Annotated in this window: 44 protein-coding genes and 1 tRNA gene (1 of these 45 only partly in view); 22 read left to right on the top strand and 23 right to left on the bottom strand. The window is 69.1% G+C overall.

What is annotated here, in order from left to right; genetic code table 11:
- Positions 1-891: the beginning of a tetratricopeptide repeat protein gene (locus tag DL991_RS40080; protein WP_158634501.1), read on the bottom strand. It extends 1107 nt beyond the left edge of the window; only the first 891 of its 1998 coding nucleotides appear in the window; it begins with the start codon at positions 889-891; its stop codon lies off the left edge, out of view.
- Positions 892-1435: 544 nt separating this feature from the next.
- A complete protein-coding gene (locus DL991_RS40085; RefSeq protein WP_125789554.1) occupies positions 1436-1774 on the bottom strand; it encodes a hypothetical protein in 339 nt (112 codons plus the stop codon).
- A gap of 174 nt (positions 1775-1948) precedes the next feature.
- Here DL991_RS40085 and DL991_RS40090 point away from each other — a divergent pair, with 174 nt between their 5' ends.
- The 3 genes from DL991_RS40090 to DL991_RS40100 all read left to right on the top strand — a co-directional run bounded on the left by DL991_RS40090 (position 1949) and on the right by DL991_RS40100 (position 6192).
- Positions 1949-3766, top strand: a complete 1818-nt coding sequence (locus DL991_RS40090; RefSeq protein WP_125789555.1) for a glycoside hydrolase family 76 protein — start codon at positions 1949-1951, stop codon at positions 3764-3766.
- Between the two features lie 37 nt (positions 3767-3803).
- A complete protein-coding gene (locus DL991_RS40095; RefSeq protein WP_125789556.1) occupies positions 3804-4583 on the top strand; it encodes an isocitrate lyase/phosphoenolpyruvate mutase family protein in 780 nt (259 codons plus the stop codon).
- Between the two features lie 226 nt (positions 4584-4809).
- Positions 4810-6192: a serine/threonine-protein kinase gene (locus DL991_RS40100; RefSeq protein ID WP_125789557.1), complete on the top strand. Its 1383-nt coding sequence runs from the start codon at positions 4810-4812 to the stop codon at positions 6190-6192.
- 59 nt (positions 6193-6251) lie between these two features.
- Here DL991_RS40100 and DL991_RS40105 read toward each other — a convergent pair whose 3' ends face one another.
- Positions 6252-7478, bottom strand: coding sequence for a hypothetical protein (locus tag DL991_RS40105; protein ID WP_125789558.1), 1227 nt, complete (start codon positions 7476-7478; stop codon positions 6252-6254).
- On the bottom strand, positions 7478-8500 hold the full coding sequence (locus DL991_RS40110) for a hypothetical protein (RefSeq protein WP_125789559.1): 1023 nt from the start codon (positions 8498-8500) through the stop codon (positions 7478-7480). Before DL991_RS40110 ends, DL991_RS40105 begins: the two co-directional genes overlap by 1 nt.
- 59 nt (positions 8501-8559) lie before the next feature.
- Between DL991_RS40110 and DL991_RS40115 the strand changes: the two genes are divergently transcribed.
- The 3 genes from DL991_RS40115 (at position 8560) to DL991_RS40125 (ending at position 12249) form a co-directional block, all read left to right on the top strand.
- On the top strand, positions 8560-9687 hold the full coding sequence (locus DL991_RS40115; RefSeq protein WP_158634502.1) for a BTAD domain-containing putative transcriptional regulator: 1128 nt from the start codon (positions 8560-8562) through the stop codon (positions 9685-9687).
- Positions 9688-9798: 111 nt separating this feature from the next.
- Positions 9799-11220 carry an amino acid permease gene (locus DL991_RS40120; protein WP_125789561.1) on the top strand — a complete coding sequence of 474 codons (1422 nt, stop codon included), beginning with the start codon at positions 9799-9801 and terminating at the stop codon, positions 11218-11220.
- Between the two features lie 294 nt (positions 11221-11514).
- Positions 11515-12249 carry a hypothetical protein gene (locus tag DL991_RS40125; protein WP_125789562.1) on the top strand — a complete coding sequence of 245 codons (735 nt, stop codon included), beginning with the start codon at positions 11515-11517 and terminating at the stop codon, positions 12247-12249.
- Positions 12250-12363: 114 nt separating this feature from the next.
- On the opposite strand, the gene DL991_RS40130 is transcribed toward DL991_RS40125, so the two are convergent.
- On the bottom strand, positions 12364-12702 hold the full coding sequence (locus DL991_RS40130; RefSeq protein ID WP_125789601.1) for a nuclear transport factor 2 family protein: 339 nt from the start codon (positions 12700-12702) through the stop codon (positions 12364-12366).
- Positions 12703-12778: 76 nt separating this feature from the next.
- Here DL991_RS40130 and DL991_RS40135 point away from each other — a divergent pair, with 76 nt between their 5' ends.
- Positions 12779-13753, top strand: coding sequence for a YafY family protein (locus DL991_RS40135; RefSeq protein ID WP_125789563.1), 975 nt, complete (start codon positions 12779-12781; stop codon positions 13751-13753).
- Between the two features lie 58 nt (positions 13754-13811).
- On the opposite strand, the gene DL991_RS40140 is transcribed toward DL991_RS40135, so the two are convergent.
- From DL991_RS40140 to DL991_RS40150, 3 genes are read right to left on the bottom strand one after another with little or no spacing between them, the layout of a single operon-like run.
- Positions 13812-14231, bottom strand: coding sequence for a Dabb family protein (locus tag DL991_RS40140; protein WP_125789564.1), 420 nt, complete (start codon positions 14229-14231; stop codon positions 13812-13814).
- A gap of 11 nt (positions 14232-14242) precedes the next feature.
- Entirely contained in the window at positions 14243-15091 is an 849-nt protein-coding gene (locus DL991_RS40145) for an SDR family oxidoreductase (RefSeq protein ID WP_125789565.1), read from the bottom strand.
- Positions 15092-15117: 26 nt separating this feature from the next.
- Positions 15118-16491 carry an MFS transporter gene (locus DL991_RS40150; RefSeq protein ID WP_233599286.1) on the bottom strand — a complete coding sequence of 458 codons (1374 nt, stop codon included), beginning with the start codon at positions 16489-16491 and terminating at the stop codon, positions 15118-15120.
- A 76-nt stretch (positions 16492-16567) separates the two neighbouring features.
- Here DL991_RS40150 and DL991_RS40155 point away from each other — a divergent pair, with 76 nt between their 5' ends.
- From DL991_RS40155 to DL991_RS40190, 8 genes are all read left to right on the top strand, one after another.
- Entirely contained in the window at positions 16568-19258 is a 2691-nt protein-coding gene (locus DL991_RS40155; RefSeq protein WP_125789566.1) for an AAA family ATPase, read from the top strand.
- A 498-nt stretch (positions 19259-19756) separates the two neighbouring features.
- Positions 19757-20056 carry a DUF397 domain-containing protein gene (locus tag DL991_RS40160; RefSeq protein WP_125789567.1) on the top strand — a complete coding sequence of 100 codons (300 nt, stop codon included), beginning with the start codon at positions 19757-19759 and terminating at the stop codon, positions 20054-20056.
- The gene (locus DL991_RS40165; RefSeq protein ID WP_158634503.1) at positions 20007-20879 is read left to right on the top strand and encodes a helix-turn-helix transcriptional regulator; all 873 of its coding nucleotides are present in this window, start codon (positions 20007-20009) and stop codon (positions 20877-20879) included. The genes DL991_RS40160 and DL991_RS40165 overlap by 50 nt, the downstream gene beginning before the upstream one ends.
- A 127-nt stretch (positions 20880-21006) precedes the next feature.
- Positions 21007-21840 carry an SAM-dependent methyltransferase gene (locus DL991_RS40170; protein ID WP_125789603.1) on the top strand — a complete coding sequence of 278 codons (834 nt, stop codon included), beginning with the start codon at positions 21007-21009 and terminating at the stop codon, positions 21838-21840.
- Positions 21841-21928: 88 nt separating this feature from the next.
- On the top strand, positions 21929-22987 hold the full coding sequence (locus tag DL991_RS40175; RefSeq protein ID WP_158634504.1) for a trypsin-like peptidase domain-containing protein: 1059 nt from the start codon (positions 21929-21931) through the stop codon (positions 22985-22987).
- A gap of 1 nt (position 22988) precedes the next feature.
- On the top strand, positions 22989-24065 hold the full coding sequence (locus tag DL991_RS40180; RefSeq protein WP_125789570.1) for an ATP-binding protein: 1077 nt from the start codon (positions 22989-22991) through the stop codon (positions 24063-24065).
- Entirely contained in the window at positions 24062-28831 is a 4770-nt protein-coding gene (locus tag DL991_RS40185) for a CHAT domain-containing protein (RefSeq protein WP_125789571.1), read from the top strand. Before DL991_RS40180 ends, DL991_RS40185 begins: the two co-directional genes overlap by 4 nt.
- A gap of 534 nt (positions 28832-29365) precedes the next feature.
- Positions 29366-29785 carry a hypothetical protein gene (locus DL991_RS40190; protein ID WP_125789572.1) on the top strand — a complete coding sequence of 140 codons (420 nt, stop codon included), beginning with the start codon at positions 29366-29368 and terminating at the stop codon, positions 29783-29785.
- Between the two features lie 184 nt (positions 29786-29969).
- Here DL991_RS40190 and DL991_RS40195 read toward each other — a convergent pair whose 3' ends face one another.
- Positions 29970-30851 (bottom strand): FG-GAP-like repeat-containing protein, encoded by an 882-nt coding sequence (locus DL991_RS40195; protein ID WP_125789573.1) that lies wholly within the window; start codon positions 30849-30851, stop codon positions 29970-29972.
- Positions 30852-31003: 152 nt separating this feature from the next.
- Here DL991_RS40195 and DL991_RS40200 point away from each other — a divergent pair, with 152 nt between their 5' ends.
- The 4 genes from DL991_RS40200 (at position 31004) to DL991_RS40215 (ending at position 33941) form a co-directional block, all read left to right on the top strand.
- Positions 31004-31621 carry a helix-turn-helix domain-containing protein gene (locus tag DL991_RS40200; protein ID WP_125789574.1) on the top strand — a complete coding sequence of 206 codons (618 nt, stop codon included), beginning with the start codon at positions 31004-31006 and terminating at the stop codon, positions 31619-31621.
- A gap of 21 nt (positions 31622-31642) precedes the next feature.
- Positions 31643-32620, top strand: a complete 978-nt coding sequence (locus DL991_RS40205) for a GlxA family transcriptional regulator (RefSeq protein ID WP_199754271.1) — start codon at positions 31643-31645, stop codon at positions 32618-32620.
- A gap of 19 nt (positions 32621-32639) precedes the next feature.
- Entirely contained in the window at positions 32640-33383 is a 744-nt protein-coding gene (locus tag DL991_RS40210) for a DJ-1/PfpI family protein (RefSeq protein ID WP_125789575.1), read from the top strand.
- Positions 33384-33467: 84 nt separating this feature from the next.
- A complete protein-coding gene (locus DL991_RS40215; protein ID WP_125789576.1) occupies positions 33468-33941 on the top strand; it encodes a hypothetical protein in 474 nt (157 codons plus the stop codon).
- Between the two features lie 249 nt (positions 33942-34190).
- Here DL991_RS40215 and DL991_RS40220 read toward each other — a convergent pair whose 3' ends face one another.
- The 3 genes from DL991_RS40220 to DL991_RS40230 all read right to left on the bottom strand — a co-directional run bounded on the left by DL991_RS40220 (position 34191) and on the right by DL991_RS40230 (position 37041).
- On the bottom strand, positions 34191-35255 hold the full coding sequence (locus DL991_RS40220) for a DUF6348 family protein (RefSeq protein ID WP_125789577.1): 1065 nt from the start codon (positions 35253-35255) through the stop codon (positions 34191-34193).
- Between the two features lie 42 nt (positions 35256-35297).
- Complete coding sequence (locus DL991_RS40225; protein ID WP_125789578.1) at positions 35298-36362, bottom strand: DUF4037 domain-containing protein; 1065 nt, start codon at positions 36360-36362, stop codon at positions 35298-35300.
- Between the two features lie 76 nt (positions 36363-36438).
- Positions 36439-37041, bottom strand: a complete 603-nt coding sequence (locus DL991_RS40230; protein ID WP_125789579.1) for a TetR/AcrR family transcriptional regulator — start codon at positions 37039-37041, stop codon at positions 36439-36441.
- Positions 37042-37107: 66 nt separating this feature from the next.
- On the opposite strand from DL991_RS40230, the gene DL991_RS40235 reads away from it, so the two are divergent.
- The gene (locus DL991_RS40235; RefSeq protein ID WP_125789580.1) at positions 37108-38103 is read left to right on the top strand and encodes a VOC family protein; all 996 of its coding nucleotides are present in this window, start codon (positions 37108-37110) and stop codon (positions 38101-38103) included.
- Here DL991_RS40235 and DL991_RS40240 read toward each other — a convergent pair.
- The 7 genes from DL991_RS40240 to DL991_RS40265 form a co-directional block, all read right to left on the bottom strand.
- Complete coding sequence (locus DL991_RS40240) at positions 38087-38533, bottom strand: DUF1772 domain-containing protein (RefSeq protein ID WP_125789581.1); 447 nt, start codon at positions 38531-38533, stop codon at positions 38087-38089. The two genes, DL991_RS40235 and DL991_RS40240, sit on opposite strands and share 17 nt — an antisense overlap.
- Positions 38534-38626: 93 nt before the next feature.
- Positions 38627-39223, bottom strand: a complete 597-nt coding sequence (locus DL991_RS40245; protein WP_125789582.1) for a hypothetical protein — start codon at positions 39221-39223, stop codon at positions 38627-38629.
- A 130-nt stretch (positions 39224-39353) separates the two neighbouring features.
- Positions 39354-39548 (bottom strand): VOC family protein, encoded by a 195-nt coding sequence (locus DL991_RS43670; protein ID WP_233599289.1) that lies wholly within the window; start codon positions 39546-39548, stop codon positions 39354-39356.
- Complete coding sequence (locus DL991_RS43675; protein WP_233599293.1) at positions 39481-39684, bottom strand: VOC family protein; 204 nt, start codon at positions 39682-39684, stop codon at positions 39481-39483. Before DL991_RS43675 ends, DL991_RS43670 begins: the two co-directional genes overlap by 68 nt.
- 4 nt (positions 39685-39688) lie before the next feature.
- Positions 39689-40123, bottom strand: coding sequence for a hypothetical protein (locus DL991_RS40255; protein WP_125789583.1), 435 nt, complete (start codon positions 40121-40123; stop codon positions 39689-39691).
- A 379-nt stretch (positions 40124-40502) separates the two neighbouring features.
- Positions 40503-40688 carry a hypothetical protein gene (locus tag DL991_RS40260; protein WP_125789584.1) on the bottom strand — a complete coding sequence of 62 codons (186 nt, stop codon included), beginning with the start codon at positions 40686-40688 and terminating at the stop codon, positions 40503-40505.
- Between the two features lie 58 nt (positions 40689-40746).
- Positions 40747-41343, bottom strand: a complete 597-nt coding sequence (locus DL991_RS40265; protein WP_125789585.1) for a TetR/AcrR family transcriptional regulator — start codon at positions 41341-41343, stop codon at positions 40747-40749.
- Between the two features lie 121 nt (positions 41344-41464).
- On the opposite strand from DL991_RS40265, the gene DL991_RS40270 reads away from it, so the two are divergent.
- Positions 41465-42808, top strand: coding sequence for a flavin monoamine oxidase family protein (locus DL991_RS40270; RefSeq protein ID WP_233599287.1), 1344 nt, complete (start codon positions 41465-41467; stop codon positions 42806-42808).
- A 452-nt stretch (positions 42809-43260) separates the two neighbouring features.
- On the opposite strand, the gene DL991_RS40275 is transcribed toward DL991_RS40270, so the two are convergent.
- Positions 43261-43333 (bottom strand) — tRNA-Asn (locus DL991_RS40275).
- A gap of 162 nt (positions 43334-43495) precedes the next feature.
- On the opposite strand from DL991_RS40275, the gene DL991_RS40280 reads away from it, so the two are divergent.
- Positions 43496-43675: a hypothetical protein gene (locus DL991_RS40280; protein ID WP_007031230.1), complete on the top strand. Its 180-nt coding sequence runs from the start codon at positions 43496-43498 to the stop codon at positions 43673-43675.
- A 74-nt stretch (positions 43676-43749) separates the two neighbouring features.
- Here DL991_RS40280 and DL991_RS40285 read toward each other — a convergent pair whose 3' ends face one another.
- The 3 genes from DL991_RS40285 to dnaG are packed head-to-tail and all read right to left on the bottom strand — an operon-like array spanning position 43750 to position 46967.
- Positions 43750-44514, bottom strand: coding sequence for a trans-aconitate 2-methyltransferase (locus DL991_RS40285; RefSeq protein WP_125789587.1), 765 nt, complete (start codon positions 44512-44514; stop codon positions 43750-43752).
- A gap of 33 nt (positions 44515-44547) precedes the next feature.
- Positions 44548-45060, bottom strand: a complete 513-nt coding sequence (locus DL991_RS40290; protein ID WP_125789588.1) for a hypothetical protein — start codon at positions 45058-45060, stop codon at positions 44548-44550.
- Between the two features lie 2 nt (positions 45061-45062).
- Entirely contained in the window at positions 45063-46967 is a 1905-nt protein-coding gene (dnaG, locus tag DL991_RS40295) for a DNA primase (protein WP_199754275.1), read from the bottom strand.
- Between the last annotated feature and the right edge of the window lie 126 nt (positions 46968-47093).

Below are 47093 nucleotides of genomic sequence, written 5' to 3' on the forward strand. Positions count from 1 at the left end.
CACTGCGGAACTCGACGCGTCCTGTCCGACGTCGGCGAGTCTCGACAGGGTGTCCTGTGTCAGATCACGGCCCGTGTACAAGCCGAGCAACCGGTAGATCCGCGCGGGCTCCGACGCCAAGGCCTCGTACGCCACCGCGAAAACCGCCGAGACCTTGTCTTCGCCTCCGACCGCGAATCCTGAGCGGCCGCTTTCGATCTGCGAAGCAAGTTCGCCCACGCTCATGCCGCGGCGGGCCAACAGGCGCGAGGCAGCCACCTTCAACGCCACTGGCAGGCCCGAGCAGAGGCGAACCAGCCGGCCGACCGCCTCCGGCTCGGCCTCCGCCCTCGCACCGACCAAGGTGGTCACCAGGTGCGCTCCGCTGGCATCGTCGAGTGGCTCGAGCCGGATCGCCTCGGCACCGTCGGCCAGCAAGTCGCTCAACTGAGCGCTGCTCGTGACCAGAACGGCACTGCCGGACCCGTTGGGCACGAAGGGCAGCACCTGGGCCGCGTCCGAGACGTCCTCAAGCACGATCAGCACCGCCTTCTCCGCGGTGATGGTCCGGAGACGATTGGCTCGCTCTGCCAGGGTCGACGGCATCACATCTTTCGCGACACCCAAGGCGAGCAAGCACGAACCCAGGGCATCCGCGACCGAGGGCGCGATCCCGTCGACCGAGGCGAACTCGACATGAAGATCGCCGCCCGAGAACACCGCGGTGTCACGAAACCGCTGGACACAGCGGCGGATGAACGCGGTCTTCCCCACTCCCGGCAAACCCGTGCAAACCCCGAGCCGGGTCGCTCCGGCCGAGCGGGAAGCCCAAAGCCGGTCCACGCGGCCGAGGTCGGCCTCCCGGTTCACGAAGTCACGCGGCCCCAGAGGAACCTCCTGCGGCACGACCATGCAGCCCTCCCCGCCCACCGGCAACCCATGCCCTGTACCCGTGCCGCACGACCCTATCGCGATCAACGATCGGATGCCGCACGCCGGTTTCCGGGGGATGCGAGCGAGGCGCGGAAGGCTCTCGGGGCGTATTCCGTCGAGCACGGGGAACGCGTACCGCGTGTGGCCACCGGCCCGCGTACCCATTTCTCTTTGACCCGCCGGTAAGCGGACACGGGCATCAGGGCGTCCTGACCGATGAATCCGTGAGCACGCCGGTCGGCGTCCAAGTCGACGTGTGCCGAATAGCCGACATAGGCCGCGGGCCGCGTCAGTCCGTCGGCCACGGCGAGTTTGGTCATGCGGCGATGGGTGCCCGCCCCGCAGAAGGTGAATCCGCCGCCGTGCAGGTACGGCACGGTCGCCCGACGGGTCGGAAGGCGCCGCACAACCGAGTTCCGCCTTCAATCACGTGAGTTCGGTGCCTGATCACGCGAGTCACGCCTTCGACCTGGCCACGAACACGGCGACCGGACGGAGGCACCGATCGCTGCGACACATCGACCTACCTCGCACTATTATGACGACCCAGATCACTCACGACCCGCGGGAGGTCCAGGTTCCGGAGCATGGCGCGCTGTTCGGCGGTCGGCTCGCCGTCGACCGTGATGGTGAACGGGGGCGTTTCCGTGCGGGAGCGGAGAAAGTTACCCCAAGCGATCCCCAGGTTCGCCAGCCCGGTCAGGGAGCCGGTCGACACGCGGATGACCTCGAAAGCGCCCGTGTCGCCGGATTCCGCGGTGCTGATCGTCGCGGACCGCGCCACGTCGGCATCGTCACGGAGCCAGTTGCAGAACTCTTTCAGCGCTTGTTCGTCGCCGGCGGCGTTGATCGTCAGCTCCACGGGACCTCCCTCGAAACGCGATATCCCTACCAGTCGCGGCTTTGGTCCGAGGCGTAACAGGAATCCTGTCCTGAGATCTGACCGGTGGTTCCCGTTGACCGGCCGGTGACGAAGCCCGGATCATGGAGTTCGTCCCAAGATCCGGTGCATGGCCGATCCCGAGGGCGGACAACGATGTCATCGCTGCTCCATCTCGTGCTTTGCCTGATTCTGACGGCGATTCCCGTACCGGCGGAGAAACCGGTGACCGCCGCGGCGGTGGTCTGTGTGCTGTCGTGCGACACGCTCGACCCTTCACGGGCGCGGCAGGACACGTTCCCGGTTCCCGACCGGCTGCTCAACGGCCGCCTGCTCCGGCTGCACGTGTCCGATGCGGACGGGATGGCCTGGGGCAGCATCGATCGCGGCGTGGCCGGGGATTCGGTCTGGCTCGATCGGTCCTGGGACGGCGGCGCGACGTGGGAAGGTCTGCTGGGCAAGGCGAGCATCCCCGGCGCCTGGACCGGCACCAGAACCTTGATGTACAACGTGACCGATCCCGGCAGGCACCGGCGCGGCCTGATCCGCGCGTGCGGGGACGCCGCCGGAGTCACCTGTACGGAGTGGATTCACCCGAAGGTCTGCGACGTCGTCTGTGACGGCTCGACGCGGGCCGACGGCGACATGCAGCCGGTCGCGCCGACGACGTTGTCCGGGCGCACGATCCGCCTGCACGTCGACCGGAACGCGATGGCTTGGGGCACCATCGAATCCGGCGCGCGGGGCGACGAGATCTGGCTGGACCGCTCGTGGGACGCGGGTGCGGGCTGGGCGGACGGTTCGTCGCTCGGCCGGACGCCGGTCGCCGCGGACGCGACCGCCGGCCGGACCGCGTTGTTCGCGACGCGCGATCCCCGTGGCCGCCACTACGGTGGTGCCGTCCGTGCTTGCGGGCGTGAAGCCGGGCACCAGGAAGGATCCTGTACGGCGTGGGCCCGTCCGGCGCCCGCCCGCGCGCAGGCGGCGGCCGACGCGCTCCTGTACTCCTACGATCCGTATCCGGGCTGGTGGCCGAGCAGTTGGTGGAACTCGGCCGCGACACTGACGGCGGTGATCGACCACGCCAGGACCACCGGGGATCGCCGCTACGACTGGGTCATCGCGCGGACCTTCGAGCAGAACCGCGGCACTTTCGCCGCCGGGGAGCGCAGTTCCGACGCCATCGAAGGGGATTTCGCCAGCCGGGCCATCGACGACAGCGCCTGGTGGGGTCTGGCGTGGGTAGCCGCTTACGACCACACCGGCGAGCCACGCTATCTCGCGATGGCGACCACGATCGCAGGGTACGTGCACCGGTACTGGGATCCGGGGACCTGCGGTGGCGGTGTCTGGTGGGATCGGGAACGCACCTACAAGAACGCCGTCACCAGTGGTCTGTACCTGCGGCTCGCGGCTTCCGTCCACCGCCGCACGCCGGGTGATTCCGTTTGGCTGCAACGATCCCGGACGGCCGCGGACTGGTATCTCGCGAGCGGGATGATCAACGCGGCCGGACTGGTCAACGACGGGCTGACCCGCGACTGCCGCAACAACGGCCAGACCGTCTGGACCTACAACCAGGGGTTGGGCATCGGTGGCCTGGTCGAGGTCTGGCGCGCCACCGGCGAGACCCGCTGGCTCGACGCCGCCCGGCGGCTGGCCGACGCGGCGGTGACCGGCCCGGTGCTGACGAGGCACGGCGTCCTCACCGAATCCTGCGACGTCGGCCAGAACTCCTGTGACGACAACCAAAAGCAGTTCAAGGGCATTTTCATGCGGTTCCTCGCCGACCTGGCCGCCGCGACGAGTTCCCCGGTATACCGCGACTACGCCCGGCGGCAGGCCGACTCGCTCTGGACGTCCACTCGCGACCCGCTGAACCGGATCGGCCAGCGCTGGGCGGGCGGGACACCGGACCAGACCGACTGGCGGACCCAGGCGAGCGGGCTCGGCGCGCTCACCGCGGCGTCGTGAGTGCTCCCCTCCTTGCGTCGGCCTCTAGATTGAACGCATGGTTCCCCCCGCCGAGAAGGCCACCCGGTTGCAGGAATTGCACGCCGCCCCCGAACTGCTGCTCGTCGTCAACGTCTGGGACGCGATCACCGCGAAGGTCGTCGCCGAAACGCCCGGCACACAGGCGCTCGCCACCCCCAGCCACGGCATCGCCGCCGCCCGCGGCTACCCCGACGGCGAGGTGATCCCCCGCGACGAGATGATCGCCGAGGTCGCCCTGATCGTCCGGTCGGCGGGCGATCTGCCGGTCACCGCCGACCTGGAAGCAGGCTACGGCGACCCGGGCGGCACGGTCGCCCGTGCGATCGAGGCCGGCGCCGTCGGCTGCAACCTCGAAGACCAGATGAAACCGCTGGACGAGTCCGTCAAGGCCGTCGAGGCCGCGGTCGCCGCCGCGCAGTCCGCCGGTATCGACTTCGTGCTCAACGCCCGCACCGACGCCTTCCTCCGGGCGGGCGACCGTGACCCGGAAGAGGTGCTGGCCGAGGCGATCACCCGGGGCCGCGCGTACCTGGACGCCGGCGCGTCGAACGTCTTCGTGCCCGGCAAACTCGACGAGGCCCAGGTCGCCAAGCTGGTCGAGGCGCTGGGCGAGCGCAAGGTGAACCTGATCGGCGTCCCGGGCTCGATCCCGCTGGCCACCGCACAGAAACTCGGCGTCTCCCGGGTGTCCTACGGGCCGTTCAGCCAGAACGTCGCGCTCACCGCGCTGGCGAAGCTCACCGAGGACGTCTACGCGGGCGGCGGTCTGCCCGCCGACATGCGCAAACTCAACTGAACCCCGTAACGGGGTAGGCCGGGGTTCGCCTACCTGGTTCTGCCCCGGGGCGCTCTCGCGTGTCTGGATGGACGACACGCGTGACTGGCGGGCGAACACGCGTGATTGGGTGGACGACACGCGTGTGTCCGCCTGATCACGCGTGTCGTCCACTCAATCACGAACCGATCGGCAACTAGCGGGTGATCGCGCGGGTTAGAGTGGCCCGCGTGACTGGGGGAACCGCATGACGCCGCGCGTCGGTGAAGACTTCGGGGGATTCCGGATCGACGGGGTCCTCGGCCGCGGTGGGATGGGCGTGGTCTATCGCGCGTGGCAGCACCGCATGCGGCGGCCGGTGGCGCTGAAGGTCCTGCCGCCCCACTACGCCGAAGACCCGGTGTACCGCGAGCGTTTCGGCCGCGAGGCGGCGGCGCTGGCCAGGCTCGATTCGCCGCATGTCGTCGCGGTTCACGACCACGGCGAGGTGGACGGCTGCCTGTACCTGGCGATGCAGCTGGTCGACGGGCCCGATCTGGCCAAGGTGCTCGAAGCCGGGCCGATGGACCCGGACCGGGCGCTGGCGGTGGTGGACCAGGTGGTCTCCGCACTCGGCGACGCGCACGCCATCGGCGTCGTGCACCGGGACGTCAAGGCCGCCAACGTCCTGCTGCGGCCCCGTGCCGCGCACCACGACGAGGATTTCGCCTACCTGTGCGACTTCGGCATCGCGCGGTCGGCGGAGATCGACCGCGGCGCGGAGACCAGCGGCGTGATCGGCACCGTCGGCTACATGGCGCCCGAACGTCTTCGCGGTGAACCCGCCACCGCCGCTTCGGACGTCTACGCGGTGGGTTGTCTGCTGTGGGTGACCCTGACCGGCGAGCTGCCTTACAACGGCAGCCAGCCCGAGGTGATCGTGGCGCACGACAGGGCCCCGATCCCCCAGCTCGTGGTCGGCGATCCGCGCACCGCGGCGGTCAACGTTCTGCTGAAGTCGTTGCTGGCCAAGGATTCCCGTGACCGGCCGACGGTGCGTGAAGTACGTGACCGCATCCGCGCGATCCGTGCCGACGCGCCACCCGCCGGTGTCGTCGTCGAGCGGCCTCGCCGCCGCCGGACCGGTTTGGTGGCGGGCCTGGTGGCCGGTGCCGCACTCGTGATCGCGATCGTGCTCGCGGCGGTCTTCCTGGTGTCGCCGGGGGTGCCCGCCGCCGACCGGATCGGCCGCAGCACGCCGGCCGGGCTCACCTGCTCGCCGGTGACGGCGGCCGACGAGGGCGTCCGCGCGCAGGTCGTCTGCCAGACCGGCGGTGAGACCGGCGAACTCCGGATCGCCGCCCTCGACGACGCCGACGCGGCCACCGCTTACCTGCGCACCGGTGCCGGAACGGACCCCGCCGGTCTCACCGCCGGCAAATGCCCCGGTGACCTGCCCGCCAAACAGTCCTGGTCGCGCGACGGGCACAAGGGGACGCTGGTGTGCACGGTGCTCGGCACGACCACGCGCTACGCCTGGACCGACGACGAGCACGCCACCGTGTCGGTGCTCGACGGCCGGGTCGGCACGCCCTATCCCGCCGACCTGCGCGCGGTCGAGGACTTCTTCGCGGCGATCCGGTTCGGCTGAGTTTCTGTTGGTGAACCCGCGTCCGCGATCGCGTCGCAGCTCCGCCAACAGGCTCCGAGTCACCGCGAGCCGCGCTGCCAGCGTTCCATCAGCGCCTCCGGCGACGAACCCGGTGCGCCGAAGAACCAGCCGTAGATCAGTTTCGCGTCGTCGTCGAAATAGATGGCCGGGCTGCGGTCGTCCGCCGTGACGAACCGGATGAACTGGCCGACGACCGGGCCGCCGAGGCGGTTCCAGGTCCGCACCTCGACACTTCCCGGCACCACACCGCCGTTCGCCGAGTTCTCCGAGCGCAGCTTGATCAGCGCGTCGTGGTCGGACGCCGAACTGAACACCAGCATCGCGCCGTCGGCCAGCGGGCATTTGACCGTCTCGGCCGTGCCGGTCGTGGCGGGGACCGCTTGGCACTTCGCGGACTGCTCGTTGAGCACGTGTGCCTGCGCGAAATCCCACAGCGCGCCGGAGGAGAACGCGGCCCCCGGCACCTCGGGACGCTTGATCACCCCGAATTGACGCGCGTCGTAGAACTCCACCAGTGCGGGGAGCCCGGTCTTCCGCGCCGTCAGCGTCGCGCTGACCGGACGGGGACTGTCGACGTCCCAGTAGACCGTCGATTCCCCGGACGGGAGTTCCCGCATCGCGAACGCCGCGCCCTGACCGAGGTTGCCCGCCGAACGCACCGCTCCGGCGGCGCTCGCGAGCGCCCTGGACTCGGTGAGCCTGCCCGGCACGTCGTAGGTGACCAGGGTGAGGGCGTACAGCCCGGCGTCGCAGCCGACCCGTTCCATCTCGCCGGGTTTCGCGGGCTGCTGAGCGCAGCGGACCGCGCCGTCGAGCAAGCGGGCGCCGAGTGCCCGGTAGCGGCCGGCGACCTGGTCGAGTGCGTAGCGGTCCGGTGGTGGTGCGGCAGGTTTTTCCTTTCCCTGCACGAAGACCACCACCCCGGTCGCGATCGCGGCCACCAGCAGCACCGCCCCGCCGAGGAACCACTTCTTGCGTGCGCGGGAGGGAAGCAGCCGTGTCGTGCGGCCCGGGCGGCCGTCCCAGGTGAGCCGGTTCTCCACGCGAGTGGGGTTCAGCGGGGGCCCGGTCGGTTCGGGATCGCGCGGCAGGGCGGCTTCCAGCGTTCCCGAATCGCGCAGCGCGGCCACGAGCGAGTCGATTTCGGCCGCGCTGAACGCGTTTCCGGACTGCTCCAGCGCGGACCGGAGCGCCACCGGATCGGTCAGCGCGTGGCGGCCGAAGCGGCGTACGACTTCGGCGAGGCGGGGATCCTGGTCGTCCATCACGCGTCCGGGTCCGCCCAGAACTTGCGGAGCACCTGCTGATCGTCGGTGCTCGCCTGCATGTAGACGGCGACCCCGGTGGCGTCCTCGTCGAAGTAGAGCCGGGCGTAGCCGTTTTCCGGCTCCAGGAAACGGATCCGGGTGCCGTCGCCGGTGCGCGGGGTGCCGACCGGGATGCCCGCGCGGATACCCGGCCGCCCCGGCACGTACTCCCAGCGCAGCGTCCGGATCGAACCGGGCCGCGCGCCGTCGTTGTCGGTCTGCAGCACCGTGCGCAGCGCGGTGAGCTGCTTGGGGAAGAACAGCACGCGGAAGCTGGCGATGATGCCGGAGCCCAGCTCGCAGTTGACGGTCTCCCGGACACTCACGATGGATTTCGCCGCCTCGCAGCGGACGTCGGGGTGATCGAGGTACGGCTTCGCCGCGGCGAGCAGATCCGGATCCTTGAAGACCGCGGCCGCTTCCTCCGGGACCGGCGCCGAGGAGGAGCCGCCCTGGGGCGCCGAACCCAACGGCGCCGAAGTGGGCACGGAGGACGACGGCGCGACCGGCGGCGCGGCCTCCGGCTCGTCGCCGCGGCCGAGCGCGAGGGTCACACCGGTCGCGGCGACGGCCGCCACCAGGACCACCGCCCCGGCGATCACGGCGATCCGGTTGCCGCGCTTCGGCTCTTCGCCGGTCAGCACCGTGGTCAACGCGGTGGTCGGTTCGTCTGCCGCGGTGTCCCTCGGGAGAAAGCCGAGTGCCGCGCCGAGGTGCCCGCACGCCCAGTCCGCACCCGCGTCACCGCCGCAAGCTTCTGTCGCCGCCCGATGGGCTTCGGCGGGCGTGCCCCCGTCTTCGAGTACGGCGCGCATCCGCTGGGCCGCGCCCGCCCCCGCCGCCGCGGCGAGCGCGTTGATCTCGGCTTCGGGAGGCGGGTCGGGAAGACTACGCAGCGCGCCGGTGAGGACGATCGGGTCGGACAGCGCGTCGCGTCCGTGCCGGTCCACCACGTCTTCGAGTGCGGTCAATGTGGTCATGGCGGTCAGTTAAGCCCATCTCGCTTCAAGGTCGCTTCAAGCTGCCGGAGGAACCTGAGATGATCGGCCCCGTGACGGTGGAGGTGCGGTTGCTGGGGCCGGTGGAGCTGGTCGTCGACGGCGTATCCGCCACACCTGGTGGTCTGCGGCCGCGGGCGGTGCTCGCCGTGCTTGCCGCTTCCGGGGAGGCGCCGGTGAACGCGGCCAGGCTGGCGGAGGCGATCTACTCCGACACCGGCAAGCCCGCGTCCCGCGCCACCGTACAGGTCCACGTGCACAATCTGCGGCAGAACCTGGGGGCGCACGGGGGATCCCTGCTCCACGGACCGGCGGGTTACCGGCTTCTCGGCGTCCGCGCCGACATCCGCGAGGCGGAGGACGCGATCGGCCGGGCGAGGGCCGCCGAACGGGCACGCGACACCGGCGGCGCCGCGGCGGGATACCGGCGGGCACTCGAGGTGTGGCGGGGCCCGTTCTGCGCCGATCTGCCGGATCACACCGCCTTCGACCCCGCCCGCGCCCTTTACGCGGAGATGCGCTGGGAGGCGTTGGAGGCGCGGATCGCCGCGGATCTGCGCGCGGGAGACGTCCCCGGTCTGGTGCGGGAGCTCGAGGACCTGGTCTCCGAACATCCGCTGCGGGAACGGTTCTGGGGTCAGCTGATGGTCGCGCTCTACCAGGATGGACGTCAGGCCGAGGCCCTCGACCGGTTCCGGCAGGCGCGGCGGATCCTGGCCGAGGAGGCGGGCGTCGACCCGGGGCCGGCGTTGCGGGAACTGGAACGCGCGGTACTCGCCCACGCCGGGACGGCGACCCTGCTGCGGGTGGCCGCCCCCGGTGCCGCCGGGGCCGGGCGACCGGCGTTGACCTGGGTCGACGGTTCGGGGCGGGCCCGCCTGCGGGAACTGCCCGTGCTGGGGCGGCTGGCCATCGGCCGGGACGCGAGTGCCGACGTCGCCCTCCGCCATGACGGCGCCGTTTCCCGCGACCACGCCGAGATCACCGTCGGCGAGAGTGGCGCCGTCCTGGTGGATCTCGGTTCGCGCAACGGGACGTTCCACAACGGCGAGCGCGTCGCGGGGCCGGTCCCGCTCGCTCCCGGCGACGTCGTACGCTGCGGCGACACGGTACTGGCGGTGACGAGCGGCGGCGCGGCGGTCAGCCCGGTGGACGGAACCACCCGGTAGAACGATTCTTCACGAATCGACCGGTACTGTTCAACGAATCGCCTGTAATCCAGGTAACCAAGCAACGATCTCCTGTGCTGCGGGTTCGGCACGGCGGATACGGTCCTCGGCATGACTTTGCGAGCCGCGGCGGTGCGGCGGAAACCGGTCGCCGATCTGATCGCCGACAGTGAGCACGGCACGCTGAAGCGCTCCCTCGGGCTCGGGCAGCTGACCATGCTCAGCATCGGCGCGACGCTGGGCAGCGGGATCTTCGTCGTGCTCGGCGAGGCGGTCCCCGTGGCAGGCCCGGCGGTCGTGCTGTCGTTCGTGCTCGCCGGGATCACCGCGCTGTTCTCCGCGCTCTCCTACGCCGAACTCGCCGGAATGATCCCGGTGTCCGGTTCGTCCTACTCCTACGCTTACGCCACGCTCGGCGAACTGGTCGCCTGGGTCTGCGGCTGGTGCCTGGTGCTCGAGTACGGCGTCTCGGTGGCGTCGGTGGCCGTCGGCTGGGGTCAGTACCTCAACGAGCTGCTGCGGCTGACGTTCGGTTTCGCCATCCCCGACGCGTTCAGCCAGCCACCGGGCTCGGGCGGGATCGTCAACGGCCCGGCCATCGTCGTCGTACTGCTCGCCATGTTCCTGTTGCTGTCCGGCGCGAAGGAGAGCGCGCGGGCCAACGCGATCATGGTCGTGGTCAAGGTCGGCACGCTGGTGCTGTTCTGCGCGATCGCGTTCTCCGCGGTCCGGGCCGCGAACTTCGCCCCGTTCCTGCCGCTCGGCCTGGCCGGGCTGAGCGCCGGCGCCGCGAAACTGTTCTTCTCCTACATCGGTTTCGACGCGGCCTCCACGGCGGGCGAAGAGGCGAAGAACCCGCAACGGGATCTGCCGAGGGCGATCCTGCTCTCGCTCGCGATCGTCACCGTGCTGTACTGCCTGGTCGCCGTGGCGGCCGTGGGCGCGCTGCCGTGGCAGGAGTTCGACGGCAAGGAGGCCGCCCTTTCGCACGTGCTCGGCGCCGTTTCCGACAACCCGCTGTGGGCCGGACTGCTGGCCGTCGGCGCCATCGTGGCGATCTCCAGCGTCGTGCTGACCGTCCTCTACGGACAGACCCGGATCCTGTACTCGATGTCGCGCGACGGCCTCGTCCCCGCTTCGCTGTCCAAAGTGGACCCCAAAACCGGCACTCCCCGGATCAACACCCTGGTGGTCTCGGGCTTCGTCGCGACGCTGGCCGCGTTCATCCCGCTCGGGAAGCTGGCCGACGCCACCAGCATCGGCACGCTGTTCGCCTTCGGGCTGGTGAACGTCGCCGTCCTGCTGCTGCGAAAGCGGCAACCGGAGGCCCCGCGCTCGTTCCGCGTGCCGTTCTCGCCCGTCACGCCCATCCTCGGCGTGCTGTGCTGCGGTTACATGATGCTCAGCCTCGATGGCGCGACCTGGATCGTCTTCGCCGGCTGGATGGCGCTCGGCCTGCTGATCTACTTCGGATACAGCATACGCCGATCCCGGCTCGCCGTGGATTCGCCCGTTCGCCGCCATAATTCCTAGCCTGTACAGCCGTAGTACGAGCCGGATCATTGAATCAACGGTGATCGGTAGGGGACACTTCCGTCCGCCCCACGGAAAACCCTACCGTGAACCGAGGTCCTTATGCGCCGATATGGCATTACCGTGCTGACCGCGTGCCTCGCCCTGTCCCTCACCCCATTCCCTGTCTCCGCTCAAGAGACGGCGACCGCCCGCAACCCCTTCTGCTATGAGGAACCCGTACAACCGAAAGCCGATGTAAGTGACATAAAGGCCGGTTTCCAGTCCACGAAGTGGCTTCAGACGATCCAAGCCGTGTACAAGCGGCGCTGGCCCAGCGGCGAAGGCCTCGCGATCGCTCAGGCCAAGGACAAGTACTTCAGCCAATTCGTGAACAAGACCAGCTTCAACGCCCTCGCCGAATCCCTGATGGTGGCGATCCACGAAGAGACCCACATGTGGGACCTGGATCCTTCGAGAACCTCCTGGGACGTGTACGTCTCCGCGTGGATCGACGCTTCCCGCAAGGCGATGAAGGTGCCGATCCACGGCGGCTTCCCGCGCCGCGAAATACTGCCGCTCATCACGGACGGTCTCACACGTTCGATGGACGACATCTATCTGCGGGACCAGCAGCAGGGGTCGTACCGGATGCAAGGGGTGATCGCGGAACTCAACGCCGGGCTCATGGGATTGCCCGCCGCGACCGTCGTCGCCGAGTACATCCAGGGAGTGGGCGCGAGCAATTCGCGGGACATCGCGGCCACGAACATGCGCTACCTTCAGCTCTACCTGCGCGTCGCCAAGGCGAACCATCCCGATTACTGGGCCAAGATCAAGGCTCAGCCCGAATTGCGCGAATTCGTGCTCATCGAATTCCTCCGGACGGCCTACTGGCTGGATCAATCCGCGCCCCACGCCGCCAAACTCGGCAGTGCGGACGTGGCCGAGATCGTCGCCAAGAACTACGCCCCGGAGAACGTCGCGATCATCGAGGAGTTCACCGGAGCCAAGGTGAACACGGGTACGTCCAGGAACTGCACGATCTGACGCCGGGGCCGGCGGGTGAGGCGGTACCAATCGACGGAGGATCGGGGACACTCGATGTCCCCGATCCTCCGTCGATCAAGTCCCCAGCCAGAAGTCGACGTCCCGAAACCTTCCCTACGGCACGAACACCGGCTGGTCCAGCGCCCAGAGCCAGGATCCGTCCGGCTGACGGCGGGCGACCTCGATGGTCGTCTCACCGGTGGTCAGCGTGGACGCGGTGAGCGCCAGGTCGCCGCCCACCAGCGCCGGATGCTGCCTGCCCGGCAGGAGTTCCGGCGCGGCCGCGACGAACTCCTCGTACACCTTGCGGATCTCCGCGTGCCCGGTCGCGATGTTGCCCGGCGGGAACGCCAGCACGGCGTCCGGTTCGTACAACGCCACCAGTCCGTCGACATCGCCCGCGTTGCCTCGCTCGATGAAGAATTTGCCCAGATCGTTCGGCTCGGTGGCCACAGTCCTGCTTGTCATGCGGATGAGCCTCGCAGCGAATCACGACATCCTGTGTCGTGTATTCCGCTAGAGTTTTCCCATGCGCGCCGACCGGCTGGTCTCGCTGGTGTTGCTCCTGCGGCACCGCGGCAGGCTGTCCGCGACCACGCTCGCCCGCGAGCTGGAGGTCTCCACCCGCACCGTGCTGCGCGACATCGAGGCGTTGTCCGCGGCGGGTGTCCCGGTCTACGCCGAACGCGGCAGGCACGGCGGGTTCGCGTTGCTGCCCGGTTTCCAGACCGAACTCACCGGGCTGAACCACGACGAGGCGCTCGCGCTGCTGATCGCCGGATCACGACGCGGCGCGCAGGCGTTCGGCCTCGGCTCGGCGCTCGCCTCGGCCATGCTCAAGGTGATCGACGCGCTGCCGGAAAGCCAGCGGGACACCGCGGCGGGCGCGGCCCGGCGGCTGCTCGTCGACCCGGAGATCGACCTCCTCTCCCGCCGGGAGGCCGCCGAGGAGGTGTCCGACGCGATCGTGACCGAGGTCCGGCGGGCGGTGTTCGCCGGGCACAAGCTGCGCATCCATTACGCGCCGACGGGGCGGCCGGCGCAGTGGCGCACGGTGGACCCGATCGGGCTGGTCACCGTCCGGGACCGGGGTTACCTGCTGGCCACGAGATCCGGTGAGGACCGCACCTACCGGCTGTCCCGGCTGCGGGCAGCCGAGGAACTTCCCGAACCGGCGCAACGACCGGACCGGGTCGATCTGGACCGGGCCTGGCAGGAACGCAGCACGCGGTTCCGGACCGGCGGGGACCAGGTCGCCGTGCTGGTGCGCGTCGCCCCGGGGCGGCGGGAAGAGCTCGTGGGCACCGCGCTGGCCATCCTCGCGGAGGAAACCGACGAGGACGGCAGGCTGCGACTGGAGGTGACCTTCCAGGACGCGCGCCACGCCGAATGGGCGTTGTGGCAGCTCTCCACGGACGCGGAAGCCCTCGGCCCGCCGTGGTTGCGGGCCTCCCTGCGCGACCGCGCCGCCGCGATCACCAGCCGCTACGACGCGCCGTCCTGACTCCGGTGGCTTGTCGGCCGCCCGGCCTGTGCCCCACATCGAAACCCCCGACGGGTCCCTACCCACGAGAGTGCGGGCCGGGTGCGGCGCTGCCGCTGTACTCGTTGAGGCCTGCCACCAACTCGGCGACGTCGGGCACGTTCTCGAACCGGCGCCGATGAACGTCGGCGATCTTCGCGCCGATCTCCGGGTCCGGGTCGTCCGTGACGTCGTACGACACGAATCTGTCGATCAGCGGCAATCCGGTCCGGTCCATTTCGAGGTGCGCGGGATGATTCATGTACTGCTCGTAATCCTCGATGTCTTCGAGCACCGTGACAGCGCCATACTCGAATTCCCCACCGAAGTCAGGGCCGACGACGCGTGCCTTGATGGCGGGAATGACACTGCTGTGCTCGGCCATCCGCGCGAGGCCCGCCGCCTTTTCGTCCTCGGTGACAGCAGGCTTGAGAGTGAACCGGATGCAGTGGTAGATCATCGGATTTCCTTTCACGCGGAAGCGAAAGCGGCGGCGTGGTCGCGGGCGAAGTCGACGATGTCCCGCGCGGGTCTTCCGGTGAGATCGGCGACGGACGTGTCCACTTCGGCGGCTTCGCCCCTGGCGTAGTGGGCGTAGTCCTCGACGAGGCCCTCGATCTGCCAGGGCGGGAGCAGACCGGTCAGCGCGGCGGCGAACCGATCGGCGGTCGTGTCGTGGAAGCTGACGCTCCGCCCGGTGGCCGTGGAGAGCGCGTCGGCGATCTGGCCGTGGGTCACCGCGCGGGGTCCGGTCAGCGTGTAGGTGCGGCCGTCATGTCCCGGACCGGTCAGCACGGCCGCGGCGGCGTCCGCGATATCCCGGGTGTCGATGGCGCTGACGGCGGCGTCGCCGATGGGCGCGGCGAAGAAGCCCTGCGAGATGGTGCCGGCGAAGGCGAGCAGCGCTTGCAGGTAGAGGTTGGGGCGCAGCACGGTGTGCGCCAACCCCAGTGATCCGACATGCGCCTCGACTTCGGCGTGCCACCGCAGGAATCGCACCGGCGAGTCCGCCTGTGCCGCGTACTGCGAGAGCAGCACGAGCCGGTTCACGCCGGCGTCCCGGGCGAGGTCGGCGAACCCGATCTGGAGCGAGGCGGCGTCGGGCGCGGAGGGGCTGTTGAGGAAGGCCGCGTCGACGCCTCGCAGCGCCGCGGTGACCGATCCGGGATCACGCAGGTCGGCGACCACGGTTTCGGCGCCGGGAACGAGGTGACCGGGGTCGCGGGTCATGGCGCGGACGGTGACTCCGCGGGCTTGAAGGGCGGGGATCAAGGCGGATCCGACGGTTCCGGTCGCGCCGGTCACCAGAATGGTGTCCATTGTGGAGTGTCCTTTCGTTGCGGAGATCAGTGTCGTGTCCTTGCCGCGGAAACGAGCGACACCGCGAGGGCGATGACGACGAGCGCGGCCTCGCCGAGGAAAGCGGTCGTGAACGAGATGTCGCCGTGTGTGCCCGCGGCGCCGATGGCGATTCCGGCGAGCGCGGCGAGCCCGACCGCGCCGCCCAGTTGCTGCGCGGCGTTGACCAGGCCGCTGAGCAGGCCCGCTTCCCCGTCCGCGCTGTCGCGGACCGCCATCGCGGTGGCGTTGACGGCGCCCAGCCCGAGTCCGGCGCCGATCAGCAGGAACGCGCCCAGCAGGCCGGCCGAGAAGCCGCTGGTCGTCGGATCCAGTGCCAGCCAAAGAAAACCGGCGAGCAGGACGGCGAGGGCGAGCGAGAGCGCACGGCTCGGTCCGACGCGTTTCGCGAGTATCGGCGCGAGGACGCTGCCCACGATGATCATGACGGCGAGCGGGAGCTGGGTCATGCCGGTCGCCAGCGGGCTCATCCCGAGGATGTCCTGCTGGTACTGGGGAAGGAAGAAGAAAAGGCTCGTCAGGGTGCCGCCGATCAGCACCATCACCAGGTTCGCCGTGACCACCGGTTTCCGGCGGAACACGCCGAGCGGGACCAGCGGCCGGGCGGAGCGCCGCTCGACGAACACGAACGCCACCAGGGAAACGAGTCCGGCCACGAGGCCGACGACCGTGCCGGGCGCGGTCCATCCCGCGTCGGAGGCCGAGACCATGCCCAGCGCGAGCCCGGAGATCCCGACGGTGATCGTGACGGCGCCCAGCGCGTCGAACCGGCCCGGCCTGCCGGGAACCGGCGGCACCGCTCGCCACACCACGATCGCCCCGATGACGCCGAACGGCACCGGGGTCACGAACACCGCCTGCCAGCCGAGCAGTTCGGTCAGCGTTCCGCCGAGGAAGACACCGACGAGACTGCCCGTTCCCGCGACCGCGCCCCAGATCCCCATCGCGCGGGTGCGTTCCGCGGGAGACGAGTAGATGCCGAGCACGAGCGAGAGCGCGGCGGGCATCAGGACCGCCGCCCCGATCCCCTGCCCGATCCGCCCGGCGATCAGCATCCCGCCGCTGGTGGCCAGCGCGCAGAAGGCCGAGGCCGCGAGATAGACGCCCATCCCGGTCAGGAACACCTTCCTGGCGCCGAGTACGTCGGCGAGCCTGCCACCGAGCAGCAGCAGGCCGGCGAACGTCACCAGATAGCTGTCCACGACCACGGTCAGTTCGGCGGCGGTGAGCGCCAGCCCCTGACGGATCGTGGATCCGGCGAGGTTCACCATCGCAGCGTCGAGAATGACCAGGAACATGGCTGTCGCGAGGCCGACCATCGCCACCCCGCGCGATATCCGTGTCTTCGCTCGTACTGTCATGCCGCAACGATCGCGCGGATACCCCTCCGCTCGCGTCGGTGACAATCACCTACTTCACCTCGCTAGGGTTCGGACCATGCCCCCGACGCCCTCCCGCTCGCTCGTCGGCAGGCGAGACGAGATCGATCGCCTCCTCGCCCTGGCCCACGCGGCCGGCCGAGGCGAGGGCGGCGTGCTCGTCCTCCGTGGTGAACCCGGCATCGGCAAGAGCGCGCTGCTGGACCACGTCGCACAGGCGACGGCGGAGGAGTTCCAGCTCATCCGCGCGTCCGGTTCGGAGTTCGAGGGTGAACTGCCCTTCGCCGCGCTGCATCAGCTGTGTGTCCCGGCGCTGGCGTATCTCGACAAGCTGTCGGATCCCTACCGTGACTCCCTCCTCGTCGCGTTCGGGCTGGCCGACGGCGCGCCGGACCCGTTCCGGATCGGTCTCGCCGCGCTCGAACTGCTGGCCACCGCCGCGGGGACGCGTCCGATGCTGTGCGTGGTCGACGACGCGCATTGGCTGGACACCGCCTCGGCGAGGGCGTTGGCGTTCCTGGCGCGGCGGATCGCGGCCGAGCCGATCGCGATGGTGTTCGCGGCCCGCGACCAGAACCCGGTCCGCGGGCTGGACGAGCTGCCAGGGTTGACGGTCGGTGGCCTGAGCGACGCGGACGCGCGTGCCTTGCTGGCCGAGGAGAAGACCGTGACGTTGGACGAGCGGGTACGTGATCGCCTGCTCGCCGAGGCACGCGGCAATCCGCTGGCCCTGATCGAACTGCCGAAAGCGGGTGGCTTCGCGCTGCCGGCGCCGTCGCCGATCGCGAGCCGGATCGAGCGGAGTTTCCGGGCGAGGATGGCGGGACTGCCCGCGGACGCGCGGCACCTGCTGATCCTCGCGAGCGCCGATCCCACCGGCGATCCCGCCCTGCTGTGGGCGGCCGCACGGCGGTGGGACCTCGACGTGCCCGCCGCGAGCGCCGCCGCCGAAGCGTCCGGGCTGATCGTGTTCGACACGCGGGCGCGCTTCTGCCATCCGCTGGCGCGCTCGGCGGCGTACCGCGCGGCCGAGCCGGAACGGCGCCACGCGGCCCATCGGGCGCTGGCCGAGGTCACCGATCCGGAAGCCGCGGGAGACCGGCGGGCCTGGCACCGTGCTCAGGCCACCACCGGACCGGACGAACAGGTCGCGGCGGAGCTGGAACTGTCGGCGTCGCGTGCGCAGGCACGCGGGGGCGTGGCGGCCGCCGCCGCTTTCCTCGAACGCGCGGCGGCGCTGTCACTCGACCCCGCCAAGCAGACCGAACGCACGCTCGCGGCGGCGCGGACGACGCTCGAGGCGGGCGGGACGGACACGGCGGCGGATCTGCTGGCCAGCGTCGACACCGAAAGCCTGGCTGTCCCCCAGCACGCCTCGGTGGACTTGCTGCGCGGGCGGATCGCCTTCGTGCAGGGCGCGGAGGGGGCCGTCCGCGGACCTGAACTCATCCTGCGGGCCGCGCAACGGCTCGCAGGAGTCGACCCGGAGCGGTCGCGGGAGTGTTTCGTCGCGGCACTGGAGATGGGGCTCGTCGTCGGAAGGGCCGCGGGCGTCCTGGACCGGGTCCTCGACGCGGCCCGCTCGGCGCCGCCGGTGTCCGGGCCGCCGGATCTTCTCGACGCGCTCGTGCGGTTGACCACCGAGGGACACCACGCCGGCGTACCGGCGCTTCGCCGGGTCCTCACCGGCGACGACGCCGGCTGGACCAGGACACCGGCCTTGGCCACCGTGCTCGCGGGTGAACTGTGGGACATCGATCTGCACGCGACGATCGTCGGCTGGCTGGTGCGGACCGGGCGGGGCACGGGAGCGCCGATGACCATCCGGCTCGGCCTGTCCCAGGTGGCGCTGCACGCGGTACTCACCGGGAAGTTCGGACAGGCGATGGCCGCGATCGCCGAGGAGGAAGCGATCGCGGACGCCGTCGGCGATCCGCCGCAGCTCTACCCGAGAGTGCATCTGGCGGCGATGCGGGGCCGCCGTCAGGAGGTGCTCGACCTGTTCGCCGAGGCGACGAGCCGGGGCGACGGCCAGCTGACCGCGAACGCCCACTGGGCCACGGCCGTGCTGTACAACGGACTCGCCGAGTACCCGGCGGCGCTGGACGCGGCGAAGCGGGCTGTGGCGAGCGGTGACCTTTTCCTCGCCGGCATCGCGCTGCCCGAGCTGGTGGAAGCCGCGGTCCGGTGCGGGGACGACGACGTCGCCCGGTCGGCGCTGGAATCGCTGGCCGAGCGTACGGAACCCGCGGGGACCACCTTCGCCCTCGGTGTCGTGGCGGGTGCGCGGGCGCTGGTCAGCGACTCCGAAGACGACCACCGGGAAGCCCTCGAACACCTGGCCGGTGGCCCGCTCGCGGTGCATCTCGCGCGTGCGCACCTGCGGTACGGGGAGTGGCTGCGCCGCGCGGGGCACCGCCGCGACGCACGCGAACAGCTGCGCACCGCGCACGAACAGCTGTCGGAGATCGGGCTGGAGGCGTTCACCCGGCGGGCCGCCGACGAGCTGCGCGCGACCGGGGAGGTGGCCCGAAGCCGCTCCGGGCACTCCTACGACCACCTGACCATGCAGGAGACGCATATCGCGCGCCAGGTCGCGGCGGGCGCGACTTCGAAAGAGGTGGCCACGCGCCTGTTCCTCAGCCCCCGCACGGTGGACGCCCACCTCCGCAACATCTTCCGCAAGCTCGGGATCACCTCGCGCAGGCAGTTGCGGGACATGCCCGACCTCCACGACGCGGATCAGTGACGAGCTCCGCTCGACGGATGACGGGATTCGCGTGTCCAGGCCCGGAACACGCGTGATCGAAGCCGTAACTCACGTGATTGGAGGCGGAACTCACGTGATTGGAGGCGCAACACGCCAAGGCCGGATCCGCACCACGTCTTACGGCTCCAAGCACGCGAGTTACGGCTCCAAACACGCGAGTTACGGCTCCAAGCACGTGAGATCCGGCCGTCGCGGCACACTCGCGCAAGAAAAAGGGGTCCGGCGGCCGAAGGACGCTTTCCCCGCATGCCATGCGACGAAAGCTCCCTTCGCCACACGAGACGCGGGGAAAGTCACCTTCGGCCGCGTATGCCAGAATTGCACTCCGGTAAGACGCGCTTTCCCGTACCCCGCCGGACAAGAAAGATATCTTTGGAGTGAACATGCCCCGGATCGATTCGCCAACGGCTTGCGGACCGAATATTCGACGCCCACTCTGGGTTCGGCTATTCGACTCGCGGGCTCTGAGGGGGAGCGATGCGGTTCTACGACACCGAGTACCCGGCCGCCGTCTTTCGGGAAGCGGACTGGATTCGTTCGAGTTACAGCGGGCCCAATGGGGGAACCTGCGTGGAGGTGAATCTCGGCGACCATGCCGTCACCAGGGTGCGGGACAGCAAACTCGGGCGGCGTTCGCCGATTTTGACCTTTCCCGCCCGCAGTTGGCAGGCCCTGCTCGAGGCCCTGAAGGGGCGCGACCGGCCGTCGCCCCGGGACAGTGCGAGCGGTGACCGTGGACGATCGGCAGCCACCCACCGACCAGACCGTTCGCCGTGATCTCGGCGAGTTGCTGACCGCCGCGCGGAAGAACGCGGGCAAGCGGCAGGTCGACATCCAGCGGCTGATCGGGAAGTCGCAGAGCACGGTGACGAAGATCGAGCACGGGACCACGTCGATCTCCCACGAGGACCTGGGCCTCTGGATCACCGACTGCGCCGTGGAAAGCCGGCTTTCCGAGAAGATGTGGATGCTGTGGAGCAGGGCGAACGCGCCTCGGCGCGTCTGGTCCGGCGAGCGGATCGGCACCCCGGAATGGTTCGTGAAGGTACTGGCGACGGAGACACGGGCCGCGGAAGTCCACTCCTGGACCGGCGAGCGGATCCCCGGCCTGATCCAGAGCGAGGCCTACATGTACGACCAGTTCGGCGGCACCGGGCTCAGCATGGAGGTCTCGCCGAGGTTCACCCAGCGCGTGAAGCGCCAGGAATTGTTCAACCATCCCGCCAAGGGTTTCGTGTTCGTGATCAGCGAAGCCGCGCTCGACCGGTTGTGCGCGCAAAAGGACGACATCATCGAAGACCAGCTCGGTCATATGCTGGCACTGACCCGCCGCGCCAATGTCACCATTCGCTACGTTCCCTACCGCGCGGCCGCCTACGTCGATCCGGATTTCATCATCTTCCGTCGCGCGGACCACGGAAAAGACATCGGCTACAGCGAAAACAGCGCCGGTATCGACTGGTCGACCCGGCGGTCCATCAAGACCTACGCCAAGGCTTGGGACGCACTGCTCGACACCGCCGCCACGGCGGACGAGACCCGTTCGGAATTGCACCGCCGGTTTCAGCGGCGAAGGTCCGGTGACCACGATCGCGAGTGAGCCTTCCTTCGAGTGCCGTCTATTGCGTCAGGTCACTCGGCCGCTACGTTCGGTCGAGAGGTTCAGGGTGGAGACGAGGAAGGGAACGGCCGTGGCCGAAGAGGCGTACCCACCACCGGGGGTCGACATGCGCAAACCCAGCGTCGCCCGGGTTTACGACTACTACCTCGAAGGCACCGCCTCCTGGGCCATCGACCGGAAGTTCGGCGACCGGGTGCTCGGCGAATTCCCGATGTTGCGGCCGATCGCCAAGGCCAACCGCGTTTTCCTGCACCGGGTCATCCGCCATCTCCTGCGCCTGGGGGTCACCCAGTTCATCGACATCGGCGCCGGACTGCCCACCATGCAGCACGCCCACCAGGTCGCCGACGACGTGGCGCCGGGAAAGGCACGCGTGGTGTACGTCGACTACGAGCCCGTCGCGGTGACCCATTCCCAAGCCCTGCTGGAAGAACACGGTGATCCCCGGCGCCACGCCGCCGTCCACGCCGACCTGCGCGCGCCCGACCGGCTGTGGGCGAAGGTCGCCGAGCAGAAGATCCTCGACCTCGACGAACCCGTGGCCGTCCTGCTCATCGCGGTCCTGCACGTCCAGCAGCCGGCGTCCCCGCGCAGTGGCGACACCGGCGACGTCGGCCCCGCCTCCGTCGAACGCTATCGGGAACTCGTGCCGAGCGGTTCCTATCTGGCGATCTCCCATATCACCGACGAAGGGGTGCCGCCGGAATACGAAAAGCCGCTGGTGAAGCTCAAGGAACTCTACGACAGCGGCAGCAGTCCGGTGATCTGGCGCAACCACGACGAGATCCGGGAATTGTTCGGTGAATTCGACCTTCTCCCGCCGGGATTGACCTGGACCACGCAGTGGCATCCCGAAGACGCGAGCCCGACCGAACCGGAGATCACGTTCGCGACCCCGAACGGCTCGCTCATCCTCGGCGGTGTCGGCAGGAAGCCCTGAAGCGACCGGTTCCCGGCTCGCTATGGTGGTGGGCACTCCACCCGGAGACGAGGCGTCGCGATCTGAACCGAAAGGGATGGAACCACGGATGGCACCGATTCCGGATTCCTTCCCTCTCGATTGGACCGACCAGCGCCTCCGAGAACTGCGGAATGCGTTGAGCACGGCGATCTACCGGGACCGGGACATCGAACTCGTAGCGATCGGGGCGGGGGTCCCCCCGGCCCGGATCTCCTGGAATCAGCCGGCCGAACGTCTGTGGTTCGACGTTCTCAACGAGGCCGCGGCACACGTTCGGGTGAAACAATTGCTGACCGACGTCGCTGACAAATGGCCCGCCTTGGCGGCCCGCATCGACGAGTTGTCGACGACGGCACCGGTCCTCACCGCGCGGATCCCCGAGGACCAGGCTCCCGCGTTGACGCCCGATGACGGGCGCTGGACCAACTTCGGCGGCCTCGAGCGGCAGATCTTCGACGACGAGGAGACGCTGTTCGACGTGTCCTTCCTGGAGCAGGGCCTGGACAGGGCGAAGTCGGTCTGCCGGATGACGGTGTCGTTCGAGAAGGCAGGCTGTCACGGCACGGCCTTCCGGATCGGCCCGCGCACCCTGCTGACGAACCATCACGTCCTTCACGACTGGCGGCACGGCGACAGGCGGGCGAAGGCCGTCCAGGCGGAATTCCACTACGAGCTGGACAGCGCCGGCACGCCGCGGAAACCGGTCGTGATCCGGTGCGATACCGCGTCGATCGACGGCGACCGGGCGCACGACTTCGCCGTCGTCACCACCGCCGAGCCGATGCCGGACGACGTGCCGATCGTGCCGCTCCACCGGGCCGCCACCGTCGAAGCGGACGACCGCGTCTACATCATCCAGCATCCGCGCGGCCTGCCGAAGAAGATCGCCATGCACCACAACCTCGTGCGTTACGCCGATGACGACGTGGTGCAGTACTGGACCGACACCGAAGCGGGCTCGTCGGGCTCGCCGGTGTTCGACAGGTATTGGCGTGTCGTCGCGCTGCACCACCAGTGGGTGCGGTCGACGGCCGACGACGGCGTCGCCTATCGCAATCAGGGACGGGCCATCGGCCGTGTGGTGGAGCGGCTCACCGAACTCGGCGTCCCTCCGGGCCGGGAGTGACATGGTCCGTTGGATCCACTTCCCCGACTGGGGCGACGGCACCGCACGCCTGTTGCACGACACCCTCAACAAGGCGTTCTACCTGCGTGACGAACTGATCGACATCTACCGCGGCGCCGGCTTGGCGCCGTACGAGGTCGACTGGGGCCAGCCTGCCGCGCAGCTCTGGCCGACGATCACCCGGGACGCCGCCGACGCGGGACGGCTGGCCCACCTGATCGAGCTGGTCAAGGCCAAGTGCCCGGCCGTCGGGCCGGATCTGGACGCCGTTCTCGCCGCGCACAACACCGACGGCAGCTGGTATTCCCCGAGGGAACGGCATTTGTCGCTGCTGCTGGGGCCCGGCTGCCAGCGCGCTCTGCTCGACCGGCGCGATCTGCGCGCGCATCTGGTGGACCTGGCCAGGAAACAGTTCCCCGTCCTCAGCATCACGGGCGAACCCGGCAGCGGGAAGTCCTACAGCCGCCACCTCATCCAGCATATGGCCGGTGATCCCGCGCTCGCCTGCGAATTCAGGCTCGTCAACGTCGAGGACGACTTCTACGACCACGTCGACGCGACCGGCATCATGACCGCTCTGGCCGCCAGACTCGGCCTGCCCACCGATTTTCCCGTCGACCAGCACACCGAACAGGCCCGTACGGTCCGGGAGCTCGTCGACGTCTTCGTCGGCCGTTTCGCCGCCCTGCCGAAGAGAATGCGGTGGATCTTCATCGACGGCCTCGACCGGCCGCAGGTGTCGTCGGGGGTGCACATGGTCGTCGCCCAGCTGGCGAAGGAGGTGGAGGCCGGCCAGCTCCCCGGGGCCAGGCTCATCGTGACCGGTCATCCCGGTGACTTCTCCCCCGCCGTGATGGAAGTGCTCCGGCACGAGAAGCTGACCGGCGTCACCACTTCGCACCTCCAGGGTTTCTTCCGCGGGCTCGCGGACCACGTGGGCAAACCGATCTCGGACGACGAACTCGAGGCACTGGTCGACCAGGTGCTCGGCGAGGCGGACCTCGACGACCTCCGCGTGCTCGGAAGCGCCGCGTGCCGGGCCGCGCACCTGCATTTCACCCCGGCGGGTGCGCCATGACCACTCCGCACGAATTACGGCTGCGCGCCACCCTGCTGTCGCATTACGAACTGCCGTGGCTGGGTGTGGGCGCCGAACTCGCCGAGAAGGCCGGGCCGACGCTGTTCCCGGATTCGACAAGGGTCCGCACCGGCGACGGCCACCGGCATTGGCGGCTCAACGACTCCGTGCGCCGGTCACTCGTCCTGCAGGTCGGCTTCGCCGCGCTGCGCGACACCTGGGAGAGGATCCCGCGCAGGCCGTCCGACGACCGGCAATGGGCGATCGACCAGTACGTCGGCGCGGGGATGCCGGTCGACCTGGACTCACTCAGCCTTCCCCGCCTCCGCGCGGTGGCCTGGCTGGCACGCTGGCTCGGCGGGGCGGCCGAGCACGTGCCGACCGGGGACGAACTGGCGAGGGAACTCGGCGTCGGCGAACTGCTGGAACCGTTCCGAGTGCTCGCGGGCGACCATTTCGTCGGCCGCGCGGAAGTGTTGCGCGCACTGGAGACCCGGTTCCGCGACGGTGGCACGCCGGTGCTCGTCCACGGTCTCGGCGGGATCGGCAAATCCGCGGTGGCCGTCCGTCATCTGCTGAACCTCGCCGACCGGCGGCGCGCTTTGGTCGCGTACCTGAACTTCGACCACAGCGCGGTCGATCCGGCGGAACCGGTGAGCCTGGTCGCGGCGATCGCGCGACAGGTGACCGTGCAGCTCACGGACCCGGCCGCGCACGACGCCGTCGCGAGCCTGGCCACCCGGTGCCATGAGCGGCTGCGCTCGGGCAAACGCGTCGTCGAGTCCCCGAGCGCCGGCAGCAGCGGCAGGCTCCCTTACGAGGATCTGATCGAGCGGCTGGCCGGTGCCCTCGGCGGCGAGCGCCTGCTGGTCGTCTTCGACACCTTCGAGGAGGTGCAACGGCGCGACCGGCCCATCCAGCGCCGGTTCTCGGACTTCCTCGGTGGGCTCTCGCGCCGGCTGGAGCGGCCGTCGATCGTGCTCGCGGGCCGCTCGCCCGCGCCCGGACGGGACTTCGACGAGATCCGCCTGGACGGGCTCGACCGCGACGAAGCCGCCGACCTGCTGCTGAAGCTCCTGCCCGCGCATCCGCCGCCGGACGCGCGGCGGATCGTCGACCAGGTCGGCACCAGTCCGCTCGCGCTGCACCTGGCCGCCGGGGTGCTGCGCAAAGCCTCGGACGACGAGGCGCTGCGGGACATCGCCGTACACCGGGGGACGATCGAGGGTGAGCTGTACCGGCGCCTGCTCGGGCACATCCAGGATCCGGACGTCCGGCGCCTCGCCCATCCAGGGCTGACCTTGCGCCGGGTGACACCCGAACTGATCCAAGACGTCCTCGCCAAACCGTGCGGGGTGGACGTGCCCGACGCCGAACGGGCGTCCGCCCTGTTCGACGGCTTGGCGCGCGAGGCGATGCTGGTGACCCTCACGCCCGGCGGGCGGGCGGTGGTCCACCGCGCCGACGTGCGGCAGACCATGCTGCACCGCCTCGCCGCGGATGAATCCGTTGTGGCGAAACGGATCCACCGGGCGGCCGTGAAGTTCTACAGTGGGCAGGGCGGCGTGGTCGCCCGCGCCGAGGAGATCTACCACCGCCTGATGCTCGGCCAACGGCGGGAAACCCTCGACACGCGCTGGGACGGCCGCGTGCTGGCCCGTCTGCTGCCGACGCTCGACGATCTTCCTCCCGCGTCCAAGGCGTACCTTGCCGCGAAGTCGCCGACGCTGTCCGTCTCCGACGAGGACCTTCGCCAAGCCGACACCGAGGTCGGCAGACGGCTGGTGACCCGCCGGGCCGCGGAACTCGTCAGCGCGGGCAGCGGCGAAGACGCGCTGCGGGAACTGGACGAGCACATCGGCCGGACGGACGACGAGTCGCCGGTACTGAGCGGGCTGCGAGTGCAGGCACTGGAACAGCTCGGCCGGTACGAAGAGGCCCTGTCCGTCGCCGTCGTCGAACGCAAACGCCTGGCCCGCACCGGCGCGATGCAGGATTTCGTCCTCTTCACCCTGCACATGGCCAGGATGGACGAACGGCTCGGACAGGCCGGGCGGGCGAAGCCCTACCTGCTCGAAACGCTCGGCCAAACCCGCCGCCTGCCGCCGACCGGTCCGCATCTGATCTGCCGGCTGAGCCTTCTCGTGTGCTTGCTCCGGTTGCGACGGTACGGCCTGCCGCTGGGCGAAAGCCTGGCGGACGACCTGGGCACGGAGGCCGTCACGGTCGCCGATCGGCTGTCGATCAAGGAGATCACCGCGATCCCCGGCCTGCTGCGAGACCTCGCGGCCGAGCTCGGGGAACGGTCGCCCCGGCTGCTCAACGCCGCGCTGCGCCGGATCGGCCTCGCCGGCACGGAATCCGAGCTCGCCCTCGACCAGGACGACCCGACGGCGCGCGACATCGCCGAGTCGTACCAGTCGGACGCGGAATCCGCGCTGTACCGCGATTATCAGGACCACGGCGACTCCGTCGCACCGCACGGCACGCTTCCTTTCGGTGACGGCGCCGAAGGGGAACTCGCGAGGCGATTACACCGGTCGGGCCGGGCGGCGGAAGCGTTGCCGCACTACGACCGTGCGATCGGCCAAGGCGGGCGGATCGCGCCGCTGCTGCTCGATCGGGGCCTCGCGCATCTGGCACTCGACAACGTGCAGGACGCGGAGCGGGATCTGTCCGGCAGCCTGCGCCTGGCGCGCGAACAGGATCAGGGCCTGCTGCGCGCACACGTCCACCGGAGCTTGGGCACGCTCGCCAGGCATACCGGCGACTTCGCGACCGCGTTGCGGCACTACGAACTCTGCCTACGCCTGTATGCCGTCGAGGCACCGGATCTGCTTCCGGCGGCGCGACTGGATCAGGCCAAGGCACTGCTGGACGCGGGACTGTCCGGCGAGGCCGACACCGTGCTGGACGAAGCCCTGCCCGCGTTGCGCAGGCAGAGTTCGGGGCACGAACTGGCACAGGCGGAACTCGTCGCCGCCGCCGCGAAACTCCTCCAGGACGATCCGGAGGAAGCACGCAAGCTCGCCGCTTCGGCGCAACGACGCTTCGCCCGGCGGCACGACGACGACTGGGTGGAGATCGCCAAGCTGACGCGGCTGCGGGTGGACACGGCACTGGCACTCGCCGGAACACCTGCCAGATCCGCGTCGGTGGCCAGGGCCACCGCGCTCGCCGACCGTCTGACCGAGTTCGCTCTCTCCGGCGAAGCCGCGACGGCGAAACTGCTCGGCGTCCGCCTGGCTGTCCACAAAGGACAGCTGGACCTCGCTTCGTCCCTGCTGCGGCAGGTACGCCGCCCCGGCAAGAACGCCCCGATCGAGCAATGGGTGCTCTGGCATCTGGCGCGTACCGAACTCGCGGCCGCGTCAGGTCACGGTCGCGCACTGGCCCAAGCGCGGCGCGGGCTGACGGAACTCAACGCCACCAGGGACCGCCAAGGCGGGATCGACGTGGTGTCCGGTGCCGCGGCGCACGGCAGGGAACTGGGCGAGCTGGCCGTCGAACTGGCCCTGCGGCAGGGAAATCCGCAAACCCTGCTCAGTGTCCTGGAGCAGACCAAAGCACAGGTGTACCGCTATCGCCCGCTGACGAAGTCCCGGGACCCGATCATGCGCGACCGGGTCGACGAGATGCGGTCGGTGGCGTGGTCGTTGCACTCCGCGCGCCGGGAAGGAAAGCCCGTCACACGCCTCGCGGCCCGGCTTTCCGAGTTGCAGCAGGACATCACGCGCCTCGCGTGGCATTCGAGCCCATGGGGAAGCCCGCGGCCGACGGCCGATCTCGCGAGTATCTCCGCTCAGCTGGGGAGCCGCGCGCTGGTCAGTTTCGCCCGCTCCGGGGAGACCTGGTCCGCCGTGGTCGTGGTCGACGGTGCCGCACATCTCGTCCCACTGGGCTCCGCGTCCGAAGTGGACGAACAGGCCATCAGACTGCACGCTGATCTCGACGCGCTGGCCCCGGACGGGCTCGCCCGCCCCCTCGTCGACGTCGTCGCCAGATCGGCTTCACATTCGGCGGAGCGGCTCGACCGGGAACTGCTGTCGCCGATCATCCGCGTGACCGGCGAGCGGCCGCTGATCATCGTGCCGACCGGCAGTCTGCACGCGGTGCACTGGGGAGCGCTCCCCTCGCTGGCGGGCACCGCCGTCACGGTCGCACCATCGGCGACGGCGTGGCTGGCCGCGGAAGACGTCGCCCCGCGGCCGGGCGCCGGAGCGGTGGTGCTGGTCTCGGGACCGCGTGTTCCGGGGGCCGTCGGCGAAGTCGACGTCCTCCGCGACATCCACCCGCAGGCTTGGACGCTGACCGGCCGGGACGCGACCGTCTCGCAGGTCCTGGACGCCCTTGACGGCGCCGAACTCGCGCACGTGGCCGCGCATGGCCGGCACGAACCCGGGAACGCGCTGTTCTCCCGCATCGAACTCGCCGATGGCCCCTTGTACGCTCACGAGTTCGCGAATCTGCGCCGCCCGCCCCGCCAGGTCGTGCTCGCCGCCAGCGAACTCGCCCTCGCCCACCTCCGGCCGGGCGACGAAGCGCTCGGGTTCGCCGGCGCGCTGCTCGCGTCCGGTTCGGCGACGATTGTCGGAGCAGTCAGCCGAGTGGGTGATCAGGCGGCCGCGGCGGTGTCCGTCGAACTGCACGAGGCGCTCCGGCGGGGCCGGTCCATGGCCGAGGCGCTGGCCGAGGTGGTCGGCCGGGATCCGCTGCGCCGCCCCTTCATCTGCCTCGGCAGCGGCCATCAGGTGCCGTCGCGCTGAGCCTTCGGATCGTCAGATACCGGAATCGGTCGCGCCTGCGCTCAATGGTCACCCGCACGCGCCGGACAGGCGACGTCCGTGCGGCCGCACGGACGTCCTCGACGGTACCGGCTCGCGAATATTCGAGCATGCACCATTTCTCACCCAGGAGAACTCACCCCACTGTGCTTTACTGCGAAGTAGAAAGCGGCATGCCGCACCGAAAGTGAGATCGGGTCACACTTTCGGGTGCATTACGGGAAATGACGGGTCGCGAATTCACGCTCCGCGCCGGAGCGATTATTACCCCTCGACCGCTCACCCTTGTTGAGAGACCGGTCGCCGATTACCTACTCGTGCGACTCGCCTTCTCGCGTGCGTTTCTGCAAGCTGGCTTTCAACGGCGGTCGGGGAGGCAACGTCGTGCGACCAGTGCGTGCGTCGCCTTCCCCCGCACTCGAGCCAGAAATGGACGCGGCCCCCTGCTGGCACAGGGAGCCGCGTGAGTGTTCGTCGTGAAGCCCACCCAGATCAAGAGCAAGGAGACACGAGAACATGGAGACCGTACCGTTCGATACCGGTGAGCCGCCAGAGAAACCATCGCTCGATCCGGTCATTTCCGATCCCGGAAGTAACGTGGTGCCGCCCGCCGCGGCGGCGGAGTACGTGAGTCTCGACGAGCTGCTGGACGCCACGGCCATCCCGGCGCTTCAGCCCGCCGAAACCGCGCTGGTGTTCCAGCCGCCGTGCCGGTCTTCCGCCCGCGGCTGGTGGGACATGGCGAACCGCGTCACCTCGGGCGAGTGGAAGCACACGTGGCAGGCCGTCGTCCTGCTCGTCGTGCTCGGCACCGTCCTGTGCGGCGTGCTACTCGCCGGGTCCGTGGTGCTGCGGGCAGCGGCGCTCTCGGCGCTCGGCTTGTCGGCGTGGGTGTGGCTGAGCAAACGCAACGCCGCCCAGGCGGGGCACGCGTAATCGGATCACCTGCCAGGAAGGGACCATGCCGTGCCGCTGCTGATATCAGCGGCACGGCATCCCCGGCTCGGGCGGACGGCCAGGCCGGCCACCCTCACCGTCGGGGATACGTCCGAGCTACGGCGTTCTTACGTCACACGGCCGAATCCGCCGTTCCTTCACCCGGTTGGCGGCAGGAGGCGGCTCACACCGGGACGTCGCCCGGTGTCCCCCACTGGGTGGTGAACAGGCCCAGGCCGTACCAAGTCCCGTTCGAGGGACGCCACACCACGAAGTCCGCCCGTGGGTCGCCACCGAAATTGCCTGCCAGGGGCACATCACCGGCGACACCCCATTGCTGCGTCGCGATACCGAGCACGTACCAGACACCGTTGCTCGGCCGCCACACGGCGAAATCGGCACGCCCGTCCGCGTTGAAATCACCGGCCACCGGAATGTCACCCGCGACACCCCATTGCTGCGTCGCGATTCCCCGGACGTACCAGACGCCGTCGCTGGGGCGCCAGACGGTGAAGTCGGCCCGTCCGTCCGCGTTGAAGTCGCCGGACACCGGGACGTCACCGGCCACGCCCCACTGCACCGTGGCGATGTTCAGCACGTACCAGACACCGTTGCTGGGCCGCCACACGGTGAAATCGGAACGCCCGTCACCGTTGAAATCGCCGGTCAGCGGAACGTCACCGGCCACGCCCCACTGCTGGGTCACCACCGCGCCGGTGCTGCTCTGGATGACGTACCAGGTACCGTTGCTCGGCCGCCACACGGCGAAGTCGGCCCGATGGTCGCCGTCGTAGTCCGCGGCGACCGGAACGTCACCCGAAACGCCCCACTGTTGTGTCACCACGCTTCCGTTGCTGCTGCGGATCACGTACCAGATGCCGTTTCCGGGACGCCACACCGCTTTGTCGGCGAACCCGTCCCCGTCGAAATCCGCGGCCGTCTTCTGAGACGAAGGCGAGGCGGTGATACCGACGCCGTCCTCCTCCGCACCCGCGGCCGGTGGTATCACGATCAGCCCCGCGAGCAGACCCGCCAAAGCCGTCCCCACCCGAATGGATCTTCGCATTTCCCGCAACCCCTTTTCCGTTCGATGGACGCACTCTTCCCAGTTCGTGGTTTTTGACCGAAGATACGCACCGGGAGGAGTTGCAGCCTGACACCGACGGCCTGCCCTTGTCAGCAAGGATTCCGTCCAGTGGACCGCGCGAGGGGATTTCCATGGAGACCGAGAGAAGACCGAGAAGCGTTCTCGAAGGCGCTTTCACCCTATTGGATGCCTTGGTACGACATCAAGGTGAAGCAGGATTGACCCAACTGGCGAATTCCTGCTCGATACCGAAAGCGACCGCACACCGATTACTCGAGCAATTGACCGTGCTGGAGGTTGTCCAGCGCAGCGAAAACCGCTATCGCGTCGGCGCACAGGCATTCCGGCTCGGTCAATCGTGGCAGCCTTATCCGCGGCTGCTGGAACTCGCCCGCGGCGAACTCAGGAGATTGGCCGCGGCCACTCGGGCGAGTTCGGTACTCGCCGTGCCCTGCGACGGCCGTATCCTCATCGCCGCCGCCAGCCTCACCCGGCCGGAAGACGGCGTTCTGCTCCGGCCGGGTTCGACGGTGCCGCAACGCACCGGCCACTTCTGCCCCGTCTGGCAGGCCGAACACGACCTCGTCGCCGTCGAAGCACCCATCACGTTGCCGACCGGCGAAACGGTCGGTTCGGTCGCGGCCGTGACCGCGCCGACACCGTCACCCGGCGCGGTGCCGGACACCGTGGCCCGCGCCGCCCGCACCATCGGCGCGGCACTGGTGAACCGAGTTGCGACGCGGGCGTAGTTTCTCCTTGTGGGATCGGGAATGAAGCCGCGCCGGGTGGTGATCGTCGCGTTCGACGACGCGCAGATCCTTGATGTGGCCTGTCCCAGCGGGGCGCTGGAGATCGCGAGCTCACACGGCGCCGCACCGCCCTATGTCGTCGAATTGGCCACGGTCGACGGGCGGACGACACGGAGTTCGTCGGGGATCATGCTCGCCGGTGCCCGGCGGCTGGCCGAGGTGTCCGGGCGGATCGACACGATGCTCGTGGTCGGCGGCGCGGGAACGGGGACGGCCGCGGCGGACGAGCGCCTGCTGACGCAGGTGCGGCGGCTGGCCGAGCGAAGCAGGCGAGTCGCCTCGGTGTGCACGGGCACGTTCGTGCTGGCGGCCGCCGGCTTGCTCGACGACCGGCGGGTCACCACGCATTGGGGCTACGGCGAGCAGCTCGCCGCGGCTTTTCCCGCGGTGACAGTCGATCCGGCCCCGCTCTACATCCGTGACGGCAACGTCTTCACCTCGGCGGGGGTGATCAGCGCGCTGGATCTCACGCTCGCGCTGATCGAGGACGACCACGGGCCGACGCTGGCCCGCGAGGTCGCCCGTGAGCTGGTGACGTATCTGCACCGCCCGGCCGATCAGGCGCAGATCAGCACGTTCCTGGCCGCTCCGCCGCCCGGCAACCGCGTCGTGCGAGACCTGTTGGGGTACATCGCCGCGCATCTCGACGAAGACCTCAGTCCGTCGGCGCTGGCCGCGCGGGCCGGCGTCACCACCCGGCACCTCAGCCGCTTGTTCGGCACGCATCTCGGCAAGACCCCGGCCCGCACGGTGCGAGCGGCCCGGACCGAAGCCGCCGCCCACCTGGTGCGGTCCACCGCGTTGCCGCTTTCCGCGGTCGCGCGGCGTTGCGGGTTCGCCTCGGCGGAAACCCTGCGAACCGCGTTCCGCCACCACTACGGGCTCACCGGGGACACCCTTCGCAGGATGACGGACATGCCGCGCCCGATCGGGACTTGAGCGCCCCAGAATCCGCGGCATGAACAGTGCGAAGACAACGCGCAGAACAGTACTGACCGGCGTCGCGGCGGCCGCGGCGTTCGGCCTCGCCACCGGTACGGCTCAAGCGGAGTCCACAGGCCCGCGGATCGGCATGCTGCTCTACGACGGCTTCAGCCTGCTGGATCCGACCGGCCCGGCCGAGGTGCTGTGCCGGCTTCCCGGCGCGACGGTGACGATGATCGCCGAGCACCGCGGCCCGGTGCGCACGGACACCCGCGATGTCGCGGTGCTGGCGGAACGTTCGGTGGCCGAAGTGAACCGGCTGGACGTGTTGCTCGTTCCGGGCGCCGGTAACCGCGGCACGAACGCCGCCATGGAGAACCAGGTGCTGCTCGACTGGATCCGCCGCATGCACCGGCACACGACGTGGACCACGTCGGTGTGCACCGGGTCACTGATCCTCGGCGCGGCCGGGTTGCTCCGCGAGCGGGCCACCACGTACTGGGCATCGGCGGACTATCTGGAAAAGACCTTCGGCGTGCGCTACGTGCCCGAGCGGTACGTTCAGGTCGGCAAGATCATCACCGCCGCGGGCGTTTCCGCCGGCATCGACCTCGCCCTCCATCTCGCTTCCCTGCTGGCAGGCGAGGAAACCGCCCGCGGCATCCAGCTCGCCGTCGAATACGACCCGCAACCGCCCTTCGATTCCGGCAACGCCGCGACGGCGAGTCCGGAACTCAAAGCGCTCGCGCTGAAACTACTCGCCGATTCGCAGGAGTAGCACCCGGGAACGCCGTCACCGCATAGGATCGCCACGGCGCGGACCGGGCGTCTCGGTCCCTGGCGGAGCGGTGGAAGGCAAGGCATGTCAGACCTCATGTACACGATCATCGAGGCCATTCCGCGGGTATTGCTGCTCGTGGTGGGAGTCCTCGGCCTGATCTTCTCCATCAAAGGACGCTCCAGGGGAGTCTCCGGCCTGATGGTGGCCGCTTTCGTCGTCATGCTCGTCGCCACGGTGGCAAGCATCATCTGGCAGTTCGTGGTGTTGAACGTGTCGTCCTGGATCGCGTCCGAGCAGCTCACCAGCGACGAAGTCCGCTTGATCTTCATGGGCGTCAGCGTCCCGCTCGACGCCATCGCGCTGCTCTCCTGGTTCCTGGTCGCGATCGCGGTCCTCAAGAGCGGCCGTCCGACACGGCAACCCGGTGTCGCGCCGTATCCAGGACCGGTCAACTATCCGATGGCCGCACAGCAGGGTTTCCCGAACCCGCAGCCCGACAACGCCCAGCCTGGCTACCCGCAGCCCACCCCGCCGACCCAGCAGCCGCCGAACTAGAGCGATGCCCCGTTCTCCGGATGGTGACGATCCTGCCGGGGTCGTGAGTGTTTCGGGTCGTTCTGGCCAAGGATGCCCTAGGTACCCATTGGAGTGAGCCGGGTAGCGGCCGGGCCGTGAAGGCCATCACGAGCCTCAACAGCAGCACCACCAGCCACAACGGCGGCGCGTGAAGGACTCCTTGCCTCGGCTCAGCCGAGGAAACTCGACCTTCACACCTTCCTCAGTACATGAAGGCCCCGCGACCGTCTAAGCGTCGACAGGCACGAGTAACCCGAACACCCGCACCGCCACTCGTCCCTCGGGCAGCGGTGCCGGGCTTTCCGCCACCACCACCTCTCCGGCGGGCCACGGCTCGCTGTCCAAAAGGACCTCGTTGTTCAGCAGCCCGCCGTCGTGATGCGCGACGAACAGCCGGAGCCCGTGCACTTTCCGCCCGAGCTTCTCCGCGCGCAACGCCTCCAGCAACCGGTCCAGGACCGGCTCGGCGGATAACGTCGCGTCAGTGAACAGGGTGATCTGAGCACCCAGCACCAGCTCGAACACGCCATCCGGATGTTCGTATCGTTCACGCGTGACCTGATCCGGCGCGGCGCCTGGAGAAAACAGACCGTCGACGATCGGGTGCAAGGCCCCTTGGCTGAACATGTGCACCGCGCGGCCGATCGCCTCGCGCCACGTGGCGCCGTATCCGGCGAAGCTCTCCACCAGCCACGGTTTGGCCAGCGCGGGATGCGACACGGCGAAGTCCACTTGGGCCATCACCATGCCCGCCGGGGCCGGATGCACGATGAGCTTCGTGTCGGCTTTCGTGTCCTCGTCGAGTGCGATGCCGTGCTCGCGCAAGAATCCCTCGAAAACCAGCTGTGGCGAAGGCACACCACCGTCACCATCGACCACCGGTTCCAGATCGGCGGCGAGGGTGGGCTCGTTCAACTGGAGATCCGACATCTGCGCGCCGTCGTTCAACGCCGCGTTGATCACCGCGAACGCGCTGCTGCGCACCGCGATCCGCTCGAACTCGCCGCGGTCCGCCTGCCTCGCGCGTTCCGACGCCGCCACGAAGACGGGCTCCTCGGACAGCACCACCCGCCCGCCGGGCCCCACCACCGCGTCCGGGTACGAGACATCCGGCAGCAAGCGCCGCGTGTACGCCATCGGCAGGAAGATCAGCAGCCGTTCGGCCAGCCACGGTTCGACTCCCGCGCCCGTCAGCCTTTCCCACACCTGGTCGTCACTCGGCGGTTCCTCGCCCACGCAGAACGCGGCGATCCCGACCTCGAGCGCGGCGTCCAGCCCCCATGATGCGATCACCACGGAAGTCTATTCGTGCCGCCACAGCGGGCGTTGTCGCGGTCAGAGTGCGGGGCCCGCGATATAGCGGCGGCGCAGATCGGCGTTCCCGCGGTCGGTCACGTCGGTGTTGTCGACGTACTGGTCGATCGCACCGACCGGTGGCAGAGCCCTGACGGCCGGGTCGCTGATCGTCGTGACAAGCGCGTCGGTGAACCGGTAGGCGTCGAGGACCCGGAACGGCCGGTCGTGGAAGTACCGGACCGACACCTCCAGCGGCTCCGTGAGACCGAGATCGTTGTGCATCCCCGCGGCGATCTCGTAGGCGGGAGAAAGGTGCCGTTCCCGTTCCTGCCAGCTTTGCGCGGCCAGCGCGCCAGACAGGCAAGGAGTCAGCGCCTTGGCGCAGGGCAACGCCGCGAACGCGGTGCCCAGCCACTTGCTGTACGGCGGATACACCCGATTCATCACCAGGCACAGCTTCATCACGTCACGGACCTGGCGCGCGGCCACCACGGCCGAGCCCAGGTCGTCGCCGACCTCACCGCAGCGGCCGACAAAAGGCTCCTCCTGGGACAGGCGCATCCACTGACAAGCCAAGACGTAGCGCCACACGTCGTCGGGAAACCAGGCGAGATGATCCCGGTAGGGCTCCAGCAGGCCGACCCCGTCGTGGAAGACGGTGCCACCGGTCAGTTCACGCAATACTTGCGTCGGGACCGTCAACCACGCCGAAATCGGCAGGCCGCCGTCCGGCTCGGCGCCGAGCTGCTCGGTGAAGAAGCCCCGCAGGTCCGTGACATGCACCCAATGCCGAGCCAGGGCGCCCGTCGGGAAGGCGAAGCGGACCGGGTAGCCGCGGAACTCGACCGGCAACTCGCGATCGAGCAGGGCGTCCAGATCGTCGGCGAGGGCGTGAAAGTCTTCGCTGCCAAGGAAAAGCTGCATCCGCGGCCCCCAGGCGTGGTCGGTGGAGCGCACGGTGTCGAAGCCCTGCACCTCCGAGCCCCAGCCGATCAGCGCCGCCGAGTACGGCACGTCGTCCAACGCGTCCTCCAGGATCGGGGCGACGACCTCGGCGTAAAACAGCTGGGACAGTTCAAGCCCTGGCAGGAAGGATCGCGTCACGTCCGCCACCGTGGCAGGAATGACGGACGACGGCCAGTGGATAACCGAGCGTTCCCGCAGTGCCCGGCTGGTGGAGTCACCGCTCCGTGGGCCAGGTTCGCCTCAGGCCGTCGATCACGTCGACGAACAAGGTGAAGGTGCTGTCGACGCGTTCGCGGTCGTTGGTGGTGAGCAGGTCGAGTTGCAGGCCGCGGGCCTGGGCCACGATCATCGACGCCACCAGAGGTGCCTGTGCCTCAGGGCAGCCGTCTGCCGCGACCAGGCGTCGCATCAGGGTCAGCGAGTCGTGCACGACCTGCCGCAGGAAGCGTTCGTAGCGTTCCGGTTCTCGTGCGGCCTGAGCGAAGACCTCGAACAGCAGCCGGTAGACGGGCAGGCGTTCCGTGGTCGTCGAGGTCCGCCACCAGGTCGGAAGGTCGGCCGGCCGGGTCGGCGGGTCGGCCAGGCCTGCCGCGTCGGCCAGTCTCCGGCGCAGCAGGTCGATCACCTCGGCGACCAGATTCTCCTTCGAGCCGAAGTGGTGCAGCAGCGTCCCATGGCTGACGTTCACCGCCGCGGCCAGCGGCCGCATCGCCAGACCGGCCAGACCGTGTGTCAGGACGTAATCGGTCACCGCGTCGAGCAGTTCGGGCCGCCGGTGCCGGTAGCGGACGCTGCGGCCGTCGATGCGCTCCTCCATCGGCCGGACGATACGGCAACACGAGATAGATTGACCGATTGGTCGAACTACTTTTAGAGTGGCCGCATGGCCTCCGAGATCACTCGCCTGCACCACGTCGGCCACGTCGTCCGGGATATGTCCGCCGCATTCGACCTCTACCGGCGTCTGGGCTTCGTCGTGCCGGCGCCCGGTTATCCCGCGATGTCCCCCCGCGAGGGCGCCGAGCCGGAGCCGTTCGGCGCGGCCAACACCCACGCCGACTTCTCGCACGACTTCCTTGAACTGGCCACCGTGGTCCAGGCCGATGGTCGCGTGCCGGCGAACGCACGGCTCGTCCCGCTGCAGGCCCCGCCCGACGTGCTACCGACGTTGCTGGAGCGGATCCACGCCACCAGCGCGAACCTGACGGAATGCCTGGACCGCTTCGAGGGACTGCACATCCTGATGTTCTCCTCGGCCGACATCGACGCCACCGCCACACGGTTGACCACCGCGGCGGTGCGGCATGGCGGGGTGAACACCGTGCGGCGGCCTGCCGGGGACCACGTCGAGACCGTTCGATACTTGGAGATCGACGGAGTGCGGCCAGGCGTCGAGGCGGAGGGCAGGGTCGGCGTCGTCGCGGATCTGGACCCATGGATCCAAGCCAGCCGGCTGGCCGGCCACCCCAACGGCGCCGTCGGCCTCCTCGATGCCACGCTCTGCGTCACCGACGACGAACTGGACGCCGCCCAGGCGCGCTACGAGCGCTATCTCGGTCGGACGCCTCGCACAGAAGGATCCACCCGGGTCTTCGACCTCGGCGGCGCGACACTCACCCTTGTGCCCGCCTCCGGCCTCGCCACCCTGTTTCCCGGTGAGCGGCCCCCCGCATTGCCGGCTCTCATCGCGTGCACGGTCGCCGTCACCGACCTGACCGCAACGAAGAATCTGTTGCAGCGCAACGAGGTCCCGCTGCGACAGACGCCGCTCGGAGATGTCTTCGTGCCTGCCACCACCGCCCTCGGCGCCACCATCGTTTTCCGGCAGGCGAGCATCCAGCACAACGCGGCGCCGCACGATCTCAGGCGCGGGCGGTGACCAGCAGGGCGAAGGCCGCGATGATGACGGCGACGCGAATGTAGTGAAAGCGGTCCCAGCGGTTCACTTGCCGCTTCCAGTCCGCGGGCCGGTTCTCGGCGGTCCACGTCTTGCCCCGGTCGTTGATCGGGACGAGCAACAGGATCGACATGACCACGCTGACGATCAGCAGTGCGCCGGCGGTAACGACGAGTCCAGCACCGGGGTGCTGCCATCCGGCGATGGCCCAAATCGCGACGAGGACGAGCGAACCGATGTACCAGACCGGCATGACCGCGCCGAGCATGCGGCCCCCGTGGGCACGGCCGCTCACCATGCTGTCCTCGGGGAGTGCGTTGAGGATCGGGTTGATGACGAACGCGACGGAGAACTCCACCCCCACCATCACCCCGACGATCACGGTCGTGACGATCTCAAGTGCGTTGAGCATGACTGCCCCTCCTGAAATCTAGCGCTGCTAGCTGATGCGGCAACGCTAGCACTAGCGCCGCTAGTTTGCCTAGCGGTGCTAGAAACTTCTCGCTCACCAACCACCTATCGTGACGACTCCGTGGCCACCGGCGGCGGCCTGCTCGAGCAGTGCGATATGCGACAACGTGAAGTAGCGGAAGTCGTGGAACCACAGCACCGCACCGTGCGGTGGATCGCGCTGCTCCTGCGGTATCGCGTCGCATTCCTCACCGATACGGGTCAAGAGGTCCCAGGGCAGCCGGTGAGCCGCGTCGAGCAGCTCACGCACACCGGCCGGGCGCAGCGTGTAGTTCAGCAGGTGGCGCCAGTCCTCCGGGGTCGGCTGAGCGTGGGGTCCCGCATCCGCCGCCAGGTCATCGCGGCGCTCCGGCTTCCACTCCTCGATGAAGACGTAGCCGGTGGTCAACGTGCCGAGCACGGTGTCGGTGAGTGCGCGAGTCTCGAAGGTGAGCCGTGGGCGCAGACAGTCGCCGTAGTACCAAAGGCTGTTCCAGTGGCCTTTCGTGCCGGGCATGTCCTCCACGGACAGAAACGGCGCCATCGGCTCTTCCGCGTCGTCCCACAGCCACACATGATCCCAATGCGGCTCGCGAGTGAGGGCGAGCAAGGGCTCCCACTCGACCACGGCCCCGTAGGCGTCGTACCCCATGCCGCGAGTATCACTCGCCGGATCGGTTTCAGGGGCGAGCAGGTACTTGTCGAACCGTGTCCTTCTTCCGGATAGATCACCAGCGCCGAGGCCCGCGGTTCGGGCAAGGCATGCATCGTCACCTTGGCGGTCAGCCTCCGGAGGGTGCGCTGCCGAGGTCGACAACGCAGAAGCGGTTGCCATCCGGGTCGGCGAGAACGACGAAGTCCGGTTTGGGCGGATAGCGGTCCCGATCGACGCCCCAGGCCCCGAGTTCCTCAAGACGTGCGACTTCGGCTTTGCTCAGCGGCGGTATCGACGAACAGGTCGAGATGGATCCGCGGATACGGCTCGCCTGCCAAAGTCCGCCAGCCGTCGCTCGCCCACTCGTCGTCGGCAACGAGGTTCAACGCCGCGGTCCAGAACTCCACCACCCGCGGCAGATCCGACACACCGATCACGGGCAACCCGAGCCTGAGCATGCCTTCAGGGTTGCCATGCCCCGGCTTGCCTGGCGGGCACTTGTGCCTGGATCACCTGGCTGGTCGGGTCGGCAGCATTGAGGTCGCGTACTCGATCGGTGACCAAGAAGTCGGGGAGTTCAAGCCCATGGTCTTCCGTGAGCAAAAAGGTTCCACCGCGCACGTCCGGTTCCCAGCCTGACGTCAAAGCGTGTTCGATGAGTCGTCGAATGTCGGCAGCGCTCGGATACGACCCATCCGTCTCGGCAGGGGCCCACCCCACCCCCATATCCTTGGAAAGCAGGTCCACCTCCAGCGCACGACTGTTCTTGCCGTCGCCCCAAATCCGTACGTTGATACATCGATGGAGACTTCCACCATCGCCTTGCACCGCACCGATCCCCGCACGCCAGGTGAAGTCCCGTTCCCCGACGTGGAGTGCCCGCAGTCTCCTCCGCATTGTCCCGAGCTTACGGACCTGGGCGATCACCACAGCGATACCGCACTTCCGGGAGCGTGGCGACGACCACACAGACCTGCGCGCCGTCCGTCAGGCACAAACCCGACACTGAATCGCCCCTGGCACCCCGAAAACGAAGAAGCCAAAGCCGCGTGGCCTGGGCTTGTGCTCCCCGCTTGGACTCGAGCCAAGAACCCTCCGGTTAACAGCCGAATCCTTTCGAGTCGCCCTCAGTCGATCCAGCTGGGACGTTTGCGATCGCTCATGCTCTCGGTCGATGTCAGCCGACCTCGTTCGACCACCTGGCCAAGGATTGTGATCCGACGCGACGGCAACCGAACTGAATGAAATTCGCCAGTATGATCTTCGAACAACCCGGTCAATTAGTGTCGTCCCCGCGCAGGCGGGCTTGGTCCCGAGCGGCGAACGACAGGTATCGGGCGTCGGCGAAGTAGTCCGCGGAGTCACAGCGGAACCCGGGCTTGGTGAGGGTCTCCAGTTTCACGAACCGGCCGAAGTCGTCGGAAGCGCTCCCTGGAGCCGCCACCGACACGCCGAGCAGCACCAGAGAGGGATGACGCGCCGGGAAAACGTGCTCCGGCGGCGAGCGAGCCCGACAGTCGTCACACCCCCGCCAGACCTTTCGCCATCTCCATCAACGACTCCAGCCCTTCCCGGGCACGTGCGTCGTCAGGATCGCAGACGTACTGCAGGGTCAGGCCGTCCACGCCGGCGACGATCATGCGCGCCAAGTGGTCGAAGGGAACAACGACGGTCTCGCCCGCGCCCTCGGCGGCGCGCCGGCACCAGTCGGCGACGACGGCGGCGTACCGCTCGTACTGGTGCCGGGCGAGGTCCTCGTGGCCGGCGGTGCGCAAGGCGTACATGGTGAGTTCGTACTGCAGCAGCTGCAGTTCGCGCCCGTTCCGGACGAGCCTGCCCCAGTAGGCGTCGAGCCCCTGTCGGATCGCGTTCGCCAACCCTCCATCGGTAGCGGCGGACTCGGCGAGGACCTGGGCGATGTCGTCGACGACGCTCTCGATCACGGCACGGAGCAGTTTCTCCTTGGATGGGAAGACGTACTGCATGGTGGCCAGCGGGGCCCCCGCCTCGGCGGCGACCACGCGCACCGATGTCTTGGCGACGCCGTGGGCGGCCAGCGCGGTGCGTGCGGCCGCGATGAACTGCTGCCGGCGAACCGCCGCCTCGACGTACGGCATGACCACCCCTTTCGGTCGGATGACCGAGATTTTGTCACGAACGCTTGCCAGGCACGCGCGGCGCACCTAGCCTGAGACAACTCGGTCATTTGACCGAATCTCCGGAACTGAGGAGCGGATGATGAAGGTCGTGGTCGTCGGCGCTGGACTGGCGGGGCTGTCCGCCGCACGGGAACTCAGCCGGAGCGGAGTCGAGGTCGCGGTATTCGAAGCCCGTGACCGGGTCGGCGGCCGGCTCGAGGGCGGTGAAATCAAGGGCCACCCGATCGAACTCGGCGGCACCTGGATCGGCGACGGACACTCCCGGATGTACGAGCTCATCGACGAACTCGGGCTGGAAACCTTCCGCACCTGGAACGACGAGGGCAAGGTACTTGTCCGGCTCGGCGGCAAGCGCGCCCTCGTCAGCGGCACCAAAGGCACCGTCCCCAGGCTCAACCCCGTCGCGCTCGCCGACCTCGCCCAGGGCTTGGCCCGGTTCGGCAGGCTCGCCCGCACCATCGACCCCGCCCAGCCGTGGGCGCACCCGAAGGCGCGCCTGCTCGACGGCCAGACCTTGGAAACCTGGGTACGCCGTACCCTGCGCACACCGAGCGGGAGAGCCTACTTCAGAGTCGCGATCGAAGCGATCTTCGCCACCGACGCCCACGACCTCTCCCTGCTGCACGCGCTCTTCTACGCGGTCAGCAACACCGACCTCGAAACCCTCCTAGCCGTCGACCGCGGCGCCCAGCAGGACCGCGTCGTGGGTGGCTCGGTCCTCGTGGCCCAACGGCTCGCCGACGGCCTCGACGTCAGGCTGTCCAGCCCGGTCGTCTCCGTGGCCCACGACGCCACCGCCGTCACGGTCACCACCCGCAACGGCGAGGACTTCGCCGCCGACCGTGTCATCGTCGCCCTCCCACCGACGCTCGCCGGACGCCTGCGGTACGACCCGGTGCTGCCGGCCTGGCGCGACCAGCTCACCCAGAAACTCCCGGCCGGCACCGTCGCCAAGACCTTCGCGGCATACCCGACCCCGTTCTGGCGCAAGCACGGACTCAACGGCCAGATCGTGTCCGACACCGGCCCGGTCAAGGTCACCTTCGATGTCTCTCCGCCAGGCGGCGAGATCGGCATCCTCCTCGGCTTCGTCGAAGGCGGCGACGCCCGCCGCTGGCAACGACTCCCCGACACCCAGCGCCGCCAGGCCGTGGTCGACTCCTTCGTCCGCCATCTCGGCCCGCAGGCGGCCGAGCCGACCGCGTACACGGAGAAGGACTGGAGCGCCGAGGAGTTCACCCGCGGCTGCTACGGAGCTCACTTCGCACCCGGCGTGTGGACCGGCTACGGCGACATACTGCGGCCACCGATCGGCCGGATCCACTGGGCCGGCGCCGAGTACGCCGTCCGGTGGAACGGCTACATGGAAGGCGCTGTCCGCTCCGGCAACGCGACCGCACAAGAGATCATCGAGCTCTATTGAGGGCCAAGGCAAAGGTGGCGTGTCGCGACGAAGGTCCGCCCTTGCCTTACCCCTCACTAACTTGGCTCGACTTTCACCCCGGCGCAGTTGCGTCATATCGCTTTGCTCGGGGAGACACCGGACAGGGGCCGTCAAGGCTGACGGCTATCGCGGATAGCCCGCACACGTGACCCGCTGAGATAGAGATCATGACCGCACACGAGGGAGCTGAAGGATCCCTCGGTCGAGCCGGACCGGCCAAAGGAATGTCGATGTTGTTGCGCGGCTGGTCGGCCGAGCAGGCGTTCACGGCGCTGCCGGGTACCAAAAACGTACAGTCGCCCCACCCGGAGGCCGATATCGCTACATCAGCGACACATCAGTGCGGGCACGGGACTGCGTCAGAATCGACACCAAATCGCCCCTGGTACCCCGAAAACGAAGAAGCCCAGGCCGCGTGGCCTGGGCTTGTGCTCCCCCGCTTGGACTCGAACCAAGAACCCTCCGGTTAACAGCCGAATGCTCTGCCAGTTGAGCTACAGGGGATCGTGCTCCGTACCGGCCGGATCGCTCCGACCGATGAGAGAACTTTAGCCCATGCCCTCCGTCGGCCGCGCACCCACCCCCACTTTCTCCGGCCACCTCGTCAAGCTCGCGTTTTGAGGGACAATGGCAGCCGGAGCAAGATCGAAGGAGGCGTGGACTCGGATGAAGATGTTCCTGCTGGGTGCGGCCGCGGGCTACGTATTGGGCGCGAAGGCCGGCCGGGGACGGTACGAGCAGATCGTGCGGACGTACCGCAAGATCGCTGACCACCCCATGGTGCAGGGCGCCGCCGGGGTCGCTCGCGCCAAGGTCGGTGAGCGGTTCGGGCGGCCTCAGCGCTGACCGCACCCGAGACGTGCCGAAAGGGCCCTTCACCGCCTGAGACGCGGTCAAGGGCCCTTTCGTATACAGGGAGGTCAGCCCACCGTGGCGACCACGAAGACGCGCCGGAACTCGAACCAGGTGGTCCCGTCGGGGCGCGGCGGGTAGGCCTTGTCCAGTTCGCGGGCGATCTGCGCGCGGAAGTGGTCCCATTCGGCTCCGGCGAGGGCCTCCTTGACCGGCAGCAGCGAGGTGCCGGTGATCCATTCGAGTACGGCGTCCTCACCCGCCAGCCGCTGCAGATACGTCGTCTCCCAGGCGTCGACGGCGCAGCCGGCGTCGGCGAGCAGGTTCCCGTAGCCGAGTGGGCTGTCGACGGCCTCGTTCTCCCGCAGGACGACGTCGGCGAGGCGCGGAGCCCACTCCTCGGTGCGCGCGAGGGCGCGGACCAGGGCGTGCGACGGGGCGTCGAAGTTGCCGGGGACCTGGAACGCGAGCGTCGCCCCGGACGGCAGGAGGCCCACCCAGCGGCGGAGCAGGTCACGGTGCTCCGGGACCCACTGGAGCACGGCGTTCGAGATGACCACGTCGGTGTCCGGTTCGGGCACCCAGTCGTTGACGTCGAGCACTCGCGCGTCGACGCCGCGTGAGCGTGCGGCTTCGACCATTTCGGGTGAACTGTCGCTCGCCTCGATGATCGCGTCCGGCCAGCGTTCCGCCAGGCCCGCGGTCAGGTTGCCGGGTCCGCAGCCGAGGTCGGCGACCCGGCGCGGTTTCCCCGCCGTGATCCGCCCGACGAGGTCATGGAACGGCCGGGCCCGGAGGTCGGCGTAGTCGAGGTACTTGACCGGATCCCACATGGCGCCTCCCAGCGATACAGTACAAGCGTACTGCTAGCCGTGGGGCTTCGCCAGTTTCTCGGCCGCTTCCTCGGCGATCGCCTTGACCACGTCGGCATCCGTGCCCGGATCGGGCCGCACCTGCAGCACCGTGCCGTCCTGGCCTGGGACCTTGCGCTCGACGAACCATGCTCCGCCGGTGCCGAAGTCCTTGCGGTGCCGCCCGCGGACCGAGCCGTCGACCCGCTGCCGCACCAGGAGCGGGACCTTGCCCGGCCGGGCGAGCCGGAACCGGACCGGGGTCTTGTCGGCCAGCAGCACGGCCTTCCCCGCGGTCCCGGTCTCGTCGGACTCGGTCAGGGTCAGCACCCCGTCGGACCACGCGGCCTTGCCGACCAGATGCCAGCCGACCCGGCGCGGCCCCGGGACCCACAGCCCCAGCGCCGTCACCAGCAGGTATCCGCCGCCCTCGACGGCCGCGCTCCCGACGACGTGCTCGCCGTCGTCCAGCGTGCCGTCGAAATCCGCCGGGACACGGTCACCCAGCAGGTGACGCAGCCAGCCCATGCTCAGTCCAATCCGCCGATGGCCTGTTCCTTCAGCGCCTTCCGGTACTGCTCGAGCGCGACGAGGTCGCCGAACAGCGCGCGGTAGTCGTCCGGCGCCTCGACCGGCGAAAGCCGCTGGAGCTTCGACTTGATCTCGTTGATCTGGCGGGCGACCAGGCTTTCCTGCACCGCCGCGAGCTGTGCGGAGATGTAGCGTGAGTCGACCTCGCCCTTGGCGCGCAACGGTTCCACCGAAAGTTCGCTGAGCACTCGCCGCACCGAACCTTGCGGACAGTGCGGGACGGCCGCGTCGAGCAGGGCGGGCCCGGTCAGCCCGGAACCCGCTCCCCCGGCGGACAGCAGCGCCTTGTGGATGGCGACGTAAACCGGATGGGTGAACGCGTCCTCGGGGAGCGCGTCGTACTCCGCCCCGGCGAGCATCGGCTGCTGCAGGGCCGCTTTGAGCGCCTCACGCTGAGCGATGAACCGCGGATCGCCGGGCGCGGGCCGTGGCAGGTCCTCCTCGACGGTGGCCGTGGCCCCGGCGGCGGGCCGCCGGACCTCGATCGTCGTGGAGCGTTTCGCCATGGCACCCGCGCTGCCGCGGACCCGGTTCACCACCTGCGCCGCGTCCTGCCAGCCGACCCACCAGGCGAGTTTCGACGCGTAGCCGTCGCGGCTCGCGCGGTCCTTGATGCCCGCGACCATCGGAACGGTCTTCTGCAGCGCCGCGACCTGTCCGTCGACGGAGTCGAGGTCGAAGCCCTTGAGCATGCTCTTGATCGCGAATTCGAACAGCGGGATCCGCCGCGCGACCAGGTCTCGCACGGCGGTGTCGCCCTTGGCGAGCCGCAGTTCGCAGGGGTCCATGCCGTCGGGGGCGACCGCGATGTAGGTCTGCCCGGCGAAGGTCTGGTCGCCCTCGAAGGCCTTCAACGCCGCCTTCTGGCCGGCTTCGTCACCGTCGAAGGTGAAGATCACTTCGCCGCGGAAGGCGTCGTCGTCCATCATCAGCCGCCGGAGGACCTTCATGTGGTCCTCGCCGAACGCCGTACCCGACGACGCCACGGCCGTCGGCACTCCGGCGGCGTGCATCGCCATCACGTCGGTGTAGCCCTCGACGACGACGACCTGGTGCCGCTTCGCGATCTCGCGTTTGGCCAGATCGAGGCCGAACATGACCTGCGACTTCTTGTAGATCGGCGATTCCGCGGTGTTCAGGTACTTCGCCGAGACACGGTCGTCGTCGTACAGGCGCCGCGCGCCGAACCCGACCACCTCGTTGCCGACGTCGCGGATGGGCCAGAGCAGCCGCCGGTTGAACCGGTCCATCGGCCCGCGCTGGCCTTCCTTGGCCAGCCCGGCGGTGAGCAGTTCCTTGACCTCGAACCCGCGGTTGAGCAGATGTTTGGTGAGCTTGTCCCAGCCGGCCGGCGCATATCCGCAGCCGAACGTCTGCGCGGCGGCGGCGTCGAAACCCCGTTCGGACAGGAAGTCCCTCGCCGCGCGCGCGTCCGGGGTGAGCAGCTGCTCGGCGTAGAACTCCTGGGCCGCGCGGTGCGCTTCGATCAGCCGGGCGCGGGTGCCGCGATCACGCTGGACGCTTCCGCCGCCGCCTTCGTAGGTCAGCCGGAACCCCGCGCGATCCGCGAGCCGCTCGACGGCTTCGACGAACGAGATCAGGTCCATCTTCTGGATGAACTTGATCACGTCACCGCCTTCACCGCAGCCGAAGCAGTGGAAGGTGCCGTGGGAGGGGCGCACGTTGAACGACGGGGTCTTCTCGTTGTGGAACGGGCAAAGCCCTTTCAGGCTGCCACCGCCGGCGTTGCGGAGGGCCACGTAATCCGCGATGACCTCGTCGATCCGGTTGCGCTCGCGCACCTCCGCGATGTCGCTGTCCCGAATCCGTCCTGCCACGCTCATCACTCTAGGCCGTGTCCGGTAAGTCGGTTCGATGGGCTTCGTGATCCAGGTGGTTCCTGGCGGTGCGGACGGATCGGCCTCGTACCGGGGTCGTACTCGGCCGCATCCGCCCGTGCCGTCACGGAC

This window comes from Amycolatopsis sp. WAC 01375, assembly GCF_003947325.1.
Classification (GTDB): domain Bacteria; phylum Actinomycetota; class Actinomycetes; order Mycobacteriales; family Pseudonocardiaceae; genus Amycolatopsis.

Bases quoted from the DNA above. Each gene is read 5' to 3' on its own strand.
- DL991_RS40090 (WP_125789555.1), top strand. From the start codon at position 1,949: ATGTCATCGCTGCTCCATCTCGTGCTTTGCCTGATTCTGACGGCGATT.
- DL991_RS40095 (WP_125789556.1), top strand. From the start codon at position 3,804: ATGGTTCCCCCCGCCGAGAAGGCCACCCGGTTGCAGGAATTGCACGCC.
- DL991_RS40100 (WP_125789557.1), top strand. From the start codon at position 4,810: ATGACGCCGCGCGTCGGTGAAGACTTCGGGGGATTCCGGATCGACGGG.
- DL991_RS40105 (WP_125789558.1), bottom strand. From the start codon at position 7,478: ATGGACGACCAGGATCCCCGCCTCGCCGAAGTCGTACGCCGCTTCGGC.
- DL991_RS40110 (WP_125789559.1), bottom strand. From the start codon at position 8,500: ATGACCACATTGACCGCACTCGAAGACGTGGTGGACCGGCACGGACGC.
- DL991_RS40115 (WP_158634502.1), top strand. From the start codon at position 8,560: ATGATCGGCCCCGTGACGGTGGAGGTGCGGTTGCTGGGGCCGGTGGAG.
- DL991_RS40120 (WP_125789561.1), top strand. From the start codon at position 9,799: ATGACTTTGCGAGCCGCGGCGGTGCGGCGGAAACCGGTCGCCGATCTG.
- DL991_RS40135 (WP_125789563.1), top strand. From the start codon at position 12,779: ATGCGCGCCGACCGGCTGGTCTCGCTGGTGTTGCTCCTGCGGCACCGC.
- DL991_RS40140 (WP_125789564.1), bottom strand. From the start codon at position 14,231: ATGATCTACCACTGCATCCGGTTCACTCTCAAGCCTGCTGTCACCGAG.
- DL991_RS40145 (WP_125789565.1), bottom strand. From the start codon at position 15,091: ATGGACACCATTCTGGTGACCGGCGCGACCGGAACCGTCGGATCCGCC.
- DL991_RS40150 (WP_233599286.1), bottom strand. From the start codon at position 16,491: ATGACAGTACGAGCGAAGACACGGATATCGCGCGGGGTGGCGATGGTC.
- DL991_RS40155 (WP_125789566.1), top strand. From the start codon at position 16,568: ATGCCCCCGACGCCCTCCCGCTCGCTCGTCGGCAGGCGAGACGAGATC.
- DL991_RS40160 (WP_125789567.1), top strand. From the start codon at position 19,757: ATGCGGTTCTACGACACCGAGTACCCGGCCGCCGTCTTTCGGGAAGCG.
- DL991_RS40170 (WP_125789603.1), top strand. From the start codon at position 21,007: ATGCGCAAACCCAGCGTCGCCCGGGTTTACGACTACTACCTCGAAGGC.
- DL991_RS40175 (WP_158634504.1), top strand. From the start codon at position 21,929: ATGGCACCGATTCCGGATTCCTTCCCTCTCGATTGGACCGACCAGCGC.
- DL991_RS40180 (WP_125789570.1), top strand. From the start codon at position 22,989: ATGGTCCGTTGGATCCACTTCCCCGACTGGGGCGACGGCACCGCACGC.
- DL991_RS40185 (WP_125789571.1), top strand. From the start codon at position 24,062: ATGACCACTCCGCACGAATTACGGCTGCGCGCCACCCTGCTGTCGCAT.
- DL991_RS40190 (WP_125789572.1), top strand. From the start codon at position 29,366: ATGGAGACCGTACCGTTCGATACCGGTGAGCCGCCAGAGAAACCATCG.
- DL991_RS40195 (WP_125789573.1), bottom strand. From the start codon at position 30,851: ATGCGAAGATCCATTCGGGTGGGGACGGCTTTGGCGGGTCTGCTCGCG.
- DL991_RS40200 (WP_125789574.1), top strand. From the start codon at position 31,004: ATGGAGACCGAGAGAAGACCGAGAAGCGTTCTCGAAGGCGCTTTCACC.
- DL991_RS40205 (WP_199754271.1), top strand. From the start codon at position 31,643: ATGAAGCCGCGCCGGGTGGTGATCGTCGCGTTCGACGACGCGCAGATC.
- DL991_RS40210 (WP_125789575.1), top strand. From the start codon at position 32,640: ATGAACAGTGCGAAGACAACGCGCAGAACAGTACTGACCGGCGTCGCG.
- DL991_RS40215 (WP_125789576.1), top strand. From the start codon at position 33,468: ATGTCAGACCTCATGTACACGATCATCGAGGCCATTCCGCGGGTATTG.
- DL991_RS40230 (WP_125789579.1), bottom strand. From the start codon at position 37,041: ATGGAGGAGCGCATCGACGGCCGCAGCGTCCGCTACCGGCACCGGCGG.
- DL991_RS40235 (WP_125789580.1), top strand. From the start codon at position 37,108: ATGGCCTCCGAGATCACTCGCCTGCACCACGTCGGCCACGTCGTCCGG.
- DL991_RS40240 (WP_125789581.1), bottom strand. From the start codon at position 38,533: ATGCTCAACGCACTTGAGATCGTCACGACCGTGATCGTCGGGGTGATG.
- DL991_RS40245 (WP_125789582.1), bottom strand. From the start codon at position 39,223: ATGGGGTACGACGCCTACGGGGCCGTGGTCGAGTGGGAGCCCTTGCTC.
- DL991_RS43675 (WP_233599293.1), bottom strand. From the start codon at position 39,684: ATGCTCAGGCTCGGGTTGCCCGTGATCGGTGTGTCGGATCTGCCGCGG.
- DL991_RS40255 (WP_125789583.1), bottom strand. From the start codon at position 40,123: ATGCGGAGGAGACTGCGGGCACTCCACGTCGGGGAACGGGACTTCACC.
- DL991_RS40265 (WP_125789585.1), bottom strand. From the start codon at position 41,343: ATGCCGTACGTCGAGGCGGCGGTTCGCCGGCAGCAGTTCATCGCGGCC.
- DL991_RS40270 (WP_233599287.1), top strand. From the start codon at position 41,465: ATGAAGGTCGTGGTCGTCGGCGCTGGACTGGCGGGGCTGTCCGCCGCA.
- DL991_RS40280 (WP_007031230.1), top strand. From the start codon at position 43,496: ATGAAGATGTTCCTGCTGGGTGCGGCCGCGGGCTACGTATTGGGCGCG.
- DL991_RS40285 (WP_125789587.1), bottom strand. From the start codon at position 44,514: ATGTGGGATCCGGTCAAGTACCTCGACTACGCCGACCTCCGGGCCCGG.
- DL991_RS40290 (WP_125789588.1), bottom strand. From the start codon at position 45,060: ATGGGCTGGCTGCGTCACCTGCTGGGTGACCGTGTCCCGGCGGATTTC.
- dnaG (WP_199754275.1), bottom strand. From the start codon at position 46,967: ATGAGCGTGGCAGGACGGATTCGGGACAGCGACATCGCGGAGGTGCGC.